Source organism: Tateyamaria algicola (assembly GCF_047715485.1).
GTDB lineage: Bacteria > Pseudomonadota > Alphaproteobacteria > Rhodobacterales > Rhodobacteraceae > Tateyamaria.
On the sequence record NZ_CP180422.1, the window covers coordinates 2,502,956 to 2,559,466 of the forward strand.

A 56,511-nucleotide genomic window follows, 5' to 3' on the forward strand; every position below is an offset into this window, starting at 1 on the left:
TCACCGCCTTGGTGCAGCGCACGACACCGGTGAAATTCACGTCCATCACCCAGTTGATGTCCGCCTCGCTGGCCTGTTCGGTCGAGCGAACAAACCCCGCACCTGCATTGTTGATCAGTGTGTCGATCCGCCCCTCGGCCTGCATGATGTGATCAACGGCTGCGGTGATGCTGGCGCTGTCCTGCACGTCGAGCGGCAGGACATTCAAGGTCACGCCAGCCTCTTGCGCCGCAGCATCGAGGGCTGCGCGTTTGTCGAGGTTGCGCATCGTGGCATAGACACTGTGACCGGCTTGTGCTGCCTGAATGGCGATACGGATGCCAAGGCCGGTCGAGGTGCCGGTGATGAGGATGGTTTTGGGCATGGGGCGTTCCAGTGTACTGAAGGGGCACGGGTTTTGGCCCGCGCCCTTTCAGCTATAGCCCTTGCCGGGCATGGAAACTACTCAGTTTACCTGCCTGCGCAGACTATTGCCTGATCGCGAGGCCCGGCGCCAGCACGTCGATCCCCAGCGCCTTGCCCACGGCGTAATAGGTCAACTGCCCCGCATGTACGTTGAGGCCCGCCAACAGGTGCGGGTCATCCTCGCAAGCTTGCCGCCAGCCTTTGTCAGCGAGCGCCAGCATGAACGGCATCGTTGCGTTCCCCAGCGCGATGGTCGAGGTGCGCGCAACTGCGCCCGGCATGTTGGCCACGCAATAGTGCATGATCCCGTCGACGTCGTAGATCGGGTCGTCATGTGTGGTGGCGCGCGATGTCTCGAAACAGCCGCCCTGGTCGATGGCCACGTCGACGATGGCCGCGCTGGGTTTCATTGTGGACAGCTGCGCGCGGGTGACCAACTTGGGCGCCGCGGCCCCGGGGATCAGCACTGCGCCAATCACCATGTCCGCTGCGGCCACCAGTTCGGCTGTGTTGCCCGCGCTGGCAAAGCTGGTCTTGAACAGCCCGCTGAATGCGTCATCGAGGTAGCGCATGCGGGGCAGGGACCGGTCGAGCACGGTGACATCCGCGCCCATACCTGCCGCCACGCGCGCCGCATGGGTGCCGACCACGCCGCCGCCGATGACGACCACACGGGCCGGGCCGACACCGGGCACACCGCCCATCAGCACGCCGCGCCCGCCATTGGCTTTTTGCAGTGTCCATGCGCCGACTTGTGGTGCCAGTTTGCCCGCCACTTCGGACATGGGCGCAAGCAGGGGCAGCCCGCCCGCATCATCCGTCACCGTTTCATAAGCGATGGCGGTGCAGCCCGATTGCAGCAGGTCGCGCGTTTGCTCGGGGTCGGGGGCAAGGTGGAGGTATGTGAACAGCACCTGACCCTCGCGCAGCATCTTGCGCTCGACCGCCTGGGGTTCCTTGACCTTGACGATCATGTCCGCAGTGGCAAACACATCCGCCGCCGTGGCTGCGATCTGCGCACCGGCCTCGACATAGTCGGCATCGGGAAAGCCTGCGCCGATCCCTGCGTTCGTTTCCATCGTGACCGTGTGTCCGTGCGCCACCGCTTCACCTGCGGCATTCGGGGTCAATCCGACCCGGTATTCCTGCGGTTTGATTTCCTTGGGGCAACCGATATGCATGTGCTCTGTCCTCCTCTTTCAGTTCTCAATATGTGATGGAAGGCTTGCAATTGGACCCCAAAAAGGTTTCGTGTTTGCGGGCAACAATCGAAGAATGTTGCGCCGTTTTGCCTGAACGTGGAAGATTGCAGCGCTAATGACCCTCGACACAACAGATCGCCGTATTCTGAGTGCCCTGCAAAGGCGCGGTCGCATGTCCAATGCGGATCTGAGCGAGTCGGTGCATCTGTCGCCCTCTGCCTGTCATCGTCGCGTGCAGCGGCTGGAAGAGGCAGGATACATTCGCGACTACGTGGCCCTGCTGGATGCCCGCAAGATGGGTGTGCCCACCACGGTCTTTGTCGAGATCACGTTGCAGGGGCAGGCCGACGAGGTGCTGGAGGCCTTTGAAAAGGCGGTTGCGCGCATTCCGGACGTGTTGGAATGCCACCTGATGGCGGGCACGGCGGATTACATCCTCAAGGTCGTTGCGGAAGGGACCGAGGATTTCGCCCGCATCCATCGCCAATACCTGGCCCGCCTGCCGGGCGTTGCGCAGATGCAAAGCAGTTTTGCCCTGCGCACCGTGTTCAAGACGACTGCGCTGCCGGTTTAGTGAAGCACAGGCACGGCGATTAGCTGTTCTTTCAGACTTCATCCGTATCAACACGCCAACGATTCATCGTGATGGTATTTTGATGCGTGTGTTTGTTTTGATCGTAATGGTGGTCCTGTCCGGACCGATGATGGCGCTGGCGATACAACCGCCTGTCTCCTCTGATGTGGCACTGGTGATATTGCCGCCCTGGCAGGATGGCACCGCCATTGTCGACGCTGTTGAAGGGGCCTTGATCGGGCCAGCGCGCGCGCCTTTCGCGCTGCTTGTGCAATCCTCGCATCATGATGTGGCCCAAGCGGCGTATGACGCGGGCGCGTGGTGGGTCGGCAGCGGGGGCGTGTTGGCGGCGCTGTGCGGGGTGACCCCGTGACGGTGGATGTTTTCTCCGCGCTGAACGCGTCGCGCTATCGCGCTGCGCAATGGCTGTTGCGGGCATGTCTTGTCCTTGGGGTCATGATTGCAGCGGCGGGTTTGTTGTTGCCTGTCAACTCGGCTGTGCCGGGTGTTGTCGCCTTGGTTGTGACGGGCATCGGGTATTGGTCTGTAAGGGCGAGGCACGCGCATTATCGCATGATCGTGGGCCAGGTGGCCGTGGCGCAGGCCATTGCCTTGACGGCGGCGCTGTCGGGCACCGGATGGCAAATCGATGCCCATATGCTGTTTTATGTAGCGCTGGCCGCGCTGGTCGGCCTTGTCGATGTGCGTGCCATTCTGATCGCTGCCACAACGATCATCGCACATCATCTGGGCCTGGGCATTGTCTTTCCGGCCTTGGTGTTTCCCAGTGTTGATCTGATCGAAAACGTCCAACGCGCGCTGTTCCACGGGGTCATTGTCGGTCTTGAGGTTCTGGCGCTGACCTGGGCCGTTTCCATCCGGCTTGGGCTCACCAAACAGATTCATGTCGCGCTCATGCAGGCGGATCAGGCCATCGCAAAGGCGAAAACCGCCGGTCAAATGGCCGAAGACGCCCGCGCAGAGGCTGAGGCAGAAGCTGAGCGCGCCCATGCCGCCCAGACCAAGGCAGAGGAACTGCTTGGGGTTCTCAAAACCGAACAGGACGCGCGCGAAAAGGCAAATGAAGAGGCCCGGTTGGCCGAAGACCGCAGTGCAGCCGTGCAAGAGGACGCGATGGAGGCGCAGACGCAAGTGGTTTCGGCCTTGCGTGACGGGCTCGCGCAGATTGCAAAGGGTGATCTGTCGAACCCAATCACCGAGCCCTTGCCGGCGTCTTACGAGCCGTTGCGGGTCGATTACAACCGCGCCATCACCGATCTCGCGGCGGTCCTGTCCGAAGTTCTGGCTCGCACGGGGCAGTTGATGGAGCAGGTGGCCGGTGTCAGCAGTTCGGCCAATGATCTGGCGGGACGCACCCACAAGCAGGTGGAAACGCTGGATGCCACCAGTGCCGCGATCGAGACATTGCGCAAGGTTGTGCAGGCCTCGACTGAAAGCGCGCGCACGACCGCGCATTCGGCCGCAGAGGTCAAAGCCGATGCGATGGCAGGCGGCGCGGTGGTGCGAGAGGTTGTGGGCGCGATGAGCGAGATCGAAGCCTCCTCGCAAGAGATCGCCAAGATCAATGCCGTCATGGACGCCATCGCGTTCCAGACCAACCTCTTGGCCTTGAACGCGGGCGTCGAGGCCGCGCGCGCCGGGGAAGCAGGGCGTGGATTTTCCGTCGTTGCCTCCGAAGTGCGGGCCTTGTCCCGCCGCGCGACCGAGGCGGCCCGCGGGATCAACGAGTTGACCGAGCGCAGTGGTCGGCAAGTGCAGGAGGGCGTGTCCCTCGTGGGCAAGGCGGGCGAGGCACTGGATGGCATCGTCTCGTCCATCGCCCGGATGACTGAAACGGTGGAAAGCATCGCGCATGCCGCAACCGAGCAATTGGATGGGTTGAGCGCGGTGAACCGAACGGTGTCCGAACTTGATGCAGTTGCACAAAGCAATGCGGCGATGTTCGAGGAAACCAGCACCGCCTGCCTGTCCCTGACAGCGGGGATGGAGCAGATTGCAGGGCGCCTGCGGCAGTTTCGTGTGGGTCAAGACGCGGGCCAGGTCGCCGACGATCCAGCAGATTGGGACATCCCATTGGAGCCAAAATCCTCAGCGTCCTGAACCTGTCGGAGTGCCCGACGATCAATACCGAACCCCCAAAAACAAACCCCCGCGGCGTCGCCACGGGGGTTGTATCTGTCTACGCAGCGATAAGGTGACTTACATCATCCCTTCGCGTTGCGCTTTTTTGCGTGCCAGCTTGCGGGCACGGCGGATCGCTTCAGCTTTCTCGCGCGCTTTTTTCTCGGACGGTTTCTCGAAATGTTGCTTGAGCTTCATTTCACGGAACACGCCTTCGCGCTGCAGCTTTTTCTTCAGCGCCCGGAGGGCCTGATCGACATTGTTGTCGCGAACACTAACCTGCATGTGGTTGTCACCACCTTTCTAGTTTCGAGTTGCAAGGATTTGCAGGAAGCTGGCCAATAGCAAACCTGCCCCCGCTTGTCCAGTGTTCGGGGCCCCTGCGATGCGCTGTTTAGAACAGGAAATCGTTCACTTGCAGGTCCGTAGCGCTGATCCCGACCAATTCGAGCGTGTTGCCCGCCAGATCGGAAATCACGACGTTGCCGTTTGATTCGCTGAGATGTCCGCCTTTCACCATATCGCTGTAGCTGGTGATCGACGCCACATCCCGCAGGTCGATGCGCTCGCCTGCTTTGGACGGGTCGAAATCGGTGACCGTGTCGCGCCCGGTGGAAAAGACGAAGACGTCCGCGCCGCCCTGGCCCGCCATCTTGTCGTTGCCCGCGCCGCCATTCAACCGGTCGCCATTTGCGCCACCGCGCAATTGGTCATGGCCGCTGCCGCCGATCAACACGTCCTGGCCGGACCCCCCGTTCAGACGGTCCGAAGCACCGCCGCCGTTCAGCGCGTCATCGCCCGCTTCGCCCAACAAGATGTCAGACCCGCTGCCGCCGCTCATCTCATCGTCGCCATCGCCACCGCGCAAGTCGTCATTGCCGCTGCCCGCGAACATGGTGTCGTCCCCGTCCCCACCCAGAACGGTGTCATTGCCGGCCTCGGCGAACAGGCTGTCATCATCCGCACCCCCATTCACGACGTCATTGCCATCGCCCGAATGTATCGTGTCGTCCCCGCCCTTGCCCCAAAGTCGGTCCGCCCCGTCGTCGCCAACCAGCAGGTCGTCACCTTGCGTGGCGCCAGTCGGAGTGGTCGGCGTTGTGCCCGGCTCGTCCAGTTCGACTGGCGCGGATGTGCGCGCGAATTTCTGCGTGACATAGACCGCGTCAAAGCCACGGTTGTCCCCCACTTCGATCCCGATCCCGATCAACTCGAACGCCGGGTTGAGGATGTTGGCCCGGTGGCCGGGGCTGTTCATAAGCGAATTGTGCAAATCAATGACATCATCCGAGATGCCCGGCGCGCCGCGCTCGGACTGGTAGGCGATGTTTTCGCCCCAGGTCCAGTTGCCGGAAAACTCGAAGTCGGCGGCGCGCATGCGATCCCCCGGATCCGACCCGCCCGCGCCCGTGTGGCTGAACGTCAGGGTGTCATCCATCCATGCGCTGTGGTCTTCGCTTGCGTCATTCAGGCGCAATTCGAGGGTGAGCGCGTCGATCCCGCGCGCGGCGCGTTCCTGATTGATAAGGTCGAGCATTTGGCGCTCAAACTGGCTTGCAACAGACATGGTTCCTCCATTTGGCCGTGAGTGGCGGGCCATGTGTCTGGGTCACCTTGTTGGGGCGCAAGCGCCGGCACAGTATCGGGCGATCACACGCAATTCGGCGCGTAGTGGCCAGGCACCGCGCGGCAACGTCCCGCGCATGGCGCTGTGGGTAGGCCGGTCTGCGCCGGGCATGCGCGCGATCTGGCGGATTCAAGCTGTGTGGACGAGGCAGAGGGACGCAGGACAAAGGCGACAGTTGCCGGATTGCAGTCATCGCTCTATCTCTCGGACATGACTGACACACCCAACAACATCCGCGATCGCCTGCTTGACGCTGCCCTGCTGCACGTTGCCTTTGACGGCTGGTCTGAAAAGACGCTGACCGAAGCGGCGAGAGACGCAGGCGTCGATGCGCCCCTCGTGCGGGCGCTGTTCCCGCGCGGGGCCGTGGACCTTGCCCTCGCCTATCACGCACGCGGCGACGCGGCGATGGTGGCCCGGCTGAAAAGCGAGACGCTGCCCGACCGCTTTCGTGACAAGATCGCCACCGCCGTACGGTTTCGGATCGAAGCCGTCACGGACAAGGAGGCTGTGCGCCGGGGCACGACCCTGTTTGCCTTGCCCATGCATGCCGCAGACGGGGCCAAGGCCATCTGGGGCACGGCAGACAAGATCTGGGACACGTTGGGCGATACATCCGACGATGTGAACTGGTACACTAAACGCGCAACCCTGTCCGGGGTCTACAGCGCCACGGTGCTTTACTGGCTGGGCGATGACAGTGCTGACAACCAGTCAACCTGGGCCTTTCTGGATCGGCGCATCGACGAGGTGATGCAGATCGAGAAGGTCAAGGCGCAGGTGCGCGAGAACAAGCTGCTCAGCAGTCTGCTGGCTGGCCCCAACTGGGTGCTGAGCCACGTCAAGGCGCCGCCGCGTATGCCCAATCCCGACCTGCCCGGCATGTGGAGCTCACGCGGAGAGTGACTCCGCCCGCGCGGCATAGACGAGCATCGCGAAAGCCTGGACTGCGACAACCACCATGTTGGTCGCGACCACCGGGCTGCTTAGCCCCACGGCGACAAGTGTGCCCAGCTTGTAGGTGATCTGCACCGCAAACAGTGCAAATGTCATCGGCACGGCCCACGCATGGCCCAGGATATGCAGGGCAATCAGGCCTGCGCTGACCACCCCAATTGCGCCATAGACACATATCAGGATCACCCGCGCATCCGTCACGGGGCCAAAGGCGGCATCCATCCCGCTGGTCCCCGACAAAAGTGACCACACAAGCGGTGCAAGGATCACGACGTTCAGCGCCAGGGCTGCGATCAGCATTTGGGTTCCTTTCCCGATTTGAAAAAGGATACGGTGGCGAAAAGGGAACGGATGACCATGGTAGAACAAATGCGCGCAATCGAGATCAGCACACCTGGCGGACCAGAGGTGCTGCATCAGGTCGACCGGCCCCGGCCTGACCCCGCCCACGGGCAGGTTGTGATCCAGGTGGCCTGGGCCGGGGTCAATCGCCCCGATGCCCTGCAGCGTGCTGGCCTCTACAATCCGCCGCCCACTGCCAGCGACCTGCCGGGCCTCGAGGCCTCTGGGACAATTGTCGCCATCGGGACGGGTGTCAGCGGGTGGTCCCTTGGGGATGTGGTCTGTGCATTGTTGCCGGGCGGGGGCTATGCGGAATACGTGGCGACCCCGGCAGCCCACTGCCTGCCCGTGCCGGATGGTATGAGCCTCAAAGAGGCGGCCTGCCTGCCCGAAACCTATTTCACGGTCTGGTCCAATGTCTTCACCCGCGGCGGGTTGAAGGGCGGGGAGCGGTTTCTTGTCCACGGCGGCTCCTCCGGCATCGGCACAACGGCGATCCAGTTGGCGCATCACTTTGGTGCCCGCGTTTTTGCAACGGCAGGGTCTGAAGAGAAGTGCCAGGCCTGCCGTGATCTGGGGGCCGAGGTTGCGATCAACTACCGCGATGCGGATTTTGTTGAGGTGATGAAGGGTGAGGGCGGCGCCGATCTGATCCTCGACATGGTCGGCGGCCCTTACATGCAGCGCAACCTCAAGGCACTGGCCGATGATGGACGGCTGGTGCAGATCGCCTTTCTGCAAGGTCCCAAGGCCGAATTGAACATGGTCCAGCTGATGACACGCCGGTTGACGATGACGGGCAGCACCCTGCGCCCGCAAAGCGATCTGGCCAAGGCGCGGATTGCACAGGACTTGCGCGAGGCGGTGTGGCCACTGCTCTCAGCCGGTCGGATCGGCCCCGTGATGGATTCCGAGTTTCCCCTGGCGCAGGCGGCAGAGGCCCATGCCCGGATGGAAAGCAGCGGGCATATTGGAAAGATCGTGCTGGAAGTTGCAGGCGGGTAAGGGGGCCAGCCCCCTCGGCCTTGCGGCCTCACCCCCGTGGTATTTCTGGTCAGAAGAAGCCGAATATTAAGGTTAATGCGGTGTCCTGACAGCACGGTACAGGCTGTGGAGCCGATGGCCGTGTCAGGAGAAGCGCTGCTTCTTCATCGCCCGCGGTGCTCACAGGATGAGTGGCGCGGGCGTTGTTGTTTCTTCTGACCAGAAATACCACCGCCGGAGGCATCCGCGCTTTCCGCAGTCCGGAAACGGGTATTTTGTGCGGGTCCTCTTGATTGGACGAGCGAATCGAGACATATGTGTCTCATGCGAGACAATAATGTATCATCCAGCCTATCCATCCTGAACGCCGCCTTTGATCTGTTCAGCCAGAACCCCGGCGCGTCGCTGGCCGAGGTCGCAGCGCATGCCGGGGTGGGGCGGGCCACACTGCACCGGCACTTTTCGGGCCGCGCCGACTTGGTCGCCGAAATGGCGCTTGTCGCGTCGCAAGAGCTGAACGCCGCCGTCGACGAGGCCACGCGCGATTGCGAAACCTATACCGAAGGGCTGCGCGTCGCATTCCGGGCGATGCTCCCCCTTGCGCAGCGCTACATGTTCCTCGCGACCGAACCGGTGGATCAGGACCCGCGCGTCGCCGCCGCCTATGCTGCCGAAACGGCAGAACTGCTGAACGATATCGAGCAGGCCAAGGCCGAAGGGACGTTTGACCCCTCCATTCCCTCGATATGGATCGCGCAGGCCTATGAAAACCTGCTCTACGCCGCGTGGACCATGATCGCGACCCAAGAGGCGACGCCGAACCAGGCCGCCGACCTCGCGTGGCGCACCCTCACCCAAGGCATGAAACCCCAAGGATCAACAACATGACACTTGATGCATTGACCACGCTGGGCACGCAGATCGACGAGGTCTTCTTTCTCATCGGCATTGCCATCCTGCTGATCGAACTGGCCGAAGTGCTGTTCAAGGGCAGTCACAAGGGGCGCACATTGCTCGAAATGGTCGTGAGCGCCTCGACCCAAATCCCGTCGATCCTGATCGAAGTCTTTGTGCTGACTGCCGCGTACAGCATCTACTACATTCTGGCCGATGCCTTCGTCACATGGCAGATTCCGCTGACGTGGTGGGGCATTGTTCTGGCCGTGATCGCCGCCGATTTCACCTACTATTGGGAACACCGTATCGCGCATGAGGTGCGACTGCTCTGGACCCAGCATGCGGTCCACCATTCCTCGCGCGATTACAACATCATCACCGGTATTCGCTTTGGCCCGCTTGAGGGGGTGTGGTCCCTCATCGCCCACATCCCGCTGGTTTTCCTTGGCTTTTCGCCCGAGATGATCTTTTTCGGGATCATCGTCGTGTTGGCCTACCAGACATGGATCCACACCGAGGTGATCGGCAAGATGGGGTGGTTTGATGCGGTGATGAATTCGCCCGCCAACCACCGTGTGCACCACGGGTCAGAGGACAAGTACCTCGACAAGAACTATGGCGGGATCACCGTGATCTGGGACCAGCTGTTCGGCACCTACCAGGCCGAGGAAGAGACGCCCCGCTATGGCCTGAAACGCGACTTTGACAGCCGCAATCCGCTGGTCGTGTGGTTCTCGGAAATCCCCGGCCTGTGGCGGGACATGCGCACCGCGCGCACATGGGGTGAGGCATGGCGTTACATGGTGCGCGCGCCGGGCTGGCGCCCCTCAGCGGATGGGCGTGAATAGGGCGTCGCGGGCGCTGCAGTCGCGCACCACGTCCTGTCCGCAAGGTACGGGATCAAGGTCGCGCGACAGGCAAATCCGCGCTTCCTGAATGTGTCCATCGCGGCAGGTGATGGTCACGCCATCCGGCTCCATCCCCGGATTGGCCTGCAAAAACGCATCTTGCACGACAGATGCGGGCAGGCGCACCGTCTTGTCCAGCTTGCGAAAAACGGGCGGGCGCACGACGCGGCCATAGGCCTCGCGCGACAGGGCGTAATAGGCCGGTGCAGACAGGCCGGTGCACACGCCGTGTTTTTTCCATTGATGCCAGGCAAGGCCCGATGTGCCCATGATGTCCGCCATTTCCGCCGTCATCCCGCGCGAGGGCGGTCGTTCGGCGTTACGGCAATAGGATGGGTAGCCGCGATGAAACTGTGGCCACAGCCCGTGCATGATCCAGCCGTGATCGTGGCGCGCATCGCATTGGTCCGATCCGCGCGCATCCCCCTCATAAGCGCACCAGTTGGGGGACCAGCTGAGCGACAGCACGTAGTAATCGAACTCTCCCGCCTTTTCCCCTTCGCCCCAGACGGGCATGGCCAACATCAGCCAGATCAACAGATACCGCATAAGGCTTTCCTTTTCCGCTTGCGCCCCTTATATCCCGCCCAAGTTCTCCCACAACGGAAACCCGCCTTGGATGCCAAGGCCGCCGATTTCAGGCGACGGGAAAGATATGCGCGAAGGAGCATGACAATGGCAAAACCGATCATGGCCAAGGCCACCGCCGTCTGGCTGGTGGACAACACTACACTCAGCTTCAAACAGATCGCTGACTTTGTCGAAATGCACGAGCTTGAAGTGCAGGGCATTGCGGATGGTGATGTGGCGGCAGGTGTCAAAGGCTTTGATCCCATTGCCAACAATCAGCTGACCCAGGAAGAGATTGATGCGGCCGAGCAGAACCCGCTGCACAAGCTGAAGCTGAAGTTCAACGCCGCCGCCGTGGGCGAGGAAAAGCGCCGTGGCCCGCGTTACACCCCGCTGTCCAAGCGTCAGGACCGCCCCGCTGCGATCTATTGGCTGGTGAAATTCCATCCAGAACTGACCGATGGTCAGATCTCCAAACTGGTGGGCACGACCAAGCCTACGATCCAGTCGATCTCGCGATCGCTCGCACTGGAACATCTCGAACATCCAGCCGGTGGACCCGGTTGCCCTGGGGCTGACCAAACAGTCCGAACTGGACGCCGCGGTGCAAAAGGCCGCCGCCAAGAAGGCCGCCGATGCGCCAGTTATGTCCGATGACGAGCGTCGCAAGCTGGTCAGCACCGAGCAAAGCCTTGGCATGGAAGCCGAACCGAAGATCCCGACAGCGATCGAGGGTCTCGAGACCTTCTCGCTGTCCATGGAAGTGGATGACGAGGAAGAGGCGGAATCGACCCTTGTCGATGCCGACAGCCTGTTCAACCTGCCCAAGGGCGGCGGTGAGGACGAAGACGAGCAGCCCTGAGCCGCTTCTCAGCTTTAAGTTCGCAGCGGGCGCGCCTAGGATATGGGCGCGCCCGTTGTCGTTTCTGAAAGGTCACTGCCATGAACCAGTATGCCGCGATGCAGGATGCATCCCACGCCCCCGTGATTTGCGATCTGCGCAGCGACACAGTGACCGCGCCCGATGCGGCGATGCGCGCGGCCATGGCCGAGGCCGAAGTGGGCGATGACGTTTATGGTGAGGATGCCACCGTCAACCGGCTTGAGGCGACAATGGCCGAGCGGTTGGGCAAGGAGGCGGGGCTGTTCCTGACCTCAGGCACGCAAAGCAATCTGGTCGGCATGTTGTCCCATTGCGCGCGGGGGGAAGAGATTTTGACGGGCCGCGCCTATCACATCTACAAATACGAGGCGGCGGGGGCCTCGGTGCTGGGCGGCATTGCCCTTGATCCGCTGGACGTGGCCGAGGATGGCGGGCTGGACCCGGATGCGATCCGCGCGGCGATCAAGGACGACGATTCCCATCACGCCATCACCCGGCTTTTGGGGCTTGAGAACACTCATAACGGTGCGGCTATTCCGCTGGCGCGCTGTCAGGCCGCTGCCGATGTGGCGCGCGCCGCCGGTCTGTCCGTGCATCTGGACGGCGCACGTTTTTTCAACGCGGTCGAGGCGCTGGGATGCGCGGAAACCGACCTTGCGGGCATCTTCGACACTGTGTCGATCTGCCTGTCCAAGGGGCTGGGCGCGCCTGTGGGTTCTGTCCTTGTAGGCCCGCGTGACCTGATCGACCGGGCACGGCGCTGGCGCAAGATGCTGGGCGGGGGCACGCGCCAATCCGGTGTGCTGGCCGCCGCTGGGCTGCACGCGCTTGAGAGTAACGTCGCCCGTCTGGGCGAAGACCGCATGCGCGCGGAACGGCTGGGGCAGGCCTTGTCGCAATATGGTGACGTGGTGCAGGCGACGAACATGGTCTTTTTCACGCCCAAAGGGGGGTGACACCCGACCTCCAAAGGCACATGGGCGCGGCCGGGATCAAGCTGAGCGGTGCCACAGGCACAACCCGTCTTGTGTTGCACAAAGATGTTACGGACGAAGGGTTGCAGCGGGCCATTGACGCTTTTGGAACCGCGCTTGGCTGAGCGCTGCGGCGCGCCCTAGTTCGCCTCGGAAATCTTGTCCGCGATCATGGCGGCCCATTGCGCATTCGTGTCGGCGAGTTTGCTGATCTCGGTGGCCACGACAGCAAACCCGCGCCCGTGATCGCCTGCGCGCGCGGCCTCGATCCGGGCGTTCACGGACAGCATCGACAATTCGCGCACCGACCGGGCGATGTTGTTGGCCAGATCAAGGATATCCTTGTTGGCATCCAGCGCCTCTGTCCTTTGGATCTGCAATTTGTGCCGCAAATTCTGTTCGGCACTGGCATCCACGACCAGACCTTGCAGATACTGCACCTCGCCCGCGTCATCCAAGACCGCAGCACCGCGTTCGCGCACATAGGCGGTGGACCCGTCCGGGCGCACAAGCCGGTAATCCACATCCCAAGGCGCGCGCTGCGCGATGGCCGCATCCACATGGTCGATCATCGGGCGCAGGTCGTCGGCATGGCACAGGGATGCATAGCTGAGATCGCGATTGCCCAGCAGTTGGGCCGGGCGACAGCCGGTGATGTCCCGCACCGATCCCGCGAGGTAGGTCATCGTCACCGCTTCATCATTATCGCAGCGATAGGCAAAGGACTTGGACGCGCCCAAGATGCTTTCAAACACATGTGCAAGGCTGTCATCCGCGCTGTGCGACATCATCGGCAGGCTCTCGGGTGCTAGGGGTTATCGACCCCGACATACCCCCGCAACAGTTACCAAATCCTGAGTGGCCCTAAAGTTACAACGCCTTGCGCGCCCTCAGCGCCGCCGTAATCGTGCCGTCGTCGAGATAGTCCAACTCGCCCCCGATGGGCACACCCTGGGCCAGCGATGTGAGGGTCACGCGGCCCTCCAGTTGGTCGGCGATGTAATGGGCGGTGGTCTGGCCGTCGATGGTGGCGTTCAGCGCGAGGATGACCTCGTTCACACTCTCGCTCGCCACGCGGTCCATCAGCCGGGGTATCCGCAACTCGTCCGGGCCGATTGCATCCAGCGCCGACAGGGTGCCGCCCAACACGTGATAGCGGCCCTTGAACACGCCTGACCGCTCCATCGCCCATAGATCGGCTACGTCCTCAACCACGCACAACTCGCCATTGGCGCGCTTTTCCGAGGTGCAGATGTCGCAGATATCCGTCGTGCCCACGTTGCCGCAATTCATGCACTCGCGCGCCGTGACGGCAACGGTCTGCATGACGTCCGCAAGGGGGGTCAGCAGCAGCGCGCGTTTGCGGATAAGGTGCAGGACTGCGCGCCGGGCCGACCGCGGGCCAAGGCCGGGCAGCTTGGCCATCATTTCGATCAGGGCGTCTATGTCGCGGGTACTGCTCATGTGCGGCAAACCTATTGCGCTTTGGACCGGACAGGAAGGCGGGAAATGAGGCGGCGGCGTTCACGCCTTCTCAACCAGTCGCGGCTAGCGTTGCTCCTGACCGGTTCCAAGCGAGGGGGCAACATGCCGCGTTCATTGCAGTCAATGGTGATGGCCTTGGCCTTGATCCTGCTGCCCTACGGGGTGTTGGCCTGTGCCTATCCGATCCCCTTGCAGGTCATCAACACGACGCTGGGCGCGGTCCATGCCAGCGGGGGCGAGGTGGGCATGCACCACCGCACACGGTTGCGCCGTGCGCTGGACCAGTTGGATGTCCCTGCGCTGCGTCAAAGCCTGGGCGAGGTGCTTGGCCGATCAGACAGGCGCGCGGCAGACACGGTTTTGAAAGCATCCGCAGCCCTGGCAGGTGGGCGCGGGTTCAAGCTTGAGCCCGACGTCGCGGAAAAGTCGCGCCAACTGGCGAGCGTGATGCAACGCGACTGCGTTGAAGGGACCCAGGCCGAAGGGCAGGGGGCCACGGACTCGACGGCCCATGGCGCACGGCAGAGCGAACGGGGTGCCGCATCCGCGCTGACCTTTCGCGAGGGGATCACGCGGCTCAGCATCACGTTCACGATCTACCTGATCTTTCTTGCCGCAGTCATCGGGTTGCGGCGCGACCACAAGCTGGCCCATGCGGAAGAAGACGTTTCAGAGGAAGAGACCCCGCCGCCCCCATATCAAGGGGACGGGGCCGCGCAACTCTGAGGGCGGTCAAGGGCGGCGTCAGAAGGGCAGCTTCATCCCCGCAGGCAGGCCCAGACCTTCGGTCAGTTTGCCCATCTCGTCCTGGGCACGTTCGCTTGCTTTGGCCTGCGCATCCTTGATGGCGGCAAGGATCAGGTCCTCGACCACTTCCTTGTCATCGCCGTTAAAGATCGACGGGTCGATATCCAGTCCCGTCAACTCGCCCTTGGCCGTGGCCGTGGCCTTGACCAGCCCCGCACCACTTTCGCCGGTGACCATGATGGTTTCCAGACCATCCTGCATTTCTGCCATCTTGGTCTGCATTTCCTGGGCTTTTTTCATCATCCCGGCCATATCGCCGAGGCCGCCTAGTCCTTTGAGCATGGGTGTCTCCTGATCTATCCGTCATCCGCCTTGCGCGGCATGGTGTACAAAACTGTCCACACACATATTGCAGCCGCGAGGGCGATGAACAAGGTCGGCGGGCCAACGCACCCCTCAACAAGCCCCGGCGCGCGCATGCCGCTGGGGTCGGCCATGGTGATCAAGGTGATGAACCCGGTCCACAGCAGGACAACCACCAGCCCGCCCCACTGGCTGCGCAGGGCCAACGCCACAACGGTCGCGGCCAGCAGGAACAGGCCGCCCGGCGACAGGAACAACGCCAGCGCCTCGCCCATCGCGGTTGTGGTTGTGCCGTCCCAATCAGGGCGCATCTTGTCACAGACTTCGGCCCAGGCGGGGCCAGACAGAGCCATCAGGGGCAAGGCGAGGCGTTTCATGCGTCCTCCTCTGCGGGTAGCCGCGCCACCACTTTCAATTCGATCACCACGCCTTCGGTGGCGAACCCGGACACTTCGATGGCCGTCCAGGCGGGGTAGGGCGCGCGGACATACCCGGCACGGATCGCCTTGAAGTCCTCCAGATGGTCGCTCAGGCCGATGTGAAAACTGGTCATGTCCACCACATCGCCCCAGTCCAGCCCGCCAGCGGCCAAGACCTCGGCCACCGTGTCAAAGGCGATCCTGAATTGGGCTGTGGCCTCGCGCGGGGGCGGGCCATCCAGCGGGCAGCCATTGAAGCCGGTCAGAAATACATGGTCTCCGGACACGATCCCCGGCGACATGTGCCAGTCGCGCATCAGGTCCTGCATCGTGTCGGGCACGATGGCGCGGGGCTCAGTCCTCTTCAAAGGGGTCCCATTCGTCATCGACCTCGGGCAGCGCCTCGATATGGGCCTCTTGCGCGATGTCTTCGGCGGTGCGGATCGCGGTGATCTTGGCCTTGGGGAACTGTGCAAGAACGGCTTGGACCAGCGGATGCGCCTCGGCCGTGGCCTTGAGCGCTAATTCATCTGCATCACGCACTTCGGCGATGGTCTGACCACCGCCTTCATTCACAACCGACACCGCCCAGCGATTGCCCGTCCAGAGTTGCAGGCGTTGCCCCAGCCGTTGCGCCAGATCACGCGGCGCGGTTTCGGTGGGCACAAACTCGATCCGACCGGGCTGATAGGCGGCAAGGCGCAGGGTCGTTTCGACCTCGACCAGCAGTTTCACATCGCGATTGGCGCGGATCAGTTCCAGCACATGTTCAAACGTGGGAAAGCGGGCAAGGGCGGCCTCTGCGTCCTGTGCCAGCGCGGTTGTCTGGCCAGCGGCATTGGGCTGTGCGGCCATGCGCGTCTGGGCCTGTTGCACCGCGTGCGCCCCGGAAGAGCCTCCACCGGCAGGCGCACTTGTCGTGGCCGTCGCGGGCGGTGGCGTGGCGTTTTGCAACTTGCGCACCAGCTCTTCGGGGCTGGGCAGGTCGGCCACATGGGTCAGACGGATGATCGCCATCTCGGCAGCCATCATCGCGTTGGGGGCGGCAGCCACCTCGTCCAGCGCCTTGAGCAGCATCTGCCATAGGCGCGTCAGGACCCGCATGGGCAAGGTCTCCGACATCGCCAGACCGCGTGCGCGTTCATCTGGGGAAATGGTGGGGTCGTCGGCGGCTTCGGGGGTGATTTTCACCACCGACACCCAATGTGTGATCTCGGCCAGATCGCGCAGCACCGCCATGGGGTCTGCGCCATCGGCATATTGCCCGCCAAGCTCGGTCAGCGCACCCGCCGCGTCGCCTTTGAGGATCATGTCGAACAGGTCGAGCACCCGGCCCCGGTCGGCCAGGCCCAGCATTGCGCGCACCTGATCGGCGGTGGTTTCACCCGCCCCGTGCGAAATCGCCTGATCCAGCAGCGAGGTGGCATCGCGCGCGGACCCTTCGGCGGCTCGTGTGATCAGGGCAAGGGCGTCATCGGCAATCTCTGCACCCTCGGCGGTCGCGATCTTGTTCAGCAACCCGATCATCACCTCCGGTTCGATCCGGCGCAGATCAAACCGCTGGCACCGCGACAGGACGGTGACAGGCACCTTGCGGATCTCGGTCGTGGCAAAGATGAATTTGACGTGGGCGGGCGGCTCTTCCAGCGTCTTCAACAGCGCGTTGAAGGCGCTGGTGGACAGCATGTGCACTTCGTCGATGATGTAGATCTTGTAGCGGGCCGAGGCCGCGCGATAGTGCACAGAATCGATGATCTCGCGAATATCGTTGACCGAGGTGTTGGATGCCGCGTCCATCTCGAGGACGTCGACATGCCGCCCCTCCATGATGGCCACGCAGTGCTCGCATTGCCCGCAGGGCTCGGTCGTGGGTCCGCCGGTTCCGTCCTCGCCGATACAGTTCATGCCCTTGGCGATGATCCGCGCGGTGGTCGTTTTGCCCGTGCCGCGAATCCCCGTCATCACAAAGGCTTGGGCAATGCGATCCGCCTCGAACGCGTTCTTGAGGGTGCGCACCATCGCGTCCTGCCCCACAAGGTCGACAAAGGTTTCGGGCCGGTATTTGCGGGCCAGCACCTGATAGTTTTGGGTCTCGTCAGACATGAGAAGGTTGAGGCCTCGGATCGGATTCGTTGTGACCGGGCAAACCTAAGGGGCGCGCGCGGCGCCGTCCACTGCCCTTGCGCTTTCGCTGGGCGCGCGAATGGCGATAAGGTGCTGCTATCAAGATCAAGGGAACGACCAGCATGCGCCTGCGCGGGATCAAGAGAAGCCGAAACATCGAAGACCGCCGGGGCCGGGGCAGCGCAGGGGCGGCCGGGGGGCTTGGGATTGGCGGCATCCTGATCGTTCTGGCCATCGGCTGGCTGACCGGCGTCGATGTCATGCCACTGCTGTCGGGCGGCTCGGCACCTGCGACATCCAGCCAACCCATGACCGCCGCAGATGAACGCGAAGGCGAGTTTGCCGCGCGCGTTCTGGCCACGACCGAGGCCGTCTGGGCACGCGAATTCCCCGCCCAACTGCAACGCGACTACCGCCCGCCGGTCATGGTGCTTTACTCCGGCGTCACGCAAAGCCCGTGTGGCGGGGCATCGGGCGCGACTGGCCCGTTCTACTGCCCCGCAGATCGCAAGGCCTACCTCGACACGGCGTTCTTTACCACCATGCGCGACCGTCTTGGCGCAGGCGGGGATTTCGCGGCGGCCTATGTCATCGCGCACGAGGTCGCGCATCACGTCCAGAACGAACTTGGCATTCTCGGGCAGTTGCAGCAGGCCCGCCAGAACGCGACCGAGCGCAAGGCCAATGCGCTCACCATGCGGTCCGAACTCATGGCCGACTGCCTCTCGGGCATCTGGGCGCGCAATGTGGGCGACCTGATGGAACGAGGGGACCTGCAAGAGGCGCTGAATGCGGCGCGCATGATCGGAGACGATCATTTGCAGCGGCAGGCGGGCCGGGTTCCGCAGCCCCACACGTTCACACACGGCACATCCGAACAGCGCGCACGCTGGTTCCAGCGCGGTTACGATTCGGGGCAGATGGGGGATTGTGACACGTTCGCGGCGCGCACCCTCTGACTCTGTCCCGTCCAGCGGCGTCAGATCATGTTCGGCATGCCGCGCAGGATGTCGGATGACCGTCGCGCCCGCGCCAGCGCCCAGCCCCCTTGTATCAACATGAACAGGTGTTCGGACTTGGCCTGCGCCTCATCCACGCTCATGCCAAGCCGCTCGGCGTGGTCATGTACTTCGGCGATCCACCCCTCGTAGATATGTTCTGCATGGGCGCGGAAATCGGTGTTGTCCGGCCCCTCGAACAGGGTTGCGGCGATGGGGCACGTGTCCCAACCGGTGATGTCGAACAGCTTGGCCAGTTTGAAACACAGCGTCGTGGCCCCATCCTTGAACGTGTCGGCCCCGTCAAAACTGGCGGCGATCAGGCGCAGCATCTCGTCTGACGCCCATGTGGCCGCAGCCATGGCAAGATCGGATTTGCCATTGGGAAAGTGGTGATAGAGCGACCCCTTGGGCGCCTTTGCATCCGCCAGAAGATCGGCAAGGCCGACCCCGTGGTAACCCCGCGTGCGAAACAGCGTGGCGGCGGACAGGATCAGGCGATCCTTTGTGGGCAGGGCTTTGGGCGTGCGATCCTGGGTGGTCATTCTTTGATCTTGACAGGAATAGACCGATTGGTCCAGCGTGGCCACTAGACCAATCAGTCTAGTGGCTGATCCCAGAATCGGAGCCTGCAATGTTCGACACTGCCCCCGCTCAACGTGCTGTCACGGAACGGTCCCTGGCCTTCAAATCCGAGGATGGGGCCGAATTGGTGGGGCGCCTGTTCGTGCCAGACCAACGCCCGTTCGCCGCCGTCGTGCTGAACAGCGCCACCGGCGTGCCTCAGGAATTTTACACCCACTTTGCCCGGTGGCTGGCGGCAGAGCGTGGCATGGCCTGCCTGACCTATGACTATCGCGGGATGGGCCGCTCCTATGCCGGACCCATGCGCGGCGTGAAGGCGGACATGTCCGATTGGGGCATCCGCGATCAGGTGGCCGCACGTCGCGCCATGCGCCGCGCCGCGCCCGACGCGCCGCTTTGGGTCATTGGCCATTCGCTGGGGGCCATGGTTCTGCCCAACCAGCCGGAAATGGAAGACGTGGTGCGTGTCATCGGCGTCGCCTCCGGCATGGTGCATCACACCGACCATCCCTGGCCGTACCGCGCCGTGGCCCTGAACTTCTGGTTCACACTTGGCCCGTTGGCGACACTGCTGTGCGGGTATCTGCCCGGTAAATCCCTGCGGTTCGGAGAGGATTTGCCCGCCGACGTGTTCTGGCAGTGGCGCAAGTGGTGCACGTCGCGCGACTTCTATGACTCTGATCTGGGGCCGCGTATGCCCGCGCCCAACTGGACTGCGCCTGCGCAGGTGCGTTTGCATTCGTTTTCCGATGACGACCTGATCCCGCCGCATTGCGTCGCGCGCTTGCGCGATGTCTACGGGGCAGGGGCCGCGCATGTGACCATTGATCCAAAGGATCACGGGTTGCAGGCGGTTGGGCACCTGGGCGCGTTTTCGCGGCGCAACAAGGCGATTTGGGGGGTGCTGCTGGAGGGGTGAGGCGGTCTCCGGCCCTCTCGCGGTTTGCCGTGCAAACCTCTGCCGGGCGACGCGCACCATGCTGGCATGGTACGCTGGGTGAGAGATTGACAACGACCCAAGCGGGGCTCGTTACGGCTGCTTCCTTCCGGATCTGACCGGGTTGGCGAGGCGCTCGCCCGCGCCAACCTCTCACCAGGTGATATAATCCGCACATGCCACCAGTGCAAGGCCCGCTCAGAGTGTGACGCGCAACTCGGCAAATCCCGCGTCGTTGATCCCCAGCGGCTCCGGGGCGAAATCCGCGATCTCGTCCAGATGCGACAGCGCGTTGGGCGACGTTTCAATCACCACCTGCGCCCCGAGGTCGGGCACGAACTGCCAGACCGACGGCTCGGGTGTGTCTGGCAGAGGGGCGGCGGCGATTTCCGTGCGCAAGGCCGCTGACAGCTCAATCTCGGTGCGCAACACGGTCGGGCTGGTCGCAAGGCCGGGGAAGCCACCACCGCCCGCACCTCGATAGCTGGTCATGGCCACCAGAAACGCATCCTCCGGCGCAACAGGGTTGCCATCGAAAAACATCGCGCGGACCCGCCGGGCCGCCGGATCGATCAGCATACCCGTCGCGTCAAAGCGGGGCGGCACAAATGGGTCGATGACCGTGTGCAGCCCGTGCAGGCCGTCAAAGTTGTAGGCCGGGGCGGCAGGGTTCACGAGGGGCCTGTCCCGATGGGGCTGCGGGTCAAAATAGGCGGCGGATCGCTCTGCCCAGTTCCACAGGTCCTGCCCGCGCAGAACAACGGCCCAGATCGCGTTGGAATAGGGGGTCAGCATGGCCACATGACGCTCGCGCACCACGCCTGCGGGCACGTGCGCGTAGTGGCCCGGCCCGGCCACGCCACCCAGCGCCATGGGCGCAATGGCGGCGATCAAGGGCAGGTCGGCAAGGTCGGTGCCCGCAACATGCGCCCCGATGGCGTGCCGCATCGCGCGGGCCAGCAGCGCGCTGGACGGGCCCGATTTCAGCATCTCGAAATAGCTGTGGAACCCGGTTTCGCTGCGCGCCAGCGGCGCATCAAGGGCGGCCCGCGTCGCCTTGATCGCCGGGGCGGCGATGGCCGTGACCGTTGGATCGGGCGCTTGGCGCGACCACGGTCCATGCAGCACGGCGACGTGGCCTGCAACGCGCCACCGCCCCTCGCTCCAGCGCAGGCCCAGATCAATGACGCCCAACGCTTGCGCGGCAAAGCCGGGCATGACCGCGGGCACACCGTGCACGGTGCCCTTTTCGGCGTTCGTCTTGGGGCTGTCATAGCGCAGTTTGCCGGGAAACAGCTCATGTGTGTGGCCCATGATCATCGCATCAATCCCGCGCACCTTGGCGGCCAGCGTCGCGGCAAAGTTCTCGGCTCCTGCGGCTGTGACAGGCGACAGGCCGCTGTGGCACAGAACCACCACGATATCCGCCCCGTTGCGGCGCAGCGCGGTGACCGCACGACGGGCGGCCTGCACACCGTCGTCAAAGGCCACGCGCCCGTCCAGATGGCGGTGATTCCAGATCGCGGTCTGGGGCGGCAGAACCGAGGTGATGCCAATCGACACCATCCGCTCGCCGCCATCCGAACAGGCCACCAACCGCTTGATGATGGTGGTCGCGCCTACCCCCGCGATCGTCCCCCTCGACAGGCTGGCGCACAGCACGGGCGCGTCGATCTGGGCCAGGACACGCTCAAGAAAGGGCAGGCCAAAGTCGAAATCGTGATTGCCCAGCCCCACAGCGTCATAGGACAGGGCGTTCAGAATGCCGGGCCAGGGGTGCGGTGTGTTTTCGCTGGCCCCGGCACAGATGTTCCCAAGGGGCGTGCCCTGGAGCGCATCGCCATTGTCGACAAGGATTGTCTGCCCGGGTGCTGCACGCCGTGCCGCCATGATCGAGCGGGCCAGAACATCCATGCCCTGACCCGGTTGGATCGTGTCACGCAACGCATCCCAGCCCGTGATGTGCATATGCACGTCGCTGGTGGCGAGGATCCGAAGATCGGCATGTACCTTGGTTGAATCCATAATCTCTCTTGCACCTTTAGGTAGAGCGATGGCAACCCCCGACAACCTGTGAATACGCCGGGGCCACATTTGTTGCGCCCGGGCAATGCCATGCGGCCATTGCGCCGACGCGCTGCGCATGCCAAGCCTGCGGCAAAACGGTACGGACAAAGGGACAGGGGCATGAAACACGCCGAAACGGTCACGTTCGGGGGCTCGGCCCTCGACCGGGCCGCCGAGATGCGCGGGGATACGGCAGCGTTGGCGGCCGCCCTGGCCGATCCGACAGCCCGCACGATCCTGTCATGGCGCGGCAAGCCGCTGATCTCGCGCACGCGCCCGGCACATCTGATGCGCGTGCCCCTCGACCACCCGGCCCTGGCTGACGCGCAGGCAGATGCTGTTTTTTTGGGCTGCGAGGACGGCGCACCCCGGTTCGCCCACGACCTGTCGGGATGGCAGCCGGATGGTCTGGACGCCGCGCAACTCGGCGCCTTTCTCGATCCGAGCGAACAGCGCCACCCCGCCTTTGCCGCAGATGAGGTCTTTGCCGAACTCAGGCGGGTGATGACATGGCTGACCCCGCGCGATGCAGAACTGGCGGCAACGGCCAAGGCGATCTTTGGCTGGCACGCCACGCACGGGTTCTGCGCCAGATGCGGGGTTCGCTCGGACATCACGCAAGGTGGCTGGCAGCGCACGTGCCCGGCCTGCGGGGCGCACCATTTTCCGCGCACCGATCCGGTGGTCATCATGCTGATCACCAATGGCAATTCCGTTCTGATGGGCCGCTCTCCGGGCTGGCCCGAGGGCATGTATTCGTTGCTTGCGGGCTTTGTCGAACCGGGTGAGACGCTCGAGGCGGCAGTGCGGCGCGAAGTGTTCGAAGAGTCCGGCGTGCGGGTCGGGCATGTCGATTATCTGTCCAGCCAGCCCTGGCCATTTCCCGCCTCGTTGATGTTTGGCTGCCACGGGCAGGCCACCAGCAGCGACATCACCATCGACCCGGTCGAGATCGAGGATGCGATGTGGGTCACCCGCGAGGAAATGATGGCCATTTTCGCAGGCGATCACCCGACGATCCTGCCCGCCCGCAAAGGCGCGATTGCACACTTTTTGCTTGAAAACTGGCTTGCGGATACCCTTGATTAAGGGGACACTGCCCAAAACCAATCGTCACAGGCATTTTTTATGAAATTCTCGGCCAGGGAAGACATTGCAGCACCAATTGAAAAGGTCTTTGCGTCCTTGTGTGATTTCGAAGGGTTCGAGCGGCAGGCGATGCGCCGCGGGGCCGAAGTGCAGCGGGTCGATCCGTTGACGCAGCCCGGCGTCGGCATGAAATGGCAGGTCAACTTCAGCATGCGCGGGCGCAAGCGCGACGTGGAAATCGAGCTGGTCCGCTTTGACGTGCCCAATGAAATGCTGTTCGACATCCGCTCGTCCGGGATCGACGGAAACTTCACGCTCGAGCTGCTGGCTTTGTCACGCAACCGCACACGCATGGCCGTGGCGCTCGACATCACGCCGCTGAACCTGTCGGCGCGGTTGCTGGTGCAGTCGTTGAAACTGGCCAAGAACAACCTGACCAAGCGGTTCAAGCTGCGCGTCGCCGACTATTCCAAAAGCCTCGAGGATCGCTTGCAGCGCAGCGCCTAGTCGCGCTTGGCCGCAGCCGGGTAGACCCCCAGAATATCCAGCCGGTTGGTGAAGTAATCCAACTCTTCCAGGGCCCGTGCCACTGCGGGGTCATCGGGATGCCCTTCGACATCCGCATAGAACTGCGTCGCCGTAAAGGCACCGCCCACCATGTAGCTTTCCAGCTTGGTCATGTTGACGCCATTCGTGGCGAAGCCGCCCATCGCCTTGTAGAGGGCGGCGGGGATGTTGCGCACCTCGAAGACGAAGGTGGTGATCATGGTTTCGGCCCGCCGCGCGCTGTCGGCATTGGGCGACATCAGCAGGAACCGCGTGGTGTTGTGCCCCTGATCCTCGATATCGCGCGCCAGAACGTTCAGCCCGTGAATGTCGGCCGCCACGGACGAGGCGAGCGCACCCACACCCATTTCACCGGATGCCGCAATGGCAGCGGCAGCGGCGGCACTGTCGGGTGCGGCCTCGGCAGCGATCTTGTGGGCATCGAGATAGGCGCGGGCCTGCGGAATCAGCACAGGGTGGGCGCGCACCAGCTTGATGTCGTCCAGCGCTTGGCCCGGCAGCGCCATCAGCGCGATCCGCACGCGAACAAACGCCTCGTCCACGATGTGCAGACCGCTTTGCGGCAGCAGACGGTGAATGTCGGCCACGCGGCCATAGGTGGTGTTTTCGACGGGCAGCATGGCCATGTCCGCATCGCCCGCGCGCACGGCGGCAATCGCGTCTTCAAAGGCATAGCTGGGCACGGGAATCGCATCGGGCCGTGCCTTCAGAACCGCCTCATGCCCATAGGCGCCCAAATCCCCCTGGAACGCGATCCGCTCTGCCATTGTCTGCCCCTTGCAAGTCTGTGCGCCGCATACCGATACGGGCAGGGCGATTGGTCGCGGTTTCTATACCTTGCCAGTGGGAAGGGGAAGCAATAGATACGCGCCGGAACGACCACTTAAGTGACGGGACCGGAATCCACATGTTCGACACGATGACCTTCACCAAGATCGCAAGCAGCCTGTGCGGGGCACTGTTGATTCTTCTGCTCGGGAAATGGGCAGCGGAAGAGCTGTATCATTCCGGCGGCCACGGCGGTGAGCAGGCCTATGTCATCGACACAGGCGTGGACGACACCGAAGAAGTGGTCGAGGAAGTGCCATTTGCCGAAGTTCTGGCCTCGGCCGATGTGGGCGAAGGCGCCAAGGTGTTCCGCAAGTGCAGCGCCTGCCACAAGGTTGAAGACGGCGCAAACGGGACCGGCCCCCACCTTTACGGCGTTGTGGGCCGCGACATTGCCTCGGTTGATGGCTACGGATCCTATTCGGGCACTCTGACGGACCTCGAAGGCGACTGGTCCCCGGAAAATCTCAACGCTTTCCTCGAAAACCCCAAAAGCTGGGCACAGGGCACATCCATGGCCTTCAACGGCCTGCCCAAAGTCGAAGACCGGGCAGACGTGATCGCCTATCTGGACAGCCTCGACGACTGATTGTTTCAATTCTGACCTGACAAAAGGCCGCTCGCACCCCGCGCGCGGCCTTTTTGTTGCGCGATGTTACAACTTGCTCACGCAAGAACGCGTCAGATCACGTATTCTCAAGTTGCATATTGGCGTCGCTGCCCTTTAGCTTACCTCTAATGAACAAGACGGCCATGAATGCCACTCACAGGAGGATCAGCTATGCGCAGAACCGATCAACAGGACCCCGGCGTGGCGCGCGTCAAGGCAGCGCGCAACATATATGCCTTGTGGGGCGCGCTGGGCGTCTTGGGTCTGATCATCACCCTTGCGCTCACCTCTCTGGCCCGCGCGGACGGGCACGAGAAAATCATCTCCTCCCACGGGTACAATTTCTACGGCCAGCTTTCCTATCCCGAAGATTTCAACCACTTCAATTACATCAATCCCAATGCCCCCAAGGGCGGCGAAATCTCCATCGCATTTGTCGGCAGCCTCGATTCCATGAACCCCTATGCCCGTCAGGGCCGCGCGCATGCCTTTTCGGTGTTCATGTACGAAAGCCTGCTGGGCGAAGGCCCGGGCGGCGTCGCAACACCGGCCGACGTGTATTCCGAGTACTACGGGCTGCTCGCCGAACGGCTGGAATACCCCGAAAGCAAGGACTGGGTGATCTTCTACATGCGCCCCGAGGCGCGGTTTTCCGACGGCACCCCCGTCACAGCCCACGACATCGCCTTCAGCCACAACCTGCTGCTCGACCAGGGCTTCAAATCCTACGCAGATTCCGTGCGCGCCTCGATACCCAAGGTCGAGGTCATCGACGACCACACCATCAAATTCTATTTCGCCGAAGGCATCTCGCGCCGCAGCCTGATCGAACAGGTCGGCGGTGTGCCCGCGTTCTCGCGCAAATGGTTCGAGGAAACCGGCGAACGGCTCGACAAGACCCGGATCGTGACGCCCCCCGGCTCGGGCGCCTACATGGTCGACTCGGTGGATGTGGCGCGCCGCATCGTGCTCAAGCGGAACCCGGACTACTGGGGCAACGATCTGCCCTTCAACAAGGGGCGCAACAACTTCGACACGCTGCGCCTCGAAATCTTTGGCGACAGCGCAGCCTCGTTCGAGGCATTCAAGGCCGGCGAATACACATTCCGCGCCGAAGGCGACTCGCGGCTCTGGGCCACGGGCTACAACTTTCCCAAGGTCGACAGCGGCGCCGTCGTCACGAAAGAGCTGAGAGACGGCGCACCCGCCACACCAACTGGCATCGTGTTCAACCTCGGCTCCGAACAGCTAAAGGACCGGCGCGTGCGTCAGGCGGTGGCGCTGGCCTATAACTTCGAATGGTCCAACGAAAGCCTGCAAAACAGCCTGTTCTCGCAGCGCGTTTCCTTCACGCAGGATACGCCCCTGATGGCAACCGACGCCCCGACCGGGCGCGAGTTGGAGATCCTGCAATCGCTGGGCGACCTCGTGCCGCCCGAGATGCTGACATCGCCCGCCCTTGTGCCGCACACCTCGAACCCCGCAACGCTGCGCGACCGGCGCAATGCGCGCGCGGCGATGAAGCTGCTGGATGATGCGGGCTGGCCCGTGGGGAATGATGGCATCCGCCGCAATGTCGCCGGGGAAACGCTGTCGCTCAACTTCCTGTTCAACAGCGCGGCCTCGCCAACCCTGACCGGGGTCATGGAAAACTTTGTCTCCAACGTCAAAGACATGGGCATCGACATCCGGCTGGAACGGGTGGATTCGTCGCAATTCACCTCCCGCCGTCGCGACCGCGACTATGACCTGATCTATGCATCCTACGCCGCCTTCCTGGGCACCGGTACCGGGCTGGAACAATACTACGGCTCCGGCGATGCGGCGTTCTCGCTGTTCAACCCCGCCGGGCTGGCCAGCCCGCTGGTCGACGCGCTGATCGAGATATCGCTGAACGTGGACAACCGCGAGGATGAAAAGGCGGCGATGATGGCCGTGGATCGCGCGCTGCGCTACGAATTCTTCATGATCCCGCTGTGGTACAACCCCAGCCATTGGGTCGCCTATTACGACATGTATGAACACCCCGAGTTCATCCCGCCCTACGCCTTGGGCTACCTCGATTTCTGGTGGTACAACGAGGAAAAGGCCGCCGCGCTCAAAGCTTCCGGCGCGCTGAGGTAAACTTATGGGCCCCTATATCCTGCGCAGGCTGCTCTTGGTCATTCCGACCTTGCTTGGCATCCTGTTGGTCAACTTCACCCTCACCCAGTTCGTGCCCGGTGGCCCTGTCGAACAGGCCATTGCGCGCGCGCAAGGGGGCGGGGACGTGTTCGGCGGCTTTGCCGGGGGCAACAATGATGCAGGGCAGGACGAGCTGAACACAGGGTCTGACAGCACCTATGTGGGCGCGCGGGGTCTGCCGCCCGAATTCATTGCCGAGTTGGAGCGCGAGTTTGGTTTCGACAAACCGCCCGTGCAGCGCTTTTTCAACATGGTCTGGAACTATGCGCGGTTCGATTTCGGGGAAAGTTACTTCCGATCTATCTCGGTCATAGACCTGGTGATTGAGAAACTGCCCGTCTCGATCACCTTGGGTCTGTGGTCAACGCTCATCGCCTACCTGGTGTCGATCCCGCTGGGCATCCGAAAGGCGGTCAAGGATGGCACCGCCTTTGACACCTGGACATCCGGTGCGATCATCGCGGCCTATGCCATTCCGGGCTTTCTCTTTGCCATCCTGTTGCTGGTGCTCTTTGCGGGCGGGTCATACTGGCAAATCTTCCCCCTGCGCGGGCTGACCTCGGACAATTTCGACGACCTCACCACATGGGGCAAGATCGCGGACTATTTCTGGCACATAACGCTGCCCGTGCTTGCAGGCACCATCGGGGCCTTTGCCACGCTGACCTTGCTGACGAAAAACAGCTTTCTGGACGAGATCAAGAAACTCTATGTGATGACCGCGCGGGCCAAGGGGCTGTCCGAACGCCGCGTGCTTTATGGCCACGTGTTCCGCAACGCCATGCTGATCGTGATCGCCGGGTTCCCGGCAGTGTTCATCGGCGTGTTCTTTGGCGGCTCGCTGATCATCGAGACGATCTTTTCGCTCGACGGGCTGGGGCGGCTGGGGTTCGAGGCCGCCGTGGCGCGCGATTATCCCATCGTCTTTGGCACGCTCTACATCTTTGGCCTCATGGGCCTGCTGGTCGGTATCCTGTCGGATCTCATGTATGTGCTGGTCGACCCCCGCATTGATTTCGAGCGGAGGGAAGGCTGATGGCGTTGCGCGAACCTGTGATCGAGCCGGAACAGCCCGTCGTGGTGCCCGAGCCCAAGCGCCCGTTCTTTTCCCTGTCGCCGCTGAACCAGCGCCGTTGGCGAAACTTCAAGAAAAACCGGCGGGCCTATTGGTCGCTCTGGATCTTCAGCATCCTCTTTGGTCTCAGCATGTGCGCTGAACTGATCGCCTACGACAAGCCGATCCTCGTGCGCTACCAAAGCCAGTTCTACATGCCGATCTGGAATTTCTACGCCGAAACGGACTTTGGCGGCGACTTCCAGACCGAGGCGGCCTACCGCGATCCCGAGGTCGAATGCCTGATCGTATCCGGCGGGCTCGAGAGTTGCTTTGACGACCCCGCAGGCGTGATCGAAGACGCCCAAGACGGTGTTGTCGACGGCGAACCGATCAACAAGGGTTGGACCATCTGGCCGCTCATTCCCTACAGCTTTGACACTGCCGTAGACCGCCCAGGTGCCGCGCCCCTGCCGCCCAATGGCGAGAACCTGTTGGGCACGGACGGCACCAAACGCGACGTGCTGGCGCGCGTCATTCACGGCTTCCGCCTGTCCGTGCTGTTCACCCTCGTGGTCACCGGGGCCTCGGCCTTCGTCGGGATCATCGCGGGCGCGGTGCAGGGCTACTTCGGCGGGCGCACCGACCTCATCTTCCAGCGCGTGATTGAAATCTGGTCCTCCACCCCCAGCCTCTATGTCATCATCATCATGTTCGCGATCCTGGGGCGAAGTTTCTGGCTCCTTGTGTTCCTCCTGATCCTGTTCGGCTGGACGGGGCTGGTTGGCGTTGTGCGGGCCGAATTCCTGCGGGCGCGCAACCTCGAATACGTGCGCGCGGCGCGGGCGCTGGGGGTCAGCAACCTCACCATCATGTTCCGCCACATGCTACCCAATGCGATGGTGGCGACACTGACCATGCTGCCCTTCATCATCACCGGCACGATTTCCTCGCTTGCGGTGCTCGACTTTCTCGGCTTCGGCTTGCCGTCCTCGGCCCCCTCGCTTGGTGAACTCACGCTGCAAGCCAAACAGAACCTGCAAGCGCCCTGGCTCGCCTTCACCGCCTTCACGGTGTTTGCGCTGATGCTCAGCCTGCTCATCTTCATCTTCGAAGGCATCCGCGACGCCTTTGATCCGCGAAAGACGTTCTCGTGACACCCCTCCTCGATGTGCAAAACCTCTCTGTCGGCTTCCGCCAGGACGGCCAGTTGACCCAAGCCGTGCGCGGCGTGTCCTTTTCCGTCGGGCGGGGCGAGACCGTGGCGCTGGTGGGCGAATCCGGGTCGGGCAAATCCGTCTCGGCCCTCTCGACCGTGTCGCTCTTGGGCGACAGCGCCGAGGTCACAGGTTCGGTCACCTACGAGGGCCAGCAGATGATCGGCGCGGATGAGAAACTGCTGCGCAAGGTGCGCGGCAACGACATCTCCTTCATCTTTCAGGAACCGATGACGTCGTTGAACCCGCTGCACACGATTCAAAAGCAACTGGGGGAAAGCCTCGCCCTGCACCAGGGTCTGGCCGGTGACGCGGCCCGCAATCGCATCCTCGAACTGCTGGACAAGGTCGGCATCCGAGACGCCGAAACCCGGCTCAACGCCTATCCGCACGAATTGTCGGGCGGGCAGCGCCAGCGCGTGATGATCGCCATGGCACTTGCCAACAAACCCGACGTGCTGATCGCGGACGAACCCACCACTGCGCTCGACGTCACGATCCAGGCCCAAATCCTCGACCTGCTGGCCGACCTCAAATCCAGCGAGGGGATGGGGCTGCTGTTCATCACCCACGACCTCGGCATCGTGCGGCGCATCGCCGACCGCGTCTGCGTCATGCAAAACGGCGAGATCGTGGAAACGGGGCCGACCAAGGACATCTTTGACGCGCCCCAACACCCCTACACCCAAAAACTGCTCAGCGCGGAACCCTCGGGCCAGCCTACGCCGGTTCCTGCGGACGCAAAACTGGTGGCAGAAACGAACAACCTCAAGGTCTGGTTCCCCATCACCGCAGGGCTGTTGCGCAAGACGGTCGGCCATGTGAAGGCGGTCAACGACGCCACGCTAAAGGTGCACGCAGGTGAAACCGTGGGCATTGTGGGCGAATCCGGTTCGGGCAAGACCACACTCGCGCTTGCCATCATGCGACTGATCTCGTCCGAAGGCGGGATCGTCTATATGGGTCAGGACATCCGCGCCTGGTCGGTGCGCGAATTGCGACGGCTGCGCAAGGACATGCAGATCGTGTTCCAGGACCCCTACGGCTCGCTCAGCCCGCGCATGACGGCGATGCAGATCATCGCCGAGGGCCTCGGCGTGCACGGGATCGAAGACGGGCGGCCCGTGCGGCAAGTGGTGGCCGAGGTGATGGCCGAAGTGGGCCTGGACCCCGCCACGATGGACCGCTACCCGCACGAATTTTCCGGCGGCCAGCGTCAGCGGATCGCCATTGCGCGGGCCATGGTGCTGCGACCCAAACTGGTGGTGCTGGATGAACCCACATCGGCGCTCGACATGACCGTGCAGGTGCAGATCGTGGAACTGCTGCGCGGGTTGCAGCAGAAATACGGGCTGGCCTTCCTGTTCATCAGCCACGACCTCAAGGTCGTGCGCGCGATGTCGCATAAGGTGCTGGTGATGAAACAGGGGGATGTGGTCGAACAAGGCGCCGCCGAGGACCTGTTCGAGCGGCCCAAGACGGACTACACGCGCCTGCTGCTGCAAGCCACGCATTAGGGACGGCGGCGCGCAACGGCACTTGGCCAGCCGCGCACCACCGGTTTTCAGGCGGACAAGAGACCACCCATCATGATGGCTGCCGCCACCGCATGGATCAGCATGATCGCGCGGTCATTCCAGCGCATCCCGACGATAAACCAGCCGCCGATGCTGACGCAGAACAGGTACATGTTCAGCGGCGTCGCCTCCATGGCGGTCGCGACATAGGCCAGGATATGGACGATGGATGCGACCCATTTGATCGTATCGGTGCTGACCCGCCATTGGCTCTGTGCGCGCGCTTGGGCGCGTGACATCGACACGGTTTTCACAACCGGCTCAGATCGATGCATTTGGTCTGAGGCCGTTGCCACCACTTGCGACCGGGGATGCGCACGCGGGTGCAGGGGCGTGTGCGGGTGGCCGTCATGAAAGTCTGAGCATAGATATCAAGCATTTCGGACCTCTTGGGGTTGTGTCTGTTGCCCCATCAATATTGCGTTTTGCGCTATTTCATGCGAGTCAAATGGATATCTGTCGTGTAAGGTGGAATTACATATGGAATGGCGCAATCTGCCCCCGCTTGCCGCTTTGCGTGCCTTTGCGGCCTTTGTCGAAACCGGCAGCGTCGTGGCGGCAGGCGCGGCGCTTTCGGTCAGTCACGCGGCCATCAGCCAGCAATTGCGCAGCCTCGAATCCCATCTGGGCGTCACGCTCTTTGATCGTTCGGGCCGCTCGATTGCTCTCACGGGTGAGGGTGAACTGCTCGCGCAGGGCTGTGCCGACGGGTTTGCCAGCATATCGCGGGCCGTCGCGCTGGTGACGGGGGCCGAGGCGGCGCGCCCGCTCTATATCTCGCCGACGCCCAGCTTTGCGGCGGCCTGGCTCATGCCGCGCCTGTCCGAATTCCGGGTGGCGCATCCCGGCATCAATCTCGTGCTCGACCCCACGGCAGACCTCGTGACGCTGGTGCCGGGCGGTGTTGATCTGTCGATCCGCTATGGCACCGGCGGCTGGGACGGGCTCGAGGATGAATTGCTGGTCGAAACCTCGATGGTGGTGGTTGCTGCGCCCACCCTGATCGAAGGGCACGACACCTCGGATCTGACCCGGCTGGGCGAACTGCCCTGGCTGGAAGAGGTCGGAACCACGGAAAGCACGAATTGGCTGGCCGCGCATGGGGTGACCCACGGCGTCAGGGGCGCGCTGACCCAGGTGCCGGGCAACCTGATGCTGGACGGTGCGAGGGACGGGCAGGGCGTTGCCGTGACTGTGCGCACCTTTGTCGAGGCTGACATTCAGGCCCGTCGCCTCTGTGTACTGCACGAGGATGCGATCCCCGGCGCCGGGTACTATCTTGTCACGCGCCCCGGCATCCAGCGGCCTGCTTTGCGCGCCTTCATCCGCTGGATCAGAAAGGCCGCGCGCGCCTGATGCCGTTCCCATGCACCGGCCCGCCGCCTATATGGACATGACCATGCCTCTTCTGCTTCTCCTCCTCCTCGTGATCCTTGTCGCCGGCGTGATCGGCTGCCGCCGCTGGGCGCGCGCGCAACACCGTCGCCGCCTGCTGGCCAGTCGCCTTACGGATGCAGAGCGTGCGATTGTCGCGCAGCTGGTCCCGTTGACCCGCAGGCTGCCTGCCCATCTGCACAGCGCGCTCGAGGGCAAGATCAACCTGTTCCTCGATCAGGTCGACATGGTCGGTTGCAACGGGCTCGAGGTCAGCGAAGAGATGGAGCTTTCGATCGCCGCGCAGGCTTGTCTGCTCGTCGTGAACAGCGATGCCTGGTACAAGAACCTCAGCACGGTTCTGATCTATCCCGGCGCATTCAAGTCAAAGCAGACGATGCACGACGGCTATGTCGTGACCGAAGCCGAGGTCGTGCGCTCGGGCGAAAGCTGGACGCGCGGCCCGGTGATCCTGTCCTGGTCCCATTCGCACAAGGGCGCGCAGGATGACACGGACGGGCACAATGTGGTCCTGCACGAATTCGCGCACCAGATCGACGATTTGTCCGGTCACACCGACGGCGCACCAGTGATGAGCCGGGGGCAAAGCCTTGCCACGTGGGAGCGTGTGTTCGTCGATGCGCATGCTCGCCACGTCTATAATGTGGAACATGGGCGGGCGACGGTGATGGACGCTTACGGCGCGCAAAACCACGAGGAATACTTCGCCGTCGCGGTCGAGATGTTCTTTGAACGGCCCCACGATTTGCAGCGCGAAGAGCCCGACGTGTACGGGCAGCTTTCGCAACTGCTGCGGCTGGACCCGGCGACCTGGTAAGGGGCTAGGACGCCGGCCCGATCATGAAACAGGTCACATTGCGCGCCTGAAGCCGTCGGCAGGCCAGATCGGCGCTGTCGCGGGTCATGCCCATGAAGTTCGCGTCAAACCCGGTCGGCTTGCGCACCACCTTGCGCAGCGAGCCGTCCAGCGACGACATCTCGGCCAGGGCGGTTTGCAACAGCACCTTCTCCGCCTTGTAGCGGCTGGTGTAGCGGCCCACGTTCACACCCCAGTGCCGCCCGCCCGAGGTCGAGACGCGGGTCACCACCTCCGGCTCTGGCTCGACCCGCGCCAGCACCACGTCGGTGGGGCGGGCCGCAGGGCGTTTGACGGGCACAACCGATTTGGACGCAGGCGCTGCTGCTGCCGCTAGCGTCGCGGCGGCTGTCGTGGTTTCGGCCACTTGCGCGGCGACAAGCGCTGTCTGGATGTCATCCGGCAGCACGCTTGATGCAACGGGCGCTTCGGCCACCAGCACAGGCGTTTCAGCACCCGGGCGCAGTTTCGGACGGGCCGAGGTTTTGACCGCGCCGCTCAGGCGGATCACCTTGCCCGCACCTTTGGGGGCATCCTGATTGCCTGCCACGATCACAGGCGCGTCACCCGGCACATAGGACGGCTTGGCCGGCTTGCGCACAGGTGCGCGGCTCGGGGCGCGGCGGAACCCAAGGTCCAGCAACTCGGCCACCTTGGCATTGCGCGACGGTGTGGATTTGCCGCCAAAAACAGTGGCGATGATACGCTCCTGCCCCCGCTCGGCCGAGGCGACAAGGTTGAAACCGGCAGCGCGCGTATAGCCCGTCTTGATCCCGTCGGCGCCTTTGTAGGCGGCCAGCAGGCGGCGGTTGGTATTGGCCACATCGCGGATGCCCGCATGGGTCGAGGTGCGCGAAAACAGGTTGTAATACTGCGGATAATCATAAAGCAGATGGCGGCCCATGATCGACATGTCGCGGGCGGTGGACATGTGGCCCGTCTCGGTCAGGCCATGGGCGTTCTTGAACGTGGTGCGGGTCATGCCCAGCGACTTGGCTGTGCGGGTCATCCGGCGGGCAAATGCGGCTTCGGACCCCGATATCGCCTCGGCCATCGCCGTGGCCGCGTCATTGGCCGACTTCACCGCCGCCGCACGCACCAGATAGCGCAGCTTGATGCTCGACCCGGCCTTGAGACCCAGCTTGGACGGAACTTCCGCAGCAGCCTTTGACGACACCTTCACCTTGGTGTCCATCGTGATCTCACCCCGCTCCACCGCCTGAAAGACAACATAAAGCGTCATCATCTTGGTCAGCGATGCGGGATGCAGCCGGGTGTCGGCGTTGCGGGAATGAAGAACTTCTCCCGTGCGCGCATCCATCACGAATGCGGCATAAGGGGCGGCCACCACCGACGCAGGTACAATGACCAGCATCCAAAGCGCCGCAAATACGAAAAGCCCAAGCCGGGCCGACCAAAAATGTCGAACCTTCACGGTAAACCTGCCTATGTCTGCCTCTGACCGCCGATTATTCGGCTGGCCTTTTTGATTATTGAGGCAAGGCTAACACAGGAAAGAATTTCGATAAAGTGTTGATGGTGTTAACGTTTTGCTTTTTCTGCGCCTGCAAAACGCAACATTTGGGGGCATACGCATCCGGCCCCGCTAGACCGGCGATTGTGTCAGGAATGTGGCAGCGCCTTATCGCTGGCCCGACAGGAAATCCGGCAGCGCGCCCAAATCAGGCAGGGCAGCATAGCGCGGGTGATCGGTGGGGGCCTCTGCGGCCTCGAAATCCCAGGCCAGATCATGGGGCACGAACACGCCAAACCCGCCTGCATCAATCATCGGGCGCACATCCGATTTCATCGAATTGCCGATCATCATGCCCGCAGCAGCACCGCCAAATGCCCCGAAAACCCGTTCATAAACAGATGCTTGCTTGTCCGACACGATCTCGACCCCGTCAAACATCTCGCCCAGGCCCGACTGGGCCAGCTTGCGCTCCTGATCCAGCAGGTCGCCCTTGGTGATCAGCAGGACAGGGCCACGCGCACGGGCGGCGGCCACGGCCTCGGCGGCGTGGGGCAACAGATCAATGGGATGGCGCAGCATCTCCTGGCCGGCTGCGATCAGGTCGGAAATCACCGTGCCGGGTACGCGATTCTCGCTCACCTCCAGCGCGGTTTCGATCATCGACAACACGAACCCTTTGATTCCAAAACCATAATGCCCCAGATTGCGCCGCTCGGCTTCCATCAGGCGGCTGTCCAGATCGGCGCTGTCCACATACGGGGCCAGCAGGTCGGCAAACCGTTCCTGCGTCAGTTTGAAAAAGCGTTCGTTGTGCCACAGCGTGTCATCCGCATCAAAGCCGATGCATTTGATGACGTCAGCGCCAAAGCCAATGCCGGGGGTGAAATCGGTCATATCCAACCGCCCTCTTTTCTAAATGGACATCCGCGTTATATAGAGCACCCAATAACCCACCACAGGATTCTAGGTTTGATGACGATGCAGACGCATCAACACGTGCATATGATGGCTGGTCCCAAGGACGACGACAGCGACACCGCTGTCATCACCGAAACCAAGCCCAAGACCAAGCGGCCACCGCTTTATAAGGTCATGCTGTTGAACGACGACTACACGCCGATGGAATTCGTGGTGCACGTGCTGGAACGGTTCTTTGGTCTCAACCACGCCCAGGCGTTCGAGATCATGTTGACCGTGCACAAAAAGGGCCTCGCCGTTGTCGGCGTGTTCAGCCACGAAATTGCAGAGACCAAGGTCGCCCAGGTGATGGATTACGCGCGCCGTCACCAGCACCCGCTGCAATGCACCATGGAAAAAGAAGAATAAGTGATCCGTGATCGCCTGCCTTTGGCGCTCGAAGCGATGGAGCTTTCGGGCGACGGTGCCATTGCCGTGCTGCATCCCGGTCAGGATGCGGATATCTCCGCGCTGCCCCGCGACCGGGTTCTGGTTGTCTCGCCCCTCGCCACAGTCTGTGCGGCCTTTGCCGCGCGCGGTTACGAGGTGACGGCAGAACTGCCTGCCGATGCCCGTTTTGACACCAGCATCCTGTGCCTGACCCGCGCCCGCGCCGAGGCGCAGGCCCTGATGGCCACCGCGATGGAGCGGACGGATGGCTGGCTGATCGTGGATGGTCAAAAGACCGATGGCTGCGATTCGATGCTGAAGGCCCTGCGCGCCCGCACCGAGGTCTCCGCCCCCATCTCCAAGGCCCATGGCAAGATTTACTGGACTAGGGGCGGTGCCGATTTCACCGATTGGGCTGCTGGCCCCGCCCTGCATCCCGGCGGGTTCTGGACGGCACCGGGCGTGTTCTCGGCAGATGGGGTCGATCCGGCCTCCGAAATGCTGGCCGCCGCCTTGCCCGAGGTCATGGTCGGCACGGTGGCCGATCTGGGCGCGGGCTGGGGGTATCTGTCGGCCCATATCCTGACGCGCGACGTCAAGGTGGTGCATCTGGTTGAAAATCACGACATGGCCCTGCAATGCGCGCGCCACAACGTGACCGACCCGCGCGCGCAGTTTCACTGGGCAGACGCGACCGTTTGGACGCCGGATGACAAGGTCGATGCGGTGGTGATGAACCCGCCCTTTCACACCGGCCGGGCCGCTGATCCGTCGCTGGGCCGCGCCTTCATTCAGGCGGCGGCCCGCGTGCTCAAGCCCCACGGGGCGCTTTGGATGGTGGCCAACCGCCATTTACCTTACGAAGAAACCCTGACCAACAGCTTTGCCAAAGTGGTTGATCTGGACGGCGATGCGCGGTTCAAACTGGTGCGGGCCGAACGGCCCAAACGGACACGGGGATAGATCATGGCATTTTCGATCAACGGCAAGACGGTCATCGTGACCGGTGCCGCCAACGGTATTGGCCTTGCCATCGCGCGCCAGTTCGCGGATCGCGGGGCGAACGTGATGTGCGCCGACATGGATGAAAAGCGTCTCGCGGCCGAGCTGGGCGATGTCGTTGAAGAAGGCAACATTCGCTACTTCGCCGGTGATCTGCGGCAGCGGCTGACCATCGCCAACCTGATCTCGGCCACCATTGACGCCTTCGATCAGGTCGACATCCTCGTGAACGCCTCGCGCCAGGTGATGGAGACGGACGCGCTCGACCCCGAGGACAACTCGGTGGAGACGCTGCTCGAGCAGAACCTGATGACCGCCCTGCGTCTCAGCCAGCAGGTCGCGCGGCGCATGATCAAGCAGGCGGGCACGCGGGAAGAGGGGGCGAGCATCGGTTCGATCATCAACCTCAGTTCCATCGCCGCCCACCAGACCCGGCCCGAGTTGCTGGGCTATTCCATTGCCGCTGCCGGGCTGGAACAGATGACCCGGTCGATGGCGCTGGCGCTGGCGCCCCACGGCATCCGCGTGAACGCGGTGGCCTTCGGGTCGGTCATGTCGGCCTCGCTCAGATCCTCGATCGGCGATCACCCCGAATGGCGTGACGAGATCGAGACACGCACCCCCTGCACCGCATCGCCAGCCCGACCGAGCTGGTGGACGCCGTGCAATTCCTCGCCTCGGACGGATCGGGCTTTGTCACGGGCGATGTGATGACGGTGGATGGCGGGCGCAGCCTGCTGGATCCCGTGGACGTGCCTGCGCATTAACGCTTGGCCCCGTGGGGACGGTTGCGCTAAAAAGTGTCAACCAAACAGGACAGTGTGCATGACAGAACAGTTCGACACCCAAAAGGCCCGTGCCGCGGGTTGGTTCCGCCAGCTGCGCGACGATATCGTTGCGGCCTTCGAGGGGCTTGAAACCAGCCATTCCGAGGGTCCGATGTCGGACGCGGCGCCGGGTGTCTTTGAAGTGACCGAGACCAAGCGGTCGTCTGACGACGGATCGGATGCAGGTGGCGGGCTGATGAGCGTCATGCGCGGCGGCCGGGTGTTCGAAAAGGTGGGCGTTAACATTTCGACTGTCTACGGCACGCTGGGCGAACGGGCGCAGATGGCCATGGCCGCGCGCAAGGGCATTCCGGGGATGAAGGATGACCCGCGGTTCTGGGCCTCGGGCATCTCGCTGGTGGCGCATATGCAGAACCCCCACTGCCCCGCCGTGCACATGAACACACGTATGTTCTGGACCCCACATGCGTGGTGGTTCGGGGGCGGGTCCGACCTGAACCCCTGCCTTGAATACGACGCCGACACGGATCACTTCCACGCGCAGCAAAAGGCGCATCTCGATCCTCATGGTGACGACCTCTATCCCAAGCTGAAAGCCTGGGCGGACGAGTATTTCTACATCCCGCACCGCAACCGCGCGCGGGGTGTCGGCGGCATCTTTATGGACGATCTGTGCACCGGCGATTGGGAGGCGGATTTTGCGCTGACCCAGGACATCGGGCGCGCGTTCCTGCCCGCCTATGTGCCGTTGGTGGAAAAGCGCCGAGTGCAGGACTGGAACGAGGCGGACAAGGATGCGCAACTGGTGCATCGCGGGCTCTATGCAGAGTACAATCTGGTCTATGATCGGGGCACCAAATTCGGGCTTGAGACCGGGCACGATGCCAATGCGGTGCTGATGTCATTGCCGCCTTTGGCCAAGTGGGTGTGATCTGTCCCCGCGGGGACAGCCTGTTCGCCGCGGTAACGCGATCTTGGGCCTTTTGTGATTTGGGCCGTCTTTCAAAGGCTTGAGCGACGCGCGATCCGTTTCACGTTTCTTAACTGGCGATTTGGCACCAACGTGCCTGACGGGGCGCGGTCGCCTGCACTGCGAAAAACCGCGCCAAAAACCCCCTTTTCCTGATCTGACGGTCGGCTGCGCTTGCGGCTTTGGACGCGCGGTGGGTCTGATCCGGCGCTGACCAAAAGCGGTGTCGGCGGGACGCTGCCGGTTGTGCGAGTCTGCCACAAACCCGCAGTCGCGCCTGTAACCCGCCTGACGCGGTTTCGCTTCATGTCGCCCAGGCGACATTCGGTGTTTGTTAACGGGCCAATTCGCACACGTCCCAAGACCCGCCGTATCGCGCGTTGCCCGTGCTTTCCCATACGTCAACTTACGGTCGAAAATTTCCCTTTGTTTCAGACCGCTTCCCCACAAAATCAGCGGTTTGAACGGGCCATTGTTGTTCTGACAAGCATGGACCAAAAGTTAATGCCTGCCCCGATTTTCCAGACATTGCCGTCTGTCGCATAAGCGATCTTTGACCGCAAACCCGCGTTGCGAGGGGGTCGGGTCGTTCATAGCATTCTCGTTAAAGTAGTTACTTTCGCAAACCGTTTCAGCCCATGGAGGGACACTCCCATGTTCCAGTTCAACCAACTTGTGTCGGTCAACTTTCAAGGTGTCGTGGTCGTCTTTGGCCGTGTCGCGTCAGGTCAGTCGAGCGACATCTATTTTAACGTTCTCGGCCTCGATGTCGAAGTCGATGACGACAGTATGGACTGGATCGGGTTCACCAAGGTCGAGTTTCCAGACCAGGTGCGCCAGGTCGGCATGGGGCTGATCACGGTTGGTGCTGACGCAAGCACGATGGTGCCAAGTACGGCCCCCTTCCGGGTGGTGACGGATCAGAAATACATCAGCATCGTGCAGCAATCCGAGCTGGGTACGCTGTACATCAACCGCTTTCGCCTGCTGAGCGAACGGTCGGGGACCGACCAGAAAACAAAGAGTTACAGCCTGAACCCGGCTTGGGAAGTGCGCTATTCCCGCAGCCACAAAGAGGACGTGCCCGCCGATCCGTCCGATACGCAGGACTATCTGGACCCTGATGGTGTGCCCTTTCTTGAGCCTGCGCTGGAGTTGTCGATGGTGGATGCCGTCAAGGACGGCCAGTTCGACGTGGTTCTGCTGCCGGTGTCGGGCAGCGAAAGCTTTGCCTGGCAGTTCCTGACGCTGGATGCGGCCAAGACCGGCGTGCACCTCTTTAACTTTCCCGCCAGTGAGAACGGCCTGTTTGATGTCACCGGCAAGCCGGTCGATGCCGCCTATCAGATACAACCGGACAGCACCTTTTCAGTGTTACCCAAAGCCGGGGGCGACCCGCTGGCGCTGGCCCATGCCCCGCGTGCTGCCGTCTACGTAAAGCACGAAAAGGTTGTGCAGCCCGATGGGTCGAGCATCGGGGTCAAGCGCGCCTCGCGGGTGATGATCACATTGCCCGTGACAGTCGGCGAGGGCGTGCAGACTGCCACGATAGACACCGCCGTCGGCACCCAGGGCGTGATGGCCGATCTGTCCGGTGACATTGTCACCACCGATCTGGTGCCCGCCGAGTTCGATCTGATGTTCAACGGGGTGTCCTACCTGTCGCTGACCCCGGCGGATGCATCCGACAACCCGTTGGCGATTGCCGGGCCTTACAGCATGGAACTGATGATGGCCCCCGCGTCCCTGGGCGATCAGTTGGTCGTGATTGGTGGCGATCCGACGGCTGCGCCGGAAACGGCTGCGCCCTATCTGCGCATCGTGGACGGCGACAAGATCGAGGTCGGATTTGGTGACGGCACCACTGCGGTGAGTGCCCGCACGATGCATTCGGTTCTGATTTCCGGCACCTGGTCGCAAGTCAGCGTGACCTACACTGGCAAGGGCAAGAACCCGTTCGTGATATCTGTCAACGGCTCGATCGTGCCGCTGACGGGGGCCGAGGCCACGGCAGAGCCCTCGGGCACCCCGATCAGCCAGATCGGTGCGTCCTCTTCCGGGTTTGTGGGCGCATTGAACGCGATCCAGGTCCTGTCGGGTGAGACGGTCGTGCTGGATCTGCCCAGCAACAGCGTCGATTACAGCGTCACGCCCCCGACCACGCCCAACACGGCCTCAAGCGGGGTTGTCGCGACCGTCTTTGGCCCCAAGCCCGAGCCGTCCTCCTCCCCCGTCGACAGCAACATGAGCGGGGCCTTTTACATCGACGACATGGGCCTGACCTATTACGCGGGTCTGGCGGATTTCATCGTTCCGCAGGCCGACAGCTGCCTGATCGAGGGGTCCGACGCGCTGTTGCACCTGTATTATCAGGGGGCGGATGACCTGTTGTCGGTCGCCCAGTTTTCGACCGCGTCGGCCCGTGCCACGTTCTATTCCGACTGGACGACGGACTGGTCGGCAAATGCCCGCAAGACCGCCTTTTCACGGGACGAGTTTGCGCAGGCCACCTATCGTGGATGGTCGTCGACCGACTGGACGCCCGTGTCGCGCCGTGTCCTGTCGGCCCCGGACAAGACGCAGGCCGGGTTCCTGAATTTCGTGGCCCACCGGATCGGCACCTACATGAATGCCAGCACGATCGAGGTGCGTTCCTCGAAAGTGTCGGATCTGTTGTGCGATGTGGTGGTCACCGCCCCGGACGGTGTGGGGGTCGAGACGTGGTCGGGCCTGCCGCGCGATATCGACCAGCTGTCGCGCATCTGGAACGGTGCGGGCGGGGACAATCCCGATGACCCCGACATTCAGGTCGGCAAGCGCCCCTATTTCGACTATTCCGCCAGCCGCCCCTCGGTTCTGGTGCCGTCGACCACCAGCAACAGCGGCGGGTATTTCCTGTTCACATCGGTGCCGTTCATGCCGCTGAACCTGGGCGAGGTCACAGCCGCCCAGGGCGCGACGGACAAGTATGTCTCGCTTACGCTGGCGTCCTCGACCCCTACCAATTGGGACGCAGGCCAGGTCATCACCCAGATCTGGCCAGATGTGTCGAGCAAGGCGCGCAACGTGCTGGATACGTTGACGGGCAAGTCCACCATTTACGATTACGACACCGTTCAGACGCCCGGTACGCGGGCCTACGGTGTGCCGGTGTCGACGGCCCGGTCCGATGATCAGGTCAGCCATGTCGTCATTTTCGTGCAGGACGCGCTGAAGGATTTTGCGATCACCGTCAGCGATGCAAAGTCGCCGCATTACTGTGACGTGGAAGTTGCGGGCACCAGCCTGCCCAATGTGCCGCGCGCGCAGATCAGCTTTGCCGAGGTGCTGAACGGGCTGAGTGAAACGTATGACTATCCCGATGGCTACACGGACGGTATTGCCAAGCGTATCTATGCCCAGACCGATGGGCTGAGTGCGGATGTGGTCAACACGGACAAGGCTGTGCCCGGCGGTGCCTTTGCCTATGCGAGCCTTATTCGGACGATGTATCTGGGGGAAGAGGCCGACACCGCGCGGCTGGGCACACAGGCCAAGACGGCCGCCGCCAACATTCAGGGCGCGGTGTACGAGTTCGGTGGTCAGAGCCATGACATTGCCGCGTCCACCCTCTTTGGTGCGGTCATTGTCGATCCGCCCAGTGATGGCGGTGTGGGCCGCCTGATTGACACCGACAGCTATTCCGATGGCAAGGCCCCGGTGCTGGCCCCCGGTGTCAATGGCGGCTGGATGCGCGTCGCACCCCGTTTCAGCCTGGGCGTCAATACCAAGGGCTCGAACTATGTCTCGGTGGATGTGGACAAGGCGTTTTCGCCCTCTGAGCAGATGGCGATCAGTTCCGATCTGACGGTCGAGGGGTGGCTGAACCATATCCAGGCCCGGGGCGACACGTCTTCGCGTGCGCTGACCTACAATGTCACCGGCAACCTGGAGAACCCGGATCTGCCGCTGCGCTACATGATCGGGGCCAAGCGGGGGCCGGGCCTTGATATGGCGGCGTCAACCTATGTCGTGTCTTCCTACAACTTCGACGGTCCTGACCTGACGTTGCAGGTCTATGTGCGCCCCAACGACACCTCGGCCAACGGCACGATCGCGACCATTTCTGCCGTGCGCGGTGGGTCCGAGTTCCTGTCGCTGTCGATGACGGAGATGGGCAAGGTCGAGCTATCCTTCCTTGAAGGCGCCAGCACGCTGAGCAGTGAAAACGCCCTGCCCACGAAAAAGTGGAGCTGTGTGACGCTGACGGTGAAGGGGGTCGCGGACAAGAAGGCTGATCTGGCGCTTTATGTCGATACCGCAGCGCCGGTGACAGCGCAGGCCGACAACAGTTTCAGTGACCCGTTGGGCGCATTGGTGCTGGGCAGCCAAATCAATGAGGGGATCACGAAGACCACCCTGAACGGCGTTGCCTTCTGGCAGCGTGCCCTCAGCGCGGACGAGGTACAGCGCACCGTCGTCACGGGCTTTCCCGACAACGACACGCTGCTTGGCATCCGCTGGAACCTCGCCGAAGGGCAGGGCACCGACATCATGAACTCGGCCGCCACGGGCGCGGATTTCAACGCCAAGCTGATCAACCCGGCCAGCCCGGCGTGGAACGTCGATGGTGCCTTTGATGTGCCCTATGCCGGGCGCAACGATCTGGTGCTGGCCTCGAACCGCATCCTCAAGGGGTGGAGCCATGTGGCTCTTGCCTCGCGGCAGGGCGCGGCGCTGGAACTGGACGGGGAAAACAGTGGCAAGGTCACCGACGGATCTGCGTTCAACCCGGCCTCGAGCTTTGCGATTGAGGCGTGGATTGCGCCGGAAACCCTGAACAGCAAACAGGTGATTGTCGAAAAGCCGGGCAGCTACACCTTGTCGGTCAACACGATCGGGCAGGTCGTTCTGACGGTCAACATCAGCCAGGACCCTGAGTATTATCAGGACCCGCCCATCGAGTTCACCTACGAGGTTTCGGGCAACCTGACCGCGGGCAAAACCGCCTATGTCGCGGTCAATTTCTCGACCGGCACCGTCGACAAAAAGCCCGAAGACGGCCGCGTCATGTCCAGCTACTTCATCAAGAGCGCGCTGTTCATCGACGGCGTTCTGATCAAGGAAGCGAACAAGGAAGACTACGAAACCCCGGTCAAGGCGCAGACGGCGGATTCGTCTTTCTATGCCGGTATTTCGGGGGACGAGACGTTCAACTTTGTCGGTCTCTTGTCGCATGTCCGGGTGTGGAGCCGCACGCTGAACACCGAAGAGATCGCGCGCGTCTATGCCTTCCGTGGTTTGCCTGCGGATCAGAGCAACCTGGTGGCGGCGTGGAATTTCGACGAGATGTCCGGCAAGGCCGCCAAGGATGTGACCGAGAACCAGACGATGGAGCTGACCAGCAATCAGCTTTGGTCGATCTGGCAGGACGTGTCCGAGGCTGATCTTTACGTCAACGGCCGATCCAGCCTGCCCGTGCGCATGGTGCCTGCCGACGTCGGGGATTACGGCGATACGCAGATGACCTTTGGCTGCAATCGCAAGGGTGGGGTGGTTGATCTGCCCTTCCGGGGTCAGATTGATGACATCCGCCTGTTTTCGACCCTGCTGACCAACCAGCAGATCCGCGAAAGCATGAACAAGCCCCTGACCGGGACCGAGGATCATCTGGCGAGCTACTGGATGATCGATGCCGGTTCGGGCGATGTCGTCTATGACATGACCGGGCGTGGCAACAACGGCAGTTTGATGCCTGCCACCACCCCGCCAAGCTGGGAGCCGTCCTCTGCCCCGATCCAGAACGAGGGCCAGTATGTGGTCAACGCGCTGGGCGGTCAGCCGGATTACTATTCCGAGGCCATCGAGGGCCAGCCATCGGTCATTGAATATGCGGCCGCCGAAAAGGACGCATACGGCAACATCTTCAGCGTGATGAAGCGGGGCTATTTCTTCCGCACCGATGCGGGCAATACCGTGCTGGGCGTCGGGTTCAAGGTTGGCGATCTCGACACGATCTTTGTCGGGCAGGTGCAGAGCAAGCCGTCGATTGTCGGCTATATCGAGGGCGGCCCGCCGATCCCGAGCGAGAACCAGACGCTGGCCTATTGGTCGGGCGATCAGGGCGGGCCGGCGCGGCTGTATTCCAGCGTGAGCACAATCACTTATGTTGAAAGCGAGACCAAGACCTGGTCGTTCAGCGCAAATCAGTCGAGCACCTTCAACGGCGCCTTCAACATCAAGGGTGGGCTGTATCAGAAGTCCAAGGGCGGCACGTCAGCCGGTGTCGGCGCCGAGGTCGAGGCCGAGATCGTGACCACCGAAATCCAGGGTGGCCCGAAGCTGACCATTTCCGGTGATATCGGGACCACGGATTCTGTTGCGCAGACCCATTCCAACAGCACCAACCTGACCTCGTCCCTGACCCCGGCGGGCACGTGGGAGCCTGAGGACAACATCCTGAACCCCGTGGTGGGCCGCCGTTACATTCAGAACAATGTGGGCATTGCGATTGTGAAATCGGCCACGGCGGATCTGTTCATGATGGCCCTCAAGGGCACGCAGACGCCGGTGGGTTACACTGTTGTGCCCAATGATCAGATCCCGGTCGATACCAACATCATCGATTTCCCGATCAACCCCAAATACGTCAAGAACGGGACCCTTGATGGCAAGGTCGGTCTGGTCAACGACCCCGATTATCCCAACGCCAACAGCGAGCGCGGCAGCTATTTCAAGCCGGTCGAGGCCTATGCCCTCAAGCGCAGCATCGAAAAGGAAGAACAGCAGATCAAGGCGTATTACGACCAGTTCAGCGTCAAGAAGTACCGCGTCATCGGCTCGCTTGGCCGGGTCAAGGACAAGCTGAAGGAGAACGACGCCTACGACTTTGGCAATTCGCGCAACCAGCGCAGCCTCTACAACACCTATGTGTGGACGGCTGTGGGCGGGCAAAGCAAGGAAGAGCTGAGCGTCGCCAACAGCTATTCGGAGACCTATACCGGCGCCAGTTCCCTCAAGTTCGGGATCGGGGCCGAGATCGCGGCCAAGGTCGGCACGCCTGCCGGTGGCTACTATATCGAAGCGGATGCCATGCTGGGCAACACGTGGACGATGACCGCGACCAAATCCGAGGCGACCTCGAACGGGTTCCAGTTGCTGGCCAATGTCCTGCCGACCGACTTTCTGGCGGCACCCAAGCTGGGCAAGAGCTCAAGCGGTCAGCTGCTGTTTGAAGGGTACGAGACGACGGCCGCGCCCGGCAAGGTCGATGCCTATCGCTATATGTCCTTCCTGCTGGCTCCGAAGGCGGAGAATTTCACCGCCCTCAACCAGGTCGTCGATGCCAACTGGCTCAACAACTCGACCACGGCGTCGGCCAACGCGATGCGCGAGGCGCTGAACGATCCGACGGAGCCGTGGCGCATCCTGTACCGCACAACCTATGTGAGCCGCGTGCCCGCGCCGTTTCAGCCGGTCAAGGATGACACGAACGCGCCCAACATCACCCCGCCTGCGAACCTGCCGTCCAATGTGTGGCTGGTGGCGATCATCGATGACCAGATCACCAGCGACCGTCCCACGCCGCTGGAGATCGGTGCCGCCATCGACACGGTTCTGGGTGATCCGCGGGGCGGTCCGGGGCTGCTCAAGACCCTGATCCCGTGGTGGGCCGCCTTTTACGAAAGCGCGCAGGTCTATGGCACCGAAGACTTCATCGAACTGGCCGAGCTTCGCATCGACCTGCTCGACTACATGGTCAGCAAATACGAGGCCGAGGCCTATGCCGACAGCTGACCCAACCCCCAAGGAAAGGACAAGACAATGAAACAAAAAGATGTGACGAGCATGACGCTCACCGGTATTCACGCCGGACTGACCCTCGACTTTGCGGCCCGCAGTGGCGTGTTGGCATCCGGCGCGACCGTCAAGGCGCTGACCGGTTACGAGATCACCAGCGAGCAACCTGCGACCGGCAAGCCCTATGACGTCATCACCATTGCCAATGACGAGGACGAGACCGACCCGCCGAGCCTTGTCGTCTCTGTCTACTACACGCAGGACGAAGCCTATGAAGAGATCGACATGGGCGTCCGTTTCGAGGACATCCCGAAAGGCACCGAGCTTGAGGTGGCCTCGGACGAGGCCAAGCTGAACATCGGGCGCAAGGCCATCTCGGGGTCGAGCCTGGTGGCGGCCACTGGCAGCAACCTGGGCGAATTCAGCACGGCCATCCACATGCGCCTGTGGTTCGAGCGCCCCGACGAGATCGAGAGCGGCTCGAAGCTGTCGCTGACCATGTCGCGGGTGGATGGCGACGGTGGTGGGCCGGTCAAGAAGATCATCATGGAGCAGATCGCCCTCGTCCTCCCCTAATCCGCAACCCACCCCTTTTACAAAGGAGAAGCTATCATGGCTGATACATGGCCCGGCGTCGTTGTGCGCACCACCAAAGGCGAAAAAGGCGTTACCCCCCGCGCCAGCGCAGCGACCTCCCCGGATATCCTCATTTCCGGCAAGTCACCGTTCGAAGACCCGAGTTTCCTGACGGACCCTGCAAACTACGACAAGTCATACGATTACGATCTGTTCATCGGGTGGCCCAACTATCTCTACGTACGCGGCAAGAACTTTAGCGATAACGATCTGACCGGCAGTTGGAATCTGTTCTATGCTGAACCGAACATCCTGCTCTATCCCTATCTCTGGGAAGAAAACCAGCTTGCCACGTCGTCCGGCAACCAAAGCCCACATCTGGACATCAAGGCGGGCGCGATCGGCGCCTCGACAGATCCGTTCACCTGGGTGCCGCCGGATGTGTCGGACCACTACTGCCTGATCGGCATTGCCAACACGCCAGAACACGGCAACCCGCTGTCCGGTGTGACCAACATCAACAGCCTTGCCGAAATCCTGTCGACCAACGCAAACATCGCGCAACGCAATGTCAAAATGGTCCGGGGTGCAAAGCCTCAGGTGGTTGACCGCGCCCGGTACGATCAAGGGTCGGATGCGGCCCTGGTCGATCTGGTGGTGGTGTTCAAGAACATCCCCAAGGGCACCAATTACACGATCTCGTCCGGCACGCCGTTGAATGGCAAGGCCTTGTCCCACAGTCAGACCAACACGCAGGACAACGATTTCAAATACGGTTGGGTCAACCAGGACATCCCGGCACATTGGAACAGCATGTTCACCTACACGCTGGAATTCGGCAAAGACTGGAAAGGTATTCCCGACGGGGCCAAACCCGAAGTCGAGATCCGCGGGGAACTGGTGGTCAGCGAAAGCAGCCCGCTGTTCCGTCTGGGTGTCGATCCCGGCCCTGATCCGATTACAGGCGAGGCCCGTGTCTGTGCCCGGGGTGGTCCAGTGCGCATTCTGACGGCGGGCAGTGTGCGCTCTATCTTCCCGGATTACGGCAACTAGCGCGTCCTCCCCGCGCTAGGCAGGCGGGCGTCCGGCATGTCCGGGCGCCCTTTCCCAAAGACCCGAATTGGATCACGCGGCCACGGCGGCTGTGACAGCTGACCTGCGCCCCAACAAACAAAGGAACATCTGATGAGCAATACTCAGACATGGCCCGGACTCCTTGTGCGCGCGAGCCTCGGGGACACGGGCCGATTGCCCCGGCCCACCATCACGCAGTCGCCTGACATCCCGATTTCGGGACCTTTCCCATTCGACCGGCCCGGTTTCCTGGAAGATGCCGACACCTACGACAACACCTATAATTACGAGGTCCAAGCCGGTTTCCCGAATTACGCCTATATCCGGGGCAAGAACCTTACCAATCAGCCGATCGACGGTCACTGGAACCTGTTCTTTGCCCAGCCTAATCTTTTGCTCTATCCCTATTTATGGGAGAATAATCAGCTGGTTACAGGTGACGGCAACCTGAACCCGCCGTTTTCCATTCAACCCGGACAGGTGGGTGCGACGCCGGACGCCTTCAACTGGGTGCCGCCCGGAGGGATCGACCGGTTTTCGATGATTGCGATGGCCATCACCAAAGAGCACGGCAATCCGTTCGAGGGGGTCCATGCGATCAGCAACCTGGTCGAGGTCCTTGCCAAGAACGGCAATGTCGGGATGCGCAATGTCGAGATCGTGCGCGGTATCGTGCCCGAAATCACCTCGAGCATTCGGTATGAGCAGGGGAGCGAGGCCGCCCGCGTCGACATCATGGCCGTATGTCGCAACATCCCGAAGGGCAGCAGCTTTTTCATCTCGTCATCGACACCGCTGAACGGTCGGACACTGTCCTTTTCCATCGAAAGCACCGGCGCGACCGATTTTCGGGCGGGTTTCATTGATCTTGATATCCCGGCCAACTGGTCCACGACGTTTAACTACACCCTGAAACTGGGGTCGGACTATTCCGGGATTCCCAACGGCGCGATGCCCAGTGTGCAGTTGAGGGCCGAACTGGTGATCGAGAGCGGTCATGCCCTCTATGATCTTGGGGCGGCTGCTGAGCCTGATCCGGCAACGCAGGCTGTGCGAACCTGTGCGAAGGGCACGCCCCTGCGCGTGGTCGTGGCGGGTGGTTTCGAGACCGTGTGTGCGGATATGGGTCCCTAGAGCGACTTGCCGGGAGGCAGGAGTGCCGCATTGATATCCGCTGGCGTATCGAAAGGTCAAAGTGACCACACCCCGCAGTAGAAATTCGCGTTCAAGTAGTGCAGGCTGTCCCTGATCTGTTGTATTTTCGATTTGATCCCGGACGGAGACCGCAGGCGCGGCAGCGTCCGAACATGTGTCTGAGGCAACCCCGACCGCATTTTTTTGGCCGGGGTTTCCAGTAACACCCGCACCGATCCGGGCAGGTGAAAACGAGTGTGCTTGTCATGCGTATCCGGCTGTGCCGGGCATCAATGATCTGAGCACCGGTCGCATCGTCAGGCCGCGTGCAAGCAGCAAGGAACGAGGACAATGACCTCTGATCTCTCTTCACTTTCGGCGTCGCCTGCGACCCTGATTTCCCGCCGTTCCGTGCTGACCGGTTTGATGGGCACCGTTGCCGTGTCGATCCTGGGTGTGCCGTCGATGGCGCGTGCCAGCATGCAGGGGCAGGTGGGGCGCACGGCCTCGCCCATCCCCGGCGTTGCAAGCCGGCGCATTGACGGGGTGGCCAAGGTGACGGGCCAAAAGGTCTATGCCCGCGATTTCCATGCGCGCGATATGGAAGGGTGGCCGGATCAACAGTGGTACGGCATGTATCTGCGCGCCCTGACGACCCAGCAGCCATTTGCCGGGCTGGATCTGTCGTCGCTGCCCGCAGATGCCCGGCCCCGCCGCGTGATCCTGGGCAATCAGCTGGGCGAGGGGCTGCGTGCCCCGCGGGTTCAGTTCAGCCGCGATCTGGCCATTGATCAGCAGCTTGAGGCCCGTTTCGAGGCGCAAAAGAACGACCCGACCTTTGATCGCCCCGACGCGGTTGTCTTTGATCTGATCGTGCAGCCCGGCAACCTGCCCGATTTTCTGGGTCAGGCGGTAGCCCTTCTGGTCTTTGACAGCGCCGCCGGTTTCCGTGCGGCACAGCGCGCGATCGAGTTTCAGGACGCGAGGTTCCAGCGCTATGGCAACACCTTTGCCCGGGCAGAGCCGGGACCCGCCCCGGGCCAGCCGTTCTTTCCGCAAACCATCTATGTCAAGTATGGCGATGCGTTCAGCTATGCGACCGCTGATCCTGACACCTATCTGGACCAGGTGCCCGAATACCGCGCCAAGATTGATGCCTATCTGGACGCGCATCCCGATTATCCGCGCCACGCCTTCACCTCGAAAATGCTGGCGATGGACCCGATGTTCATGGAGCCTGAATCCGGTCTGGTCTGGCATGACACCGGCACGGGCGAGATGAACCTCGTTCTCGGCACCCAGTCGCCGGATCACGACATCGACTCGATCCTGTCGATGTATGACACCTCTGACGCGCCCTTTTCCCTCTCTGGCATCAATCTGACCAGTTGCTATCCAGGTGGCGGTTTTGGCGGGCGCGATGCCTCGCCGTTTTCGCTGATGCTGGCCCTTGCGGGGGCCTTTGCCGAGGGCAACCCCCTGCGCCTTGCCTATGACCGGTTCGAGCAGTTTCGCGTTGGCCTGAAGCGTCATGCGGCGGATCTGAAGGGTGAGGTGGTCGTTGCGCCGGACATGTCGATCCAACTGGTGCAGATGGACCTGACCTTTGATGGGGGCGGGCGCAAGAACCTCAGCCCCTACGTTGCCTCGCTTGCGGCCTTGTGCGCCGGTGGCTCGTACACGGTGCCCTTTGCCAACATCTATGCCGAAGCGATCCATAGCGAGAACATCTCGGGCGGGTCGCAACGGGGTTTTGGCGGGCCGCAGGCGTTCTTTGCCATCGAAACCGCGCTGGACGAGGTGGCCCGTGATCAGGGCTGGGACCCGTTCGCGCTGCGCCGCAAGAACCTGCTGACGCCCGGTGATACGACGGTTGTGGGTGGCCCCATGTCGCAGGAGTTGCGGCTGGCCGAGATGTTCGACATCGCCGAAGCGCATCCGCTATGGGCCGACCGGGAGGCGATCAAGGCCGACTATGCTGCGCGCGGCGAGACCTATGGGACAGGTATGGCCGTGTCGTTGCAGGCCTATGGCACCTCGGGGGACGGCATGGTGGCCGCCATCCTGATCGAGCGGACCGGCCTGCTGACTGTGCAATCGGACGCGGTGGACATGGGCAACGGGTCGGCCACGACGCTGGGCGTGGTCATCGGTGACATCCTTGGTGCCAATGCCACGCAGGTCGACATGGGGGGCTATACGCTGTGGGGGCAAACCGGGCTGACGACCGAAGACCCCGACAACAAGCGCTGGGATAACCCGGACTGGACGGCAAAGTCGGTTGGGTCATCCTCGGCCTGCCTGACGGGTCTGCATCAGGTCCACACGATGCAGCAGACGGCCCACGGGCTGATGGCGGCGGCAGTGCTACCTGCCGCGCGCAAGATGTGGGGGCTGGACCAACTCAGCGCCCGGGACACCCGCTGGATCAACAGCCTGCTGGTCTATCTGCCGGGGGGCAAGGACCCGTTGTCATGGCCCGAGATTGCGGAGTTCATCCACGCAAACGATATGTCGCGCGGCGCGTTGGGCCATGCCTATTTCCAGGACACCTGGTCCGAGGCGGATTTTCCCACGGACAGCGGTGTCATCCGGCTGCAACTGGATGGCCTGTCGCTGTACCGGGGCACGGCGGCTGACCCCGAGCGGATCGTGCGCCAGAACGGAGTGGGGCCTGACAGGGCCTCCAAACGCTATGCGCGCTATGTCTGGGCGCCCTGCCTCAATGTCATTGGCCTGACCGTCGACCGGACAACTGGCATCGTGCAGACCGAAACCGTGCTGAGCGTGTTGAATGCCGGGCGCGTGCATGTCCCGCAGCTGGTGTCTGGGCAAAGTCAGGGCGGTGTCGCCATGGCGATCAGCTACACGCTGCTGGAGGATATGCCGCCAGGCATGGAGGGGCCTGCCAACGGGCAGTGGAACCTCAACCGCTACCACGTTGCGCGGGCCGGGGATGTGCCGCTGGGCACGCGCTATGATCCGCGCGCGCGGTCGCAAGAGTTGATCGTGCTGCCCGAGAGCCCGGGCGACAAGCGCGCGGGGCGCGGGATTGCGGAGGCGGTGATGTGTTCCGTTCCGCCCGCCATATCGAACGCCCTGCGCGATGCGGTTGGCGTGCGCTACGCCGATCTGCCGATCACCCCCGACGTTATCCTGAAAGGACTGAACCAATGACGATCTCATTCACCGTCAACGGGATGCGCCAGGAGGTGGACGCCGCCCGCGCCGAGGACCGTCTGATCGACTATCTGCACGATGATCTGAACCTTACCGGGACCAAGTTCTGCTGTGGCATCGGGGTGTGCCGGGCCTGCACGGTCACAGTGTCGAAACCGCCCAACCCCGTTGCGACCCCGGTCATCAGCTGTTCCACAGTGCTCGCCACCATCGACGGCAGCGATATCAGCACCATCGAAAGCGTGGCGCAGGACGGGGTGCTGGACCCGGTGCAGGAGGCATTCCTCGACAACTTTTCCTTTCAGTGCGGGTATTGCACGCCCGGTTTCGTGATGGCGGCGCGCCTGCTGCTGGACCAGTTGGCCACCGCCCCGGTGCCGGATGATCAGCTTGATACCGCCATTCACGACGCCATCGGGTCCCATATCTGCCGGTGCACGGGATATGTCCGGTACTACGAGGCGCTGCGCCCGCTGGCCGAGGCGGTGAACACCCGTCAGGAGGCGACGCAATGATCCGCCCGGTTCTTGTTGCCCTGCTGCTGGCCGCTCCGGCAGCCGAGGCCCAGACGACACCCAACGAGGACTATGCCGCCGCCTGTCGTGCGGCCGTCGGCCCGCTGCCGGTCTTTTCCTGCGCCGATGGTGTGCCCGTGCCGATCACTGTTGACGGTGTGCCTGTGACGGATCGCGCCCCGGCCACATGCGACCGCCCGTCGCTGTTGGACAATGGTGCCGGGTCAGACGGGCAATGCGTGCCGTTCTCGCGCATCCTCGATCTGTCGACCGATAAGATGCAGGTGTCGGTGATGTGCCGCCAGAAGGTGTTCCGCTCGATGTCGTCCATGGAGTTTGACGAGATCGATGTGATTGCCCACAACCCCGACACGGGCGAGACGTGCTGGTTCCAGGCCTCTGCCAAGGGCGGCGTGCCGGTGGATGGCGCAGAGGTGCCTGCGCCCACGGCGGCCGTCGATGACAGTTTCTGGAAAACCCCGCAGGACGTGGCCGAGGATGGCTGTGGCGACTGCCATGACAACGATCCATTCATGTTCTCGCCCTTTGTCGGGCAGGTCTGGTCGGCTGTGCCGGTCAACCCCTTCGGGCGGTACGCCCATGTCGCACCCGAGTTCGGATTTGGCGCATGGCCCACCACCGCGATGACCCCGCGCGACAACACCTGTGTGGGCTGTCACCGGATCGGCATCGGGGCTGTGAGCTATGCAGGCCAGAAGGTGGGCAGTTGTGCCCAGTTGACCGACTGGATGACGGGCATCGACATTCCGCCCGGTGCGGACGGCCCGGCCAGCACCTATCCGTTGTCGCATGCGATGCCACCGGGCTTTGGCCAAACCGAGGCGGCGTGGAACACGATCTATGCCGAGTCCGTCGCGCAGATACGGTCGTGCTGCGAGGACCCGTCGCAGACCATGTGCAATCTGTCCCAGATACCGGGGTGATCGGATGAAGAACGCTGTTCGCTTTCCGCATTTGCTGAAGTCCAGCATGCTGTCCGATCTGCCCGAAGATCAGAAGGTGGATTTTCTGAACACCTGTGCGGTGCAGTTCCATGCCGAACCTGCCCAGGTTCTTGTGCAGGGCGAGCGCCCTATGGGGATGTTCCTGGTGGCGCATGGCATGGTGGAGGTGGGGTATTTCACACCGGGCGGCCAATGCGCGATCCTGCACCATGCCGGGCCGGGCGAGATGCTGGGCCTGACCGAGGCCGTGGCCAATGCGCCCTGCGTTGCCACCTGCCTGACGCAGCCCAGCACGACGGTGCTGTTCTGCCCGACGCCGTTGCTGTTCGAGCATCTGAAATCGCCCGTCTTCATCCGCAATTTCGCGATGAACTTTTGCACGATCCTGGCGCGTGACAACAAGATACGCTCGGTCGATCAGTTCCAGTCGGTGGATCAGAAGATCTGCAGCTACCTAGTGCGCCTGTCCAGCCAGTCCCAGACCATCCGCAAGAGCCAGTCCTACCTTGCCAACATGGTCGGCTGTTCGCGCCAGACCATGAACCGGATGCTGGGCAGTTTGCGCGATGACGGCATCATCGAGCTGCGCAAGGGCGCGATTGTCGTGGTCAATGCGACGGAGTTGCAGGAGCGGGCCGAGACGCATCCCGAGATCGACACGTCGCGGCTGAACTGACGGTGCGCTATGCCGTTTGCGCCGCTGTGGTTTCTAAGTTTTGCCGGTACTGCGAGGGCGTCATGCCGACATCCTGCTTGAACACCCGGTAAAAGACCGAGCGCGAGTTAAACCCGACATCGTATGTGATCGCGATGACCGAGCTGTCGGTCGCTTCCAGCTGCCGCTTTGCCTCTTCAATCCGCAAGGCGTTCACGTAGTCGAAAAAGCTGCGCCCGATGTTGTCGTTCAGCGCCTGGGACACGTAGTGCCGCTTGGCGCCGACCGCTTCGGCCAGATCCCAGAGGGACAGATCGGGGTTCTGGTACAGCTTGTCCCGCGTCATTGCGGCCTCGATCTTGCCCGCGATGCGGGCGAGGCGGTTGGCATCCAGTCCCGAATGCCCGTATTTCCTGAAGTCCCTTGAAGGTGCGGGCCCTTCGACCGGCGCGCGCGGCGGTGGCAGCATGCCGGGCTGTTGGCGCACGCCCCAGATCGCGATGACCCAGAACAGGGCAATCTGGGCAATGGCGCTGACATAGAACGTGGCATGGGCGTCCTGTGTCCAGACCGGCGCGCCGACGGCGTCAGCCAGTATGCCAAGCAGGTTGACCACCCAGAAAAAGGAGACGGCGCCGGTCAAACACCAGATCCACCGCAATTCCCGCCCTTCGGTGCTGGCGTAGAGGTCCTTGAGCCGTGTCCTGTAGGACAAGAGCAGCCGCACCGTCAGAAAAGTGTAAAGCGGGACAAGCGCGTAAAAGACCAGTGTCACCGTCCACAGCAGCGCAATCGTCACCGGCTGAAGGGCCTCTGCGACCGGGGCAAGGTCCGGTGCCCAGAATGCCGCCTGTTGCAGCACCACAAAGACATAGACGAAACCGGCAAAGGCCACGGGCGACAGGTGCCATTTCAGTGCGGGTGGCCTGTGGGTGCGCGTCGGGTCCTGGGTCAGCCGACGCACGTAGAGCCACAGCAGGAAAGGTTGAACAACGCTCAGCGGGACTTCGGCCAGTTCGAGGATGACATTCAGCAGTGACATGGGCGCGCCCAGCGTCAGGTGCTCTATCGGCAGGGCCACAAGGCGCACGGTGTTGGACAGGAAAAACAGCCCAAGCGGCAGGCGGGTGCGCCGATTGGGGCCGGGCAAGAGCAGCAGATGGGTGCAAAAGGCCGACACCATCAACAGCCCCACGGCAAGTGCAAGGCGCCAGTTTTCAAGGTTTGAGAGGCTTGGTGAGAATTCCATGTCGGTGTGCCAAAGTCGCCGGGCCGCGAGGGCATGCACGCCCCCAAGGCCCAGCATGTGGTAATCAGAAGATGAAAGAGTCGTCGCTCAAGCCATCGCGGAACACGTCAAACAGGTCAACCTCGTTATCGCCATAGGAAATCTTCACATGGCCTCGCGATGCGATTTCGATCCGAAGGTCGTGGAGTGTCAGGCCCGTTGCCGAGAAATCCAGAACGTCAGCGTCAACATCA

50 protein-coding genes, 1 other RNA gene and 3 pseudogenes (2 of these 54 only partly in view) are annotated in these 56,511 nt (G+C 62.6%); 33 read left to right on the forward strand and 21 right to left on the reverse strand.

What is annotated here, in order from left to right; all coding sequences use genetic code 11:
• Together ACMHLQ_RS14720 and ald are read right to left on the reverse strand one after the other, a co-directional pair.
• Positions 1–364, reverse strand: partial view of an SDR family oxidoreductase gene (locus ACMHLQ_RS14720; RefSeq protein ID WP_415401452.1) — the beginning only. The gene continues 491 nt to the left of window position 1, outside the view; only the first 364 of its 855 coding nucleotides appear in the window; it begins with the start codon at positions 362–364; its stop codon lies beyond the left edge, outside the window.
• Between the two features lie 103 nt (positions 365–467).
• Positions 468–1,586: an alanine dehydrogenase gene (gene ald, locus ACMHLQ_RS14725; RefSeq protein WP_415401453.1), complete on the reverse strand. Its 1,119-nt coding sequence runs from the start codon at positions 1,584–1,586 to the stop codon at positions 468–470.
• 136 nt (positions 1,587–1,722) lie between these two features.
• On the opposite strand from ald, the gene ACMHLQ_RS14730 reads away from it, so the two are divergent.
• The 3 genes from ACMHLQ_RS14730 to ACMHLQ_RS14740 all read left to right on the forward strand — a co-directional run bounded on the left by ACMHLQ_RS14730 (position 1,723) and on the right by ACMHLQ_RS14740 (position 4,302).
• Positions 1,723–2,181, forward strand: a complete 459-nt coding sequence (locus tag ACMHLQ_RS14730; RefSeq protein ID WP_415401454.1) for an Lrp/AsnC family transcriptional regulator — start codon at positions 1,723–1,725, stop codon at positions 2,179–2,181.
• 82 nt (positions 2,182–2,263) lie between these two features.
• Positions 2,264–2,554 (forward strand): hypothetical protein, encoded by a 291-nt coding sequence (locus tag ACMHLQ_RS14735; RefSeq protein WP_415401455.1) that lies wholly within the window; start codon positions 2,264–2,266, stop codon positions 2,552–2,554.
• A complete protein-coding gene (locus tag ACMHLQ_RS14740) occupies positions 2,551–4,302 on the forward strand; it encodes a methyl-accepting chemotaxis protein (protein WP_415401456.1) in 1,752 nt (583 codons plus the stop codon). The genes ACMHLQ_RS14735 and ACMHLQ_RS14740 overlap by 4 nt, the downstream gene beginning before the upstream one ends.
• 99 nt (positions 4,303–4,401) lie before the next feature.
• Here the strand turns inward: ACMHLQ_RS14740 and rpsU are convergent, their stop codons facing one another.
• Together rpsU and ACMHLQ_RS14750 are read right to left on the reverse strand one after the other, a co-directional pair.
• A complete protein-coding gene (rpsU, locus tag ACMHLQ_RS14745) occupies positions 4,402–4,608 on the reverse strand; it encodes a 30S ribosomal protein S21 (protein WP_007118112.1) in 207 nt (68 codons plus the stop codon).
• Positions 4,609–4,717: 109 nt separating this feature from the next.
• Entirely contained in the window at positions 4,718–5,890 is a 1,173-nt protein-coding gene (locus ACMHLQ_RS14750; RefSeq protein WP_415401460.1) for a CAP domain-containing protein, read from the reverse strand.
• A gap of 270 nt (positions 5,891–6,160) precedes the next feature.
• On the opposite strand from ACMHLQ_RS14750, the gene ACMHLQ_RS14755 reads away from it, so the two are divergent.
• Complete coding sequence (locus ACMHLQ_RS14755) at positions 6,161–6,856, forward strand: COQ9 family protein (RefSeq protein WP_415401461.1); 696 nt, start codon at positions 6,161–6,163, stop codon at positions 6,854–6,856.
• On the opposite strand, the gene ACMHLQ_RS14760 is transcribed toward ACMHLQ_RS14755, so the two are convergent.
• A complete protein-coding gene (locus ACMHLQ_RS14760; protein WP_415401462.1) occupies positions 6,842–7,207 on the reverse strand; it encodes a hypothetical protein in 366 nt (121 codons plus the stop codon). The genes ACMHLQ_RS14755 and ACMHLQ_RS14760 overlap by 15 nt on opposite strands.
• A gap of 57 nt (positions 7,208–7,264) precedes the next feature.
• Here ACMHLQ_RS14760 and ACMHLQ_RS14765 point away from each other — a divergent pair, with 57 nt between their 5' ends.
• The 3 genes from ACMHLQ_RS14765 to ACMHLQ_RS14775 all read left to right on the forward strand — a co-directional run bounded on the left by ACMHLQ_RS14765 (position 7,265) and on the right by ACMHLQ_RS14775 (position 9,978).
• Positions 7,265–8,254 carry an NAD(P)H-quinone oxidoreductase gene (locus ACMHLQ_RS14765; RefSeq protein WP_415405292.1) on the forward strand — a complete coding sequence of 330 codons (990 nt, stop codon included), beginning with the start codon at positions 7,265–7,267 and terminating at the stop codon, positions 8,252–8,254.
• A gap of 303 nt (positions 8,255–8,557) precedes the next feature.
• On the forward strand, positions 8,558–9,121 hold the full coding sequence (locus tag ACMHLQ_RS14770) for a TetR/AcrR family transcriptional regulator (RefSeq protein ID WP_415401463.1): 564 nt from the start codon (positions 8,558–8,560) through the stop codon (positions 9,119–9,121).
• Positions 9,118–9,978: a sterol desaturase family protein gene (locus ACMHLQ_RS14775; protein WP_415401465.1), complete on the forward strand. Its 861-nt coding sequence runs from the start codon at positions 9,118–9,120 to the stop codon at positions 9,976–9,978. The genes ACMHLQ_RS14770 and ACMHLQ_RS14775 overlap by 4 nt, the downstream gene beginning before the upstream one ends.
• Here the strand turns inward: ACMHLQ_RS14775 and ACMHLQ_RS14780 are convergent.
• Positions 9,958–10,587: a ribonuclease T2 family protein gene (locus ACMHLQ_RS14780; protein ID WP_415401467.1), complete on the reverse strand. Its 630-nt coding sequence runs from the start codon at positions 10,585–10,587 to the stop codon at positions 9,958–9,960. The two genes, ACMHLQ_RS14775 and ACMHLQ_RS14780, sit on opposite strands and share 21 nt — an antisense overlap.
• A 126-nt stretch (positions 10,588–10,713) precedes the next feature.
• Here ACMHLQ_RS14780 and ACMHLQ_RS14785 point away from each other — a divergent pair.
• Both ACMHLQ_RS14785 and ltaE read left to right on the forward strand, forming a co-directional pair.
• Positions 10,714–11,470: pseudogene (locus ACMHLQ_RS14785) on the forward strand (DUF1013 domain-containing protein).
• An 80-nt stretch (positions 11,471–11,550) separates the two neighbouring features.
• Positions 11,551–12,590, forward strand: a pseudogene (gene ltaE / locus ACMHLQ_RS14790) (low-specificity L-threonine aldolase).
• A gap of 15 nt (positions 12,591–12,605) precedes the next feature.
• Here the strand turns inward: ltaE and ACMHLQ_RS14795 are convergent.
• Both ACMHLQ_RS14795 and recR read right to left on the reverse strand, forming a co-directional pair.
• Positions 12,606–13,256: a PAS domain-containing protein gene (locus tag ACMHLQ_RS14795; protein WP_415401468.1), complete on the reverse strand. Its 651-nt coding sequence runs from the start codon at positions 13,254–13,256 to the stop codon at positions 12,606–12,608.
• Between the two features lie 79 nt (positions 13,257–13,335).
• A complete protein-coding gene (gene recR, locus ACMHLQ_RS14800; protein WP_415401469.1) occupies positions 13,336–13,929 on the reverse strand; it encodes a recombination mediator RecR in 594 nt (197 codons plus the stop codon).
• Between the two features lie 123 nt (positions 13,930–14,052).
• Between recR and ACMHLQ_RS14805 the strand changes: the two genes are divergently transcribed.
• Positions 14,053–14,676: a hypothetical protein gene (locus tag ACMHLQ_RS14805; protein WP_415401470.1), complete on the forward strand. Its 624-nt coding sequence runs from the start codon at positions 14,053–14,055 to the stop codon at positions 14,674–14,676.
• Between the two features lie 18 nt (positions 14,677–14,694).
• Here the strand turns inward: ACMHLQ_RS14805 and ACMHLQ_RS14810 are convergent, their stop codons facing one another.
• Genes ACMHLQ_RS14810 through ACMHLQ_RS14825 form a run of 4 tightly spaced genes read right to left on the reverse strand, consistent with a single transcriptional unit; the run spans position 14,695 to position 17,582 of the window.
• A complete protein-coding gene (locus tag ACMHLQ_RS14810; RefSeq protein ID WP_415401471.1) occupies positions 14,695–15,039 on the reverse strand; it encodes a YbaB/EbfC family nucleoid-associated protein in 345 nt (114 codons plus the stop codon).
• A 14-nt stretch (positions 15,040–15,053) separates the two neighbouring features.
• Positions 15,054–15,437 (reverse strand): hypothetical protein, encoded by a 384-nt coding sequence (locus ACMHLQ_RS14815; RefSeq protein ID WP_415401472.1) that lies wholly within the window; start codon positions 15,435–15,437, stop codon positions 15,054–15,056.
• Positions 15,434–15,847 carry a RidA family protein gene (locus ACMHLQ_RS14820; protein WP_415401473.1) on the reverse strand — a complete coding sequence of 138 codons (414 nt, stop codon included), beginning with the start codon at positions 15,845–15,847 and terminating at the stop codon, positions 15,434–15,436. Before ACMHLQ_RS14820 ends, ACMHLQ_RS14815 begins: the two co-directional genes overlap by 4 nt.
• Positions 15,834–17,582 carry a DNA polymerase III subunit gamma/tau gene (locus ACMHLQ_RS14825; protein WP_415401475.1) on the reverse strand — a complete coding sequence of 583 codons (1,749 nt, stop codon included), beginning with the start codon at positions 17,580–17,582 and terminating at the stop codon, positions 15,834–15,836. The genes ACMHLQ_RS14820 and ACMHLQ_RS14825 overlap by 14 nt, the downstream gene beginning before the upstream one ends.
• Before the next feature lie 143 nt (positions 17,583–17,725).
• On the opposite strand from ACMHLQ_RS14825, the gene ACMHLQ_RS14830 reads away from it, so the two are divergent.
• Positions 17,726–18,562, forward strand: coding sequence for a neutral zinc metallopeptidase (locus ACMHLQ_RS14830; protein WP_415401476.1), 837 nt, complete (start codon positions 17,726–17,728; stop codon positions 18,560–18,562).
• A gap of 20 nt (positions 18,563–18,582) precedes the next feature.
• Here ACMHLQ_RS14830 and ACMHLQ_RS14835 read toward each other — a convergent pair whose 3' ends face one another.
• The gene (locus ACMHLQ_RS14835) at positions 18,583–19,146 is read right to left on the reverse strand and encodes a TetR/AcrR family transcriptional regulator (protein ID WP_415401477.1); all 564 of its coding nucleotides are present in this window, start codon (positions 19,144–19,146) and stop codon (positions 18,583–18,585) included.
• An 89-nt stretch (positions 19,147–19,235) separates the two neighbouring features.
• Between ACMHLQ_RS14835 and ACMHLQ_RS14840 the strand changes: the two genes are divergently transcribed.
• Entirely contained in the window at positions 19,236–20,105 is an 870-nt protein-coding gene (locus ACMHLQ_RS14840; RefSeq protein ID WP_415401478.1) for an alpha/beta fold hydrolase, read from the forward strand.
• Between the two features lie 76 nt (positions 20,106–20,181).
• Here ACMHLQ_RS14840 and ffs read toward each other — a convergent pair.
• Both ffs and ACMHLQ_RS14850 read right to left on the reverse strand, forming a co-directional pair.
• Positions 20,182–20,279: signal recognition particle sRNA small type (gene ffs, locus ACMHLQ_RS14845), an RNA gene on the reverse strand.
• 42 nt (positions 20,280–20,321) lie between these two features.
• A complete protein-coding gene (locus ACMHLQ_RS14850) occupies positions 20,322–22,148 on the reverse strand; it encodes a 5'-nucleotidase C-terminal domain-containing protein (RefSeq protein WP_415401479.1) in 1,827 nt (608 codons plus the stop codon).
• 162 nt (positions 22,149–22,310) lie between these two features.
• Between ACMHLQ_RS14850 and nudC the strand changes: the two genes are divergently transcribed.
• Both nudC and ACMHLQ_RS14860 read left to right on the forward strand, forming a co-directional pair.
• Complete coding sequence (gene nudC, locus ACMHLQ_RS14855) at positions 22,311–23,279, forward strand: NAD(+) diphosphatase (RefSeq protein ID WP_415401480.1); 969 nt, start codon at positions 22,311–22,313, stop codon at positions 23,277–23,279.
• A gap of 39 nt (positions 23,280–23,318) precedes the next feature.
• On the forward strand, positions 23,319–23,786 hold the full coding sequence (locus ACMHLQ_RS14860; RefSeq protein WP_415401481.1) for an SRPBCC family protein: 468 nt from the start codon (positions 23,319–23,321) through the stop codon (positions 23,784–23,786).
• Here the strand turns inward: ACMHLQ_RS14860 and ACMHLQ_RS14865 are convergent.
• On the reverse strand, positions 23,783–24,613 hold the full coding sequence (locus tag ACMHLQ_RS14865; RefSeq protein WP_415401482.1) for a prephenate dehydratase: 831 nt from the start codon (positions 24,611–24,613) through the stop codon (positions 23,783–23,785). The two genes, ACMHLQ_RS14860 and ACMHLQ_RS14865, sit on opposite strands and share 4 nt — an antisense overlap.
• Before the next feature lie 140 nt (positions 24,614–24,753).
• Here ACMHLQ_RS14865 and ACMHLQ_RS14870 point away from each other — a divergent pair, with 140 nt between their 5' ends.
• The 5 genes from ACMHLQ_RS14870 (at position 24,754) to ACMHLQ_RS14890 (ending at position 31,256) form a co-directional block, all read left to right on the forward strand.
• A complete protein-coding gene (locus ACMHLQ_RS14870; protein WP_415401483.1) occupies positions 24,754–25,263 on the forward strand; it encodes a c-type cytochrome in 510 nt (169 codons plus the stop codon).
• Between the two features lie 192 nt (positions 25,264–25,455).
• A complete protein-coding gene (locus ACMHLQ_RS14875; protein ID WP_415401484.1) occupies positions 25,456–27,408 on the forward strand; it encodes an extracellular solute-binding protein in 1,953 nt (650 codons plus the stop codon).
• A 4-nt stretch (positions 27,409–27,412) separates the two neighbouring features.
• A complete protein-coding gene (locus ACMHLQ_RS14880) occupies positions 27,413–28,504 on the forward strand; it encodes a microcin C ABC transporter permease YejB (protein WP_415401485.1) in 1,092 nt (363 codons plus the stop codon).
• Positions 28,504–29,679, forward strand: a complete 1,176-nt coding sequence (locus ACMHLQ_RS14885) for an ABC transporter permease (protein WP_415401487.1) — start codon at positions 28,504–28,506, stop codon at positions 29,677–29,679. Before ACMHLQ_RS14880 ends, ACMHLQ_RS14885 begins: the two co-directional genes overlap by 1 nt.
• Positions 29,676–31,256 carry an ABC transporter ATP-binding protein gene (locus tag ACMHLQ_RS14890; protein ID WP_415401488.1) on the forward strand — a complete coding sequence of 527 codons (1,581 nt, stop codon included), beginning with the start codon at positions 29,676–29,678 and terminating at the stop codon, positions 31,254–31,256. The genes ACMHLQ_RS14885 and ACMHLQ_RS14890 overlap by 4 nt, the downstream gene beginning before the upstream one ends.
• A 47-nt stretch (positions 31,257–31,303) precedes the next feature.
• On the opposite strand, the gene ACMHLQ_RS14895 is transcribed toward ACMHLQ_RS14890, so the two are convergent.
• On the reverse strand, positions 31,304–31,591 hold the full coding sequence (locus ACMHLQ_RS14895; protein ID WP_415401490.1) for a DUF6552 family protein: 288 nt from the start codon (positions 31,589–31,591) through the stop codon (positions 31,304–31,306).
• 205 nt (positions 31,592–31,796) lie between these two features.
• On the opposite strand from ACMHLQ_RS14895, the gene ACMHLQ_RS14900 reads away from it, so the two are divergent.
• Together ACMHLQ_RS14900 and ACMHLQ_RS14905 are read left to right on the forward strand one after the other, a co-directional pair.
• On the forward strand, positions 31,797–32,672 hold the full coding sequence (locus ACMHLQ_RS14900; protein ID WP_415401491.1) for a LysR family transcriptional regulator: 876 nt from the start codon (positions 31,797–31,799) through the stop codon (positions 32,670–32,672).
• 43 nt (positions 32,673–32,715) lie between these two features.
• The gene (locus tag ACMHLQ_RS14905) at positions 32,716–33,528 is read left to right on the forward strand and encodes a zinc-dependent peptidase (RefSeq protein ID WP_415401493.1); all 813 of its coding nucleotides are present in this window, start codon (positions 32,716–32,718) and stop codon (positions 33,526–33,528) included.
• A gap of 4 nt (positions 33,529–33,532) precedes the next feature.
• On the opposite strand, the gene ACMHLQ_RS14910 is transcribed toward ACMHLQ_RS14905, so the two are convergent.
• Both ACMHLQ_RS14910 and ACMHLQ_RS14915 read right to left on the reverse strand, forming a co-directional pair.
• Complete coding sequence (locus tag ACMHLQ_RS14910) at positions 33,533–34,942, reverse strand: D-alanyl-D-alanine carboxypeptidase family protein (RefSeq protein ID WP_415401494.1); 1,410 nt, start codon at positions 34,940–34,942, stop codon at positions 33,533–33,535.
• A 267-nt stretch (positions 34,943–35,209) separates the two neighbouring features.
• Positions 35,210–35,938, reverse strand: a complete 729-nt coding sequence (locus ACMHLQ_RS14915) for an HAD family hydrolase (protein WP_415401496.1) — start codon at positions 35,936–35,938, stop codon at positions 35,210–35,212.
• Positions 35,939–36,016: 78 nt separating this feature from the next.
• Between ACMHLQ_RS14915 and clpS the strand changes: the two genes are divergently transcribed.
• The 12 genes and pseudogenes from clpS to ACMHLQ_RS14975 all read left to right on the forward strand — a co-directional run bounded on the left by clpS (position 36,017) and on the right by ACMHLQ_RS14975 (position 55,050).
• On the forward strand, positions 36,017–36,370 hold the full coding sequence (gene clpS, locus ACMHLQ_RS14920; RefSeq protein WP_415401498.1) for an ATP-dependent Clp protease adapter ClpS: 354 nt from the start codon (positions 36,017–36,019) through the stop codon (positions 36,368–36,370).
• Positions 36,371–37,354 carry a class I SAM-dependent methyltransferase gene (locus ACMHLQ_RS14925; RefSeq protein WP_415401499.1) on the forward strand — a complete coding sequence of 328 codons (984 nt, stop codon included), beginning with the start codon at positions 36,371–36,373 and terminating at the stop codon, positions 37,352–37,354. It abuts the gene before it with no gap.
• A 3-nt stretch (positions 37,355–37,357) separates the two neighbouring features.
• Positions 37,358–38,160, forward strand: a pseudogene (locus ACMHLQ_RS14930) (SDR family NAD(P)-dependent oxidoreductase).
• Between the two features lie 58 nt (positions 38,161–38,218).
• The gene (gene hemF, locus ACMHLQ_RS14935) at positions 38,219–39,112 is read left to right on the forward strand and encodes an oxygen-dependent coproporphyrinogen oxidase (protein WP_415401501.1); all 894 of its coding nucleotides are present in this window, start codon (positions 38,219–38,221) and stop codon (positions 39,110–39,112) included.
• A gap of 693 nt (positions 39,113–39,805) precedes the next feature.
• Entirely contained in the window at positions 39,806–46,927 is a 7,122-nt protein-coding gene (locus ACMHLQ_RS14940; RefSeq protein WP_415401503.1) for a LamG-like jellyroll fold domain-containing protein, read from the forward strand.
• 27 nt (positions 46,928–46,954) lie between these two features.
• The gene (locus ACMHLQ_RS14945; RefSeq protein ID WP_415401504.1) at positions 46,955–47,506 is read left to right on the forward strand and encodes a hypothetical protein; all 552 of its coding nucleotides are present in this window, start codon (positions 46,955–46,957) and stop codon (positions 47,504–47,506) included.
• 36 nt (positions 47,507–47,542) lie between these two features.
• Positions 47,543–48,559 (forward strand): hypothetical protein, encoded by a 1,017-nt coding sequence (locus ACMHLQ_RS14950; RefSeq protein WP_415401505.1) that lies wholly within the window; start codon positions 47,543–47,545, stop codon positions 48,557–48,559.
• A gap of 132 nt (positions 48,560–48,691) precedes the next feature.
• A complete protein-coding gene (locus ACMHLQ_RS14955) occupies positions 48,692–49,714 on the forward strand; it encodes a hypothetical protein (RefSeq protein ID WP_415401506.1) in 1,023 nt (340 codons plus the stop codon).
• Positions 49,715–50,065: 351 nt separating this feature from the next.
• Positions 50,066–52,891, forward strand: a complete 2,826-nt coding sequence (locus tag ACMHLQ_RS14960; protein WP_415401507.1) for a xanthine dehydrogenase family protein molybdopterin-binding subunit — start codon at positions 50,066–50,068, stop codon at positions 52,889–52,891.
• Positions 52,888–53,409, forward strand: a complete 522-nt coding sequence (locus tag ACMHLQ_RS14965; protein ID WP_415401508.1) for a (2Fe-2S)-binding protein — start codon at positions 52,888–52,890, stop codon at positions 53,407–53,409. Before ACMHLQ_RS14960 ends, ACMHLQ_RS14965 begins: the two co-directional genes overlap by 4 nt.
• The gene (locus tag ACMHLQ_RS14970) at positions 53,406–54,353 is read left to right on the forward strand and encodes a hypothetical protein (protein ID WP_415401509.1); all 948 of its coding nucleotides are present in this window, start codon (positions 53,406–53,408) and stop codon (positions 54,351–54,353) included. The genes ACMHLQ_RS14965 and ACMHLQ_RS14970 overlap by 4 nt, the downstream gene beginning before the upstream one ends.
• Positions 54,354–54,357: 4 nt before the next feature.
• On the forward strand, positions 54,358–55,050 hold the full coding sequence (locus tag ACMHLQ_RS14975) for a Crp/Fnr family transcriptional regulator (RefSeq protein ID WP_415401510.1): 693 nt from the start codon (positions 54,358–54,360) through the stop codon (positions 55,048–55,050).
• A gap of 7 nt (positions 55,051–55,057) precedes the next feature.
• Here the strand turns inward: ACMHLQ_RS14975 and ACMHLQ_RS14980 are convergent, their stop codons facing one another.
• Positions 55,058–56,278 carry a helix-turn-helix transcriptional regulator gene (locus tag ACMHLQ_RS14980; protein WP_415401511.1) on the reverse strand — a complete coding sequence of 407 codons (1,221 nt, stop codon included), beginning with the start codon at positions 56,276–56,278 and terminating at the stop codon, positions 55,058–55,060.
• A 64-nt stretch (positions 56,279–56,342) separates the two neighbouring features.
• Positions 56,343–56,511: the final stretch of a serine hydrolase gene (locus ACMHLQ_RS14985; protein WP_415401512.1), read on the reverse strand. The gene runs 1,649 nt beyond the window's last position; the window shows 169 of its 1,818 coding nt (coding positions 1,650–1,818); its start codon lies beyond the right edge, outside the window; the stop codon is at positions 56,343–56,345.

Excerpts from the sequence above, each read along its gene's own strand:
- ACMHLQ_RS14945 (WP_415401504.1), top strand. The coding sequence starts at position 46,955 with ATGAAACAAAAAGATGTGACGAGCATGACGCTCACCGGTATTCACGCC.
- ACMHLQ_RS14950 (WP_415401505.1), top strand. The coding sequence starts at position 47,543 with ATGGCTGATACATGGCCCGGCGTCGTTGTGCGCACCACCAAAGGCGAA.
- ACMHLQ_RS14895 (WP_415401490.1), bottom strand. The coding sequence starts at position 31,591 with ATGCATCGATCTGAGCCGGTTGTGAAAACCGTGTCGATGTCACGCGCC.
- recR (WP_415401469.1), bottom strand. The coding sequence starts at position 13,929 with ATGAGCAGTACCCGCGACATAGACGCCCTGATCGAAATGATGGCCAAG.
- ACMHLQ_RS14885 (WP_415401487.1), top strand. The coding sequence starts at position 28,504 with ATGGCGTTGCGCGAACCTGTGATCGAGCCGGAACAGCCCGTCGTGGTG.
- ACMHLQ_RS14880 (WP_415401485.1), top strand. The coding sequence starts at position 27,413 with ATGGGCCCCTATATCCTGCGCAGGCTGCTCTTGGTCATTCCGACCTTG.
- ACMHLQ_RS14965 (WP_415401508.1), top strand. The coding sequence starts at position 52,888 with ATGACGATCTCATTCACCGTCAACGGGATGCGCCAGGAGGTGGACGCC.
- ACMHLQ_RS14835 (WP_415401477.1), bottom strand. The coding sequence starts at position 19,146 with ATGACCACCCAGGATCGCACGCCCAAAGCCCTGCCCACAAAGGATCGC.
- ACMHLQ_RS14770 (WP_415401463.1), top strand. The coding sequence starts at position 8,558 with ATGCGAGACAATAATGTATCATCCAGCCTATCCATCCTGAACGCCGCC.
- ACMHLQ_RS14840 (WP_415401478.1), top strand. The coding sequence starts at position 19,236 with ATGTTCGACACTGCCCCCGCTCAACGTGCTGTCACGGAACGGTCCCTG.
- ACMHLQ_RS14975 (WP_415401510.1), top strand. The coding sequence starts at position 54,358 with ATGAAGAACGCTGTTCGCTTTCCGCATTTGCTGAAGTCCAGCATGCTG.
- ACMHLQ_RS14750 (WP_415401460.1), bottom strand. The coding sequence starts at position 5,890 with ATGTCTGTTGCAAGCCAGTTTGAGCGCCAAATGCTCGACCTTATCAAT.
- ACMHLQ_RS14760 (WP_415401462.1), bottom strand. The coding sequence starts at position 7,207 with ATGCTGATCGCAGCCCTGGCGCTGAACGTCGTGATCCTTGCACCGCTT.
- ACMHLQ_RS14850 (WP_415401479.1), bottom strand. The coding sequence starts at position 22,148 with ATGGATTCAACCAAGGTACATGCCGATCTTCGGATCCTCGCCACCAGC.
- ACMHLQ_RS14875 (WP_415401484.1), top strand. The coding sequence starts at position 25,456 with ATGCGCAGAACCGATCAACAGGACCCCGGCGTGGCGCGCGTCAAGGCA.
- ACMHLQ_RS14940 (WP_415401503.1), top strand. The coding sequence starts at position 39,806 with ATGTTCCAGTTCAACCAACTTGTGTCGGTCAACTTTCAAGGTGTCGTG.
- nudC (WP_415401480.1), top strand. The coding sequence starts at position 22,311 with ATGAAACACGCCGAAACGGTCACGTTCGGGGGCTCGGCCCTCGACCGG.
- ACMHLQ_RS14730 (WP_415401454.1), top strand. The coding sequence starts at position 1,723 with ATGACCCTCGACACAACAGATCGCCGTATTCTGAGTGCCCTGCAAAGG.
- ACMHLQ_RS14810 (WP_415401471.1), bottom strand. The coding sequence starts at position 15,039 with ATGCTCAAAGGACTAGGCGGCCTCGGCGATATGGCCGGGATGATGAAA.
- ACMHLQ_RS14915 (WP_415401496.1), bottom strand. The coding sequence starts at position 35,938 with ATGACCGATTTCACCCCCGGCATTGGCTTTGGCGCTGACGTCATCAAA.
- ACMHLQ_RS14815 (WP_415401472.1), bottom strand. The coding sequence starts at position 15,437 with ATGAAACGCCTCGCCTTGCCCCTGATGGCTCTGTCTGGCCCCGCCTGG.
- ACMHLQ_RS14775 (WP_415401465.1), top strand. The coding sequence starts at position 9,118 with ATGACACTTGATGCATTGACCACGCTGGGCACGCAGATCGACGAGGTC.
- ACMHLQ_RS14980 (WP_415401511.1), bottom strand. The coding sequence starts at position 56,278 with ATGGAATTCTCACCAAGCCTCTCAAACCTTGAAAACTGGCGCCTTGCA.
- ACMHLQ_RS14735 (WP_415401455.1), top strand. The coding sequence starts at position 2,264 with ATGCGTGTGTTTGTTTTGATCGTAATGGTGGTCCTGTCCGGACCGATG.
- ACMHLQ_RS14900 (WP_415401491.1), top strand. The coding sequence starts at position 31,797 with ATGGAATGGCGCAATCTGCCCCCGCTTGCCGCTTTGCGTGCCTTTGCG.
- hemF (WP_415401501.1), top strand. The coding sequence starts at position 38,219 with ATGACAGAACAGTTCGACACCCAAAAGGCCCGTGCCGCGGGTTGGTTC.
- ACMHLQ_RS14870 (WP_415401483.1), top strand. The coding sequence starts at position 24,754 with ATGTTCGACACGATGACCTTCACCAAGATCGCAAGCAGCCTGTGCGGG.
- ACMHLQ_RS14755 (WP_415401461.1), top strand. The coding sequence starts at position 6,161 with ATGACTGACACACCCAACAACATCCGCGATCGCCTGCTTGACGCTGCC.
- ACMHLQ_RS14795 (WP_415401468.1), bottom strand. The coding sequence starts at position 13,256 with ATGATGTCGCACAGCGCGGATGACAGCCTTGCACATGTGTTTGAAAGC.
- ACMHLQ_RS14960 (WP_415401507.1), top strand. The coding sequence starts at position 50,066 with ATGACCTCTGATCTCTCTTCACTTTCGGCGTCGCCTGCGACCCTGATT.
- ACMHLQ_RS14865 (WP_415401482.1), bottom strand. The coding sequence starts at position 24,613 with ATGGCAGAGCGGATCGCGTTCCAGGGGGATTTGGGCGCCTATGGGCAT.
- ACMHLQ_RS14860 (WP_415401481.1), top strand. The coding sequence starts at position 23,319 with ATGAAATTCTCGGCCAGGGAAGACATTGCAGCACCAATTGAAAAGGTC.
- ACMHLQ_RS14910 (WP_415401494.1), bottom strand. The coding sequence starts at position 34,942 with ATGCTGGTCATTGTACCTGCGTCGGTGGTGGCCGCCCCTTATGCCGCA.
- rpsU (WP_007118112.1), bottom strand. The coding sequence starts at position 4,608 with ATGCAGGTTAGTGTTCGCGACAACAATGTCGATCAGGCCCTCCGGGCG.
- ACMHLQ_RS14805 (WP_415401470.1), top strand. The coding sequence starts at position 14,053 with ATGCCGCGTTCATTGCAGTCAATGGTGATGGCCTTGGCCTTGATCCTG.
- ACMHLQ_RS14830 (WP_415401476.1), top strand. The coding sequence starts at position 17,726 with ATGCGCCTGCGCGGGATCAAGAGAAGCCGAAACATCGAAGACCGCCGG.
- clpS (WP_415401498.1), top strand. The coding sequence starts at position 36,017 with ATGACGATGCAGACGCATCAACACGTGCATATGATGGCTGGTCCCAAG.
- ACMHLQ_RS14905 (WP_415401493.1), top strand. The coding sequence starts at position 32,716 with ATGCCTCTTCTGCTTCTCCTCCTCCTCGTGATCCTTGTCGCCGGCGTG.
- ACMHLQ_RS14825 (WP_415401475.1), bottom strand. The coding sequence starts at position 17,582 with ATGTCTGACGAGACCCAAAACTATCAGGTGCTGGCCCGCAAATACCGG.
- ACMHLQ_RS14970 (WP_415401509.1), top strand. The coding sequence starts at position 53,406 with ATGATCCGCCCGGTTCTTGTTGCCCTGCTGCTGGCCGCTCCGGCAGCC.
- ACMHLQ_RS14955 (WP_415401506.1), top strand. The coding sequence starts at position 48,692 with ATGAGCAATACTCAGACATGGCCCGGACTCCTTGTGCGCGCGAGCCTC.
- ACMHLQ_RS14780 (WP_415401467.1), bottom strand. The coding sequence starts at position 10,587 with ATGCGGTATCTGTTGATCTGGCTGATGTTGGCCATGCCCGTCTGGGGC.
- ald (WP_415401453.1), bottom strand. The coding sequence starts at position 1,586 with ATGCATATCGGTTGCCCCAAGGAAATCAAACCGCAGGAATACCGGGTC.
- ACMHLQ_RS14765 (WP_415405292.1), top strand. The coding sequence starts at position 7,265 with ATGGTAGAACAAATGCGCGCAATCGAGATCAGCACACCTGGCGGACCA.